The sequence below is a fragment of the Pampinifervens navoyensis genome (genome assembly GCF_046159715.1).
Classification (GTDB): Bacteria; Aquificota; Aquificia; order Aquificales; family Aquificaceae; genus Pampinifervens.
The window spans coordinates 107,566-165,084 of record NZ_JBJXCT010000004.1; the positions used below are offsets into that span (position 1 = coordinate 107,566).

Annotated in this window: 51 protein-coding genes (2 of these 51 cut by a window edge); 22 read left to right on the top strand and 29 right to left on the bottom strand. The window is 47.0% G+C overall.

The genetic code is table 11. From position 1 onward, the window contains the following. Positions 1–347, bottom strand: partial view of a DUF4149 domain-containing protein gene (locus ACKRDP_RS04530; RefSeq protein ID WP_409153562.1) — the 5' portion only. The gene continues 100 nt to the left of window position 1, outside the view; the window shows 347 of its 447 coding nt (coding positions 1–347); it begins with the start codon at positions 345–347; its stop codon lies off the left edge, out of view. A gap of 70 nt (positions 348–417) precedes the next feature. Between ACKRDP_RS04530 and hisS the strand changes: the two genes are divergently transcribed. After that, positions 418–1,632: a histidine--tRNA ligase gene (gene hisS / locus ACKRDP_RS04535; RefSeq protein ID WP_409153563.1), complete on the top strand. Its 1,215-nt coding sequence runs from the start codon at positions 418–420 to the stop codon at positions 1,630–1,632. On the opposite strand, the gene ACKRDP_RS04540 is transcribed toward hisS, so the two are convergent. The 6 genes from ACKRDP_RS04540 to ACKRDP_RS04565 are packed head-to-tail and all read right to left on the bottom strand — an operon-like array spanning position 1,616 to position 7,987. Beyond that, the gene (locus ACKRDP_RS04540; protein WP_409153564.1) at positions 1,616–2,593 is read right to left on the bottom strand and encodes a sensor histidine kinase; all 978 of its coding nucleotides are present in this window, start codon (positions 2,591–2,593) and stop codon (positions 1,616–1,618) included. The two genes, hisS and ACKRDP_RS04540, sit on opposite strands and share 17 nt — an antisense overlap. After that, a complete protein-coding gene (locus ACKRDP_RS04545; RefSeq protein WP_409153565.1) occupies positions 2,583–3,230 on the bottom strand; it encodes a response regulator transcription factor in 648 nt (215 codons plus the stop codon). The genes ACKRDP_RS04540 and ACKRDP_RS04545 overlap by 11 nt, the downstream gene beginning before the upstream one ends. Positions 3,231–3,233: 3 nt before the next feature. Then, complete coding sequence (radA, locus tag ACKRDP_RS04550) at positions 3,234–4,568, bottom strand: DNA repair protein RadA (RefSeq protein ID WP_409153566.1); 1,335 nt, start codon at positions 4,566–4,568, stop codon at positions 3,234–3,236. Continuing rightward, positions 4,565–7,048, bottom strand: coding sequence for a diguanylate cyclase (locus ACKRDP_RS04555; protein WP_409153567.1), 2,484 nt, complete (start codon positions 7,046–7,048; stop codon positions 4,565–4,567). The genes radA and ACKRDP_RS04555 overlap by 4 nt, the downstream gene beginning before the upstream one ends. An 11-nt stretch (positions 7,049–7,059) precedes the next feature. Next, positions 7,060–7,575, bottom strand: coding sequence for a translation initiation factor IF-3 (infC, locus tag ACKRDP_RS04560; RefSeq protein WP_409153568.1), 516 nt, complete (start codon positions 7,573–7,575; stop codon positions 7,060–7,062). Further along, complete coding sequence (locus ACKRDP_RS04565; RefSeq protein WP_409153569.1) at positions 7,562–7,987, bottom strand: hypothetical protein; 426 nt, start codon at positions 7,985–7,987, stop codon at positions 7,562–7,564. Before ACKRDP_RS04565 ends, infC begins: the two co-directional genes overlap by 14 nt. Positions 7,988–8,069: 82 nt before the next feature. Between ACKRDP_RS04565 and smc the strand changes: the two genes are divergently transcribed. Next, a complete protein-coding gene (smc, locus tag ACKRDP_RS04570) occupies positions 8,070–11,531 on the top strand; it encodes a chromosome segregation protein SMC (protein WP_409153570.1) in 3,462 nt (1,153 codons plus the stop codon). Here the strand turns inward: smc and ACKRDP_RS04575 are convergent. Continuing rightward, entirely contained in the window at positions 11,521–13,956 is a 2,436-nt protein-coding gene (locus tag ACKRDP_RS04575) for an ATP-dependent Clp protease ATP-binding subunit (RefSeq protein ID WP_409153571.1), read from the bottom strand. The genes smc and ACKRDP_RS04575 overlap by 11 nt on opposite strands. 75 nt (positions 13,957–14,031) lie before the next feature. Here ACKRDP_RS04575 and dnaX point away from each other — a divergent pair, with 75 nt between their 5' ends. The 6 genes from dnaX to ACKRDP_RS04605 are packed head-to-tail and all read left to right on the top strand — an operon-like array spanning position 14,032 to position 19,904. After that, entirely contained in the window at positions 14,032–15,486 is a 1,455-nt protein-coding gene (gene dnaX, locus ACKRDP_RS04580) for a DNA polymerase III subunit gamma/tau (protein WP_409153572.1), read from the top strand. Continuing rightward, entirely contained in the window at positions 15,440–15,691 is a 252-nt protein-coding gene (locus ACKRDP_RS04585; protein WP_409153573.1) for a hypothetical protein, read from the top strand. Before dnaX ends, ACKRDP_RS04585 begins: the two co-directional genes overlap by 47 nt. Beyond that, positions 15,681–16,820, top strand: coding sequence for an MFS transporter (locus ACKRDP_RS04590; RefSeq protein WP_409153574.1), 1,140 nt, complete (start codon positions 15,681–15,683; stop codon positions 16,818–16,820). The genes ACKRDP_RS04585 and ACKRDP_RS04590 overlap by 11 nt, the downstream gene beginning before the upstream one ends. Before the next feature lie 13 nt (positions 16,821–16,833). Next, positions 16,834–17,490 carry an endonuclease III domain-containing protein gene (locus ACKRDP_RS04595; protein ID WP_409153575.1) on the top strand — a complete coding sequence of 219 codons (657 nt, stop codon included), beginning with the start codon at positions 16,834–16,836 and terminating at the stop codon, positions 17,488–17,490. A gap of 7 nt (positions 17,491–17,497) precedes the next feature. Further along, the gene (gene gltX, locus ACKRDP_RS04600) at positions 17,498–18,907 is read left to right on the top strand and encodes a glutamate--tRNA ligase (RefSeq protein WP_409153576.1); all 1,410 of its coding nucleotides are present in this window, start codon (positions 17,498–17,500) and stop codon (positions 18,905–18,907) included. 40 nt (positions 18,908–18,947) lie between these two features. After that, the gene (locus ACKRDP_RS04605; RefSeq protein WP_409153577.1) at positions 18,948–19,904 is read left to right on the top strand and encodes a magnesium transporter; all 957 of its coding nucleotides are present in this window, start codon (positions 18,948–18,950) and stop codon (positions 19,902–19,904) included. A 1-nt stretch (position 19,905) separates the two neighbouring features. Here ACKRDP_RS04605 and ACKRDP_RS04610 read toward each other — a convergent pair whose 3' ends face one another. Continuing rightward, positions 19,906–22,686, bottom strand: a complete 2,781-nt coding sequence (locus ACKRDP_RS04610) for a [protein-PII] uridylyltransferase family protein (RefSeq protein ID WP_409153578.1) — start codon at positions 22,684–22,686, stop codon at positions 19,906–19,908. Positions 22,687–22,742: 56 nt separating this feature from the next. On the opposite strand from ACKRDP_RS04610, the gene ACKRDP_RS04615 reads away from it, so the two are divergent. Then, on the top strand, positions 22,743–23,195 hold the full coding sequence (locus ACKRDP_RS04615) for an RrF2 family transcriptional regulator (protein ID WP_409153579.1): 453 nt from the start codon (positions 22,743–22,745) through the stop codon (positions 23,193–23,195). On the opposite strand, the gene ACKRDP_RS04620 is transcribed toward ACKRDP_RS04615, so the two are convergent. The 11 genes from ACKRDP_RS04620 to ACKRDP_RS04670 form a co-directional block, all read right to left on the bottom strand. Continuing rightward, complete coding sequence (locus ACKRDP_RS04620) at positions 23,192–25,297, bottom strand: ribonucleoside triphosphate reductase (RefSeq protein WP_409153580.1); 2,106 nt, start codon at positions 25,295–25,297, stop codon at positions 23,192–23,194. The two genes, ACKRDP_RS04615 and ACKRDP_RS04620, sit on opposite strands and share 4 nt — an antisense overlap. A 107-nt stretch (positions 25,298–25,404) precedes the next feature. Beyond that, on the bottom strand, positions 25,405–26,169 hold the full coding sequence (gene cobA, locus ACKRDP_RS04625; protein ID WP_409153581.1) for a uroporphyrinogen-III C-methyltransferase: 765 nt from the start codon (positions 26,167–26,169) through the stop codon (positions 25,405–25,407). A gap of 12 nt (positions 26,170–26,181) precedes the next feature. Then, positions 26,182–27,225 (bottom strand): cytochrome D1 domain-containing protein, encoded by a 1,044-nt coding sequence (locus ACKRDP_RS04630; protein WP_409153582.1) that lies wholly within the window; start codon positions 27,223–27,225, stop codon positions 26,182–26,184. Continuing rightward, positions 27,213–28,298: a radical SAM protein gene (locus tag ACKRDP_RS04635; RefSeq protein WP_409153583.1), complete on the bottom strand. Its 1,086-nt coding sequence runs from the start codon at positions 28,296–28,298 to the stop codon at positions 27,213–27,215. The genes ACKRDP_RS04630 and ACKRDP_RS04635 overlap by 13 nt, the downstream gene beginning before the upstream one ends. An 11-nt stretch (positions 28,299–28,309) precedes the next feature. Further along, positions 28,310–29,941, bottom strand: coding sequence for a cytochrome D1 domain-containing protein (locus ACKRDP_RS04640; protein ID WP_409153584.1), 1,632 nt, complete (start codon positions 29,939–29,941; stop codon positions 28,310–28,312). Beyond that, positions 29,941–31,596, bottom strand: a complete 1,656-nt coding sequence (locus ACKRDP_RS04645; RefSeq protein WP_409153585.1) for a cytochrome D1 domain-containing protein — start codon at positions 31,594–31,596, stop codon at positions 29,941–29,943. Before ACKRDP_RS04645 ends, ACKRDP_RS04640 begins: the two co-directional genes overlap by 1 nt. 62 nt (positions 31,597–31,658) lie before the next feature. Then, positions 31,659–32,402, bottom strand: a complete 744-nt coding sequence (locus ACKRDP_RS04650; RefSeq protein WP_409153586.1) for an SCO family protein — start codon at positions 32,400–32,402, stop codon at positions 31,659–31,661. Beyond that, positions 32,386–33,636 carry a cbb3-type cytochrome c oxidase subunit I gene (locus ACKRDP_RS04655; protein WP_409153587.1) on the bottom strand — a complete coding sequence of 417 codons (1,251 nt, stop codon included), beginning with the start codon at positions 33,634–33,636 and terminating at the stop codon, positions 32,386–32,388. Before ACKRDP_RS04655 ends, ACKRDP_RS04650 begins: the two co-directional genes overlap by 17 nt. Further along, positions 33,633–35,300 (bottom strand): cytochrome c oxidase subunit I, encoded by a 1,668-nt coding sequence (locus ACKRDP_RS04660; protein WP_409153588.1) that lies wholly within the window; start codon positions 35,298–35,300, stop codon positions 33,633–33,635. Before ACKRDP_RS04660 ends, ACKRDP_RS04655 begins: the two co-directional genes overlap by 4 nt. A 12-nt stretch (positions 35,301–35,312) precedes the next feature. Then, positions 35,313–35,843 (bottom strand): cupredoxin domain-containing protein, encoded by a 531-nt coding sequence (locus ACKRDP_RS04665; protein WP_409153589.1) that lies wholly within the window; start codon positions 35,841–35,843, stop codon positions 35,313–35,315. A 1-nt stretch (position 35,844) separates the two neighbouring features. After that, on the bottom strand, positions 35,845–36,024 hold the full coding sequence (locus tag ACKRDP_RS04670; protein WP_409153590.1) for a hypothetical protein: 180 nt from the start codon (positions 36,022–36,024) through the stop codon (positions 35,845–35,847). 165 nt (positions 36,025–36,189) lie between these two features. Between ACKRDP_RS04670 and ACKRDP_RS04675 the strand changes: the two genes are divergently transcribed. Continuing rightward, positions 36,190–38,130, top strand: coding sequence for a hydrogenase iron-sulfur subunit (locus tag ACKRDP_RS04675; RefSeq protein ID WP_409153591.1), 1,941 nt, complete (start codon positions 36,190–36,192; stop codon positions 38,128–38,130). On the opposite strand, the gene ACKRDP_RS04680 is transcribed toward ACKRDP_RS04675, so the two are convergent. From ACKRDP_RS04680 to ACKRDP_RS04715, 8 genes are read right to left on the bottom strand one after another with little or no spacing between them, the layout of a single operon-like run. After that, entirely contained in the window at positions 38,102–38,464 is a 363-nt protein-coding gene (locus tag ACKRDP_RS04680) for a c-type cytochrome (RefSeq protein ID WP_409153592.1), read from the bottom strand. The two genes, ACKRDP_RS04675 and ACKRDP_RS04680, sit on opposite strands and share 29 nt — an antisense overlap. Positions 38,465–38,474: 10 nt before the next feature. Continuing rightward, positions 38,475–39,242: a NosY protein gene (locus ACKRDP_RS04685; RefSeq protein ID WP_409153593.1), complete on the bottom strand. Its 768-nt coding sequence runs from the start codon at positions 39,240–39,242 to the stop codon at positions 38,475–38,477. Next, a complete protein-coding gene (locus ACKRDP_RS04690; protein ID WP_409153594.1) occupies positions 39,227–39,925 on the bottom strand; it encodes an ABC transporter ATP-binding protein in 699 nt (232 codons plus the stop codon). The genes ACKRDP_RS04685 and ACKRDP_RS04690 overlap by 16 nt, the downstream gene beginning before the upstream one ends. Continuing rightward, positions 39,922–41,112: a nitrous oxide reductase family maturation protein NosD gene (locus ACKRDP_RS04695; protein WP_409153595.1), complete on the bottom strand. Its 1,191-nt coding sequence runs from the start codon at positions 41,110–41,112 to the stop codon at positions 39,922–39,924. The genes ACKRDP_RS04690 and ACKRDP_RS04695 overlap by 4 nt, the downstream gene beginning before the upstream one ends. A 1-nt stretch (position 41,113) precedes the next feature. Then, positions 41,114–41,566 (bottom strand): nitrous oxide reductase accessory protein NosL, encoded by a 453-nt coding sequence (locus ACKRDP_RS04700; RefSeq protein ID WP_409153596.1) that lies wholly within the window; start codon positions 41,564–41,566, stop codon positions 41,114–41,116. Further along, entirely contained in the window at positions 41,563–42,165 is a 603-nt protein-coding gene (locus tag ACKRDP_RS04705) for a hypothetical protein (protein ID WP_409153597.1), read from the bottom strand. The genes ACKRDP_RS04700 and ACKRDP_RS04705 overlap by 4 nt, the downstream gene beginning before the upstream one ends. A gap of 11 nt (positions 42,166–42,176) precedes the next feature. Further along, complete coding sequence (nosZ, locus tag ACKRDP_RS04710; protein WP_409153598.1) at positions 42,177–44,159, bottom strand: Sec-dependent nitrous-oxide reductase; 1,983 nt, start codon at positions 44,157–44,159, stop codon at positions 42,177–42,179. Between the two features lie 23 nt (positions 44,160–44,182). Next, positions 44,183–44,650, bottom strand: a complete 468-nt coding sequence (locus ACKRDP_RS04715; RefSeq protein WP_409153599.1) for a c-type cytochrome — start codon at positions 44,648–44,650, stop codon at positions 44,183–44,185. A 158-nt stretch (positions 44,651–44,808) separates the two neighbouring features. Between ACKRDP_RS04715 and ACKRDP_RS04720 the strand changes: the two genes are divergently transcribed. Genes ACKRDP_RS04720 through ACKRDP_RS04755 form a run of 8 tightly spaced genes read left to right on the top strand, consistent with a single transcriptional unit; the run spans position 44,809 to position 51,424 of the window. Further along, a complete protein-coding gene (locus ACKRDP_RS04720) occupies positions 44,809–45,297 on the top strand; it encodes a DUF2249 domain-containing protein (RefSeq protein ID WP_409153600.1) in 489 nt (162 codons plus the stop codon). 1 nt (position 45,298) lies between these two features. After that, entirely contained in the window at positions 45,299–45,709 is a 411-nt protein-coding gene (locus tag ACKRDP_RS04725) for a hypothetical protein (protein ID WP_409153601.1), read from the top strand. A gap of 2 nt (positions 45,710–45,711) precedes the next feature. Further along, positions 45,712–45,960 (top strand): metal-sulfur cluster assembly factor, encoded by a 249-nt coding sequence (locus tag ACKRDP_RS04730; protein WP_409153602.1) that lies wholly within the window; start codon positions 45,712–45,714, stop codon positions 45,958–45,960. Continuing rightward, positions 45,957–46,436 (top strand): DUF1858 domain-containing protein, encoded by a 480-nt coding sequence (locus ACKRDP_RS04735; RefSeq protein WP_409153603.1) that lies wholly within the window; start codon positions 45,957–45,959, stop codon positions 46,434–46,436. The genes ACKRDP_RS04730 and ACKRDP_RS04735 overlap by 4 nt, the downstream gene beginning before the upstream one ends. Then, positions 46,433–47,566, top strand: a complete 1,134-nt coding sequence (locus ACKRDP_RS04740) for a hypothetical protein (RefSeq protein WP_409153604.1) — start codon at positions 46,433–46,435, stop codon at positions 47,564–47,566. Before ACKRDP_RS04735 ends, ACKRDP_RS04740 begins: the two co-directional genes overlap by 4 nt. Positions 47,567–47,619: 53 nt before the next feature. Then, positions 47,620–50,574 carry an AAA family ATPase gene (locus tag ACKRDP_RS04745; protein WP_409153605.1) on the top strand — a complete coding sequence of 985 codons (2,955 nt, stop codon included), beginning with the start codon at positions 47,620–47,622 and terminating at the stop codon, positions 50,572–50,574. A 3-nt stretch (positions 50,575–50,577) separates the two neighbouring features. Then, positions 50,578–50,850, top strand: a complete 273-nt coding sequence (locus ACKRDP_RS04750) for a hypothetical protein (RefSeq protein WP_409153606.1) — start codon at positions 50,578–50,580, stop codon at positions 50,848–50,850. Further along, complete coding sequence (locus tag ACKRDP_RS04755) at positions 50,789–51,424, top strand: nucleotidyl transferase AbiEii/AbiGii toxin family protein (RefSeq protein WP_409153607.1); 636 nt, start codon at positions 50,789–50,791, stop codon at positions 51,422–51,424. Before ACKRDP_RS04750 ends, ACKRDP_RS04755 begins: the two co-directional genes overlap by 62 nt. Positions 51,425–51,435: 11 nt before the next feature. Here the strand turns inward: ACKRDP_RS04755 and ACKRDP_RS04760 are convergent, their stop codons facing one another. Then, positions 51,436–53,529, bottom strand: coding sequence for a RelA/SpoT family protein (locus ACKRDP_RS04760; protein ID WP_409153608.1), 2,094 nt, complete (start codon positions 53,527–53,529; stop codon positions 51,436–51,438). Positions 53,530–53,546: 17 nt separating this feature from the next. Between ACKRDP_RS04760 and ACKRDP_RS04765 the strand changes: the two genes are divergently transcribed. The 4 genes in view from ACKRDP_RS04765 to mrdA are tightly spaced (each overlapping or abutting the next) and all read left to right on the top strand, a layout consistent with a single transcriptional unit that may run on beyond the window. Continuing rightward, positions 53,547–54,578, top strand: a complete 1,032-nt coding sequence (locus tag ACKRDP_RS04765) for a rod shape-determining protein (RefSeq protein WP_409153609.1) — start codon at positions 53,547–53,549, stop codon at positions 54,576–54,578. Next, positions 54,575–55,363, top strand: a complete 789-nt coding sequence (gene mreC / locus ACKRDP_RS04770) for a rod shape-determining protein MreC (RefSeq protein ID WP_409153610.1) — start codon at positions 54,575–54,577, stop codon at positions 55,361–55,363. Before ACKRDP_RS04765 ends, mreC begins: the two co-directional genes overlap by 4 nt. After that, on the top strand, positions 55,360–55,809 hold the full coding sequence (locus ACKRDP_RS04775) for a hypothetical protein (RefSeq protein ID WP_409153611.1): 450 nt from the start codon (positions 55,360–55,362) through the stop codon (positions 55,807–55,809). Before mreC ends, ACKRDP_RS04775 begins: the two co-directional genes overlap by 4 nt. Beyond that, on the top strand, positions 55,806–57,519 hold the 5' portion of the coding sequence (gene mrdA, locus ACKRDP_RS04780; RefSeq protein ID WP_409153612.1) for a penicillin-binding protein 2. It continues 53 nt past the right edge of the window; 1,714 of the gene's 1,767 nt are visible here — the first part of the coding sequence; it begins with the start codon at positions 55,806–55,808; its stop codon lies beyond the right edge, outside the window. Before ACKRDP_RS04775 ends, mrdA begins: the two co-directional genes overlap by 4 nt.

Genomic DNA, 57,519 nt, shown 5'->3' on the forward strand with positions numbered 1-57,519 from the left:
GAGCCTGCAGACTTTGGTCCAAAGTAAAGGTCATGAACTAGTGAGACTACAACTATGAAAAAAAAGACTATCAGCTTGTGCATAAGAGTCCTGGTGTAAGGGTTTGAAAGGTCAAGGAGGCCTGAAAAGCCCAGTATGTAATGTATGTTCAAGAGCCCTGTAAGAAAAAGAAGGGAAAGTGAACCCAGTGTTCCATACAGGCTGAAACGTCTGCCCACCTCCTGAAAGGCCTGGTCTCTTATGGGAAGTTTTCTCACAAAGGGAGCTAGAACAAGAACCAGGAAGAGCATCCCACCCACCCACAGGGATGCAAGGACTATGTGAAGGAAAAGCACAAGCTCTTTCATAGTAAATCTTTACTTATATTCTAAGCCAAAACTGTAGAGTGTCAACCCTGGAGGACTATAATTAATCTCTATGCCTGAGTTTCAGGGTGTAAGAGGCTTCCATGACCTTTATGGAGAGGAGCTTAAAAAGTTCAGATACCTTTCTGACTTCATAAGAGAAAAGTTGAGGCTGTATAACTTTGAGGAAATAGTGCTTCCAGTTGTGGAATACCTTGAAGTTTTCCAGAGGAGCATAGGTGAGGTTACGGACATAGTGCAGAAGGAGATGTTTGTCTTTCAGGACAGGAAAGGAAGATGGCTTGCCCTCAGGCCAGAGGGCACAGCTGGTGCGGTCAGAGCCTTTGTCCAGAACAAGCTATATGCACTAAAACCCTACGTAAAACTCTTCTACGAGGGGCCCATGTTCCGCTACGAGCGTCCACAGGCAGGGAGATACAGGCAGTTTCATCAGCTCGGTGCTGAAGTTTTTGGAAGTCTGGAGCCTGTGGTGGATGCCGAGCTCATACAGCTCCTTTATGAGATACTCTCTGAGCTCGGTGTGAGGGTTGTGATAGAGATAAACTCCATAGGTTGTAGGGTCTGCAGACCAGCCTACAGGCAGGCACTCACGGAGTTTCTCAATGGTGTAGAGGGCCATCTCTGTGAGGTATGCCTTGACAGAAAGGACAGGAACCCCCTCAGGGTTCTAGACTGCAAGGTGCCCACCTGCAAAGAGGCGGTGATAGATGCACCCAAGATGGTGGACTTTCTCTGTGATGAGTGCAGAGAGCATTACTCAAGCCTCAAAGAATACCTCAACTCCCTTTCCATTCCCTACAGGGAGAATCCAAACCTTGTCAGAGGCCTTGATTACTACACAAAGACTGTCTTTGAGGCTGTTTCTGAGGAGCTCGGTATTACTGTGGTGGCGGGCGGCAGATACGATTATCTTGTGGAAGAGTTTGGTGGTCCACCCACTCCGGCAATTGGCTTTGCTGTTGGGCTGGAGAGGCTTTCCATGCTTGTTAAAAACTCCCCCTCAGAAGACCCTCTCTATCTGGTCATACCCTTTGGTAATGTGCTTGATTATGCCCTTCAGGTGGCGAAGGCTCTCAGGGGGGAAGGCAAAAGGGTTGAGTTCTCCTACAGAAAGGGAGGCCTCAAAAAGCAGCTTGAACTTGCCAACAGGCTGGGAGCAAACTACGCTGTGATAGTTGGTGAGGAAGAGAAGTCTGGGGGCTTTTACACACTCAAGGATATGGATTCTGGGAATCAAGTCAGGGTGGAATTTACTCCCGCTTTTTGAACTGTATAAAGGCGGTGTAGTGCTTCCTGAGGCTTATCTTCAGCCTAAAGCCGTATTTTTCAAGTATCCTGCGTGTGAGCTCAACACCAAGCCCCATACCATGATTTTCAACAGGGCTCATATCGTTTCTTACCACAAGAAGGTCCCTTCTGCTGCATGTTTTTATGTGCACGAACCCTCTTGAGTGCTTTATGGCATTGCCTATAAGGTTATACAGCACATCCTGAAGGTCTTCTCTGTTCATACGCACATAGAGGTCTCTGACTTTCAGGATTAGCCTTTTGCCTTCTTTTTCCTCTTCAAAAAAGTTGAGGATTTCCTCTACAAGCTCCTTTAAGTTAAGGAGTTGCCTTTTGTCAACTCTGTCCTCCATCACCGGGTTTATAAAGAGGCTGAGCTCCCTCTGAACCTTTTCCAGGCTCTTTTCTAACCTTTTAAGGTTCTGGTCTTCTGGATGGGATTTTTTAAGTATTGCGAGCAGAACCCTCTGGGTTGCCAGAAAATTTCCAAGCCTGTGTGCAAGAGAGAGCAAGAGCCCCTTAATCCACTCTTCCTTTTCTCTGAGCCTTGTAAGGTAGCCCTCCACCACCCTCTGGTAGAGAAAAACTAGCGTGAAAACAAGGAAAAATTCCAAAAAAAGAAGCCTCTTTACAAGGCTGTCAGTTCTCTCCTTGAGGAATTCCTCCCTGACCCCAACCCTTATGGTCCTCAGGGGATTGGTGGGGTCCTCAAAGATGTAAATTCTGTGCTGGCTTCCTTCCGGCGGATTTATGAGAAAGTCTTCGTCGCCCCTGTGCTGTGGGTTTTGAAGATAGTTAAGAAAGTGCTGGTAGGCAATCCTGTAAAGGCTCTCCTCACCCAGCCTTTTGAGTTCAAGAAAAACCACCAGATTTATCAGGCTTAAACCGGCAACAAGAAGCAGAGAAAGAGAAAAGTAAAGCCAGAACTTCTCAGCCTTCAACCCTGTATCCCCTTCCCTTCTGAGAGGTTATAAAGCCCTCAGGCAGAAGCCTCCTGAGGTTTTTTATGTGAGCCCGGACCACCTCATCCCCAACTGGCTCATCTCCCCACACATAGTTGAGAAGCTCTTCTGTGGAGACAAACCTTCCCCTGTTTTCCACCAGATGCTTAAGAAGAAGCCACTCTTTTCTGCCAAGTCTTATTTCTCTGCTCTCGACCCATACTCTGCCCGCTTGAAGGTCTATTTCAACCCCTCCCAGCTTCAGCCTTTCATCCCTTACAACCCTTCTGTGTAGAGCCCTGAGCCTGAGTAGAAGCTCCCTGGGTTCAAAGGGTTTTGTCAGATAATCATCCGCACCCAGAGAAAAGCATCTTTCTTTGTCCTCAAGCCTTCCCTTTGCTGTCAGAATAAGCACGGAGGTTTTATCTCCCTTCTCTCTAAGTCCTCTCAGAAGCTGCTCTCCGCTCACATGGGGCATCATCAGGTCAAGCACTATAACATCGTAGGAAGACACCTGAAGAAGGTCAAAAAACTCCCTGCTGTCGTATATCCAGTCCACCACAAAGCCTTCTGACCCTAAGTATTCTTTAAGAGACTCCCCCAGTAGTCTGTCATCCTCCACAAGAAGCACCTTCACAGTCTAAATTATAAACTCAAGGGCCTCCTTTATATGCCTCACACCAGCCACTTCCATACCCTCCACTTCTATACTGCAGCCCGCTGGAATTATGGCCTTTTTAAAACCGAATCTGAGCCCTTCCCTGAGTCTTTCCTGTGCAAAATGGATTGACCTGACCTCTCCAGAGAGACCCAGCTCTCCAAAAACGAGCACATCACCCACAGGTTTTTCCTTTACTGAGCTTACCACTGCAAGGGCAACCGCCAGGTCTACCGCTGGCTCTTCCACCCTCACACCACCCACTATGTTCACGAACACATCCCTGTCTCTTGTAAACACCTTTGCTTCCTTTTCAAGCACTGCAAGTATGAGAGATAGCCTGTTAGGGTCAAATCCCTGGGTTCTTCTCTGGGGAGTGGTATATAGCGCCTGTATGGTGAGAGCCTGAACCTCCAGAAGCACGGGCTTGCTACCCTCCGTATGCGGGAATATAACGCTCCCCGAGGATCCAGCCCTTTCCTGAAGGAAAAAGGCTGAAGGCTCTGGCACCTCCTCAAGCCCCGACCCAGACATCTTGAATACGGCCACAGTGCCTGAAGCGCCGAAACGATTCTTTACCACCTTCACCACCCTGTAGAAGTTAAACCTCTCTCCTTCAAAGTAGAGCACCGTATCCACTATGTGCTCCAGCACCTTTGGACCAGCAAGCACGCCCTCTTTGTTCACCTGACCCACGAGGAAAAGGGGAATGTTGAGGAGCTTACAGGCTTCTGATAGCCTGAAGGCACACTCCCTGACCTGTGCCACAGAGCCCGGAGAAGATTCAAGGTTTGAGCTGTAAAGTGTCTGCACCGAATCTACTACAAGAAGAGAAGGCTTTTCTTCCCCAAGGGTTTCAATAATAGTCTCAAGGTTCGTCTCCGGAAAGACAAGGAGGCTCTCTGAGCCAACCCCGAGCCTTTTTGCCCTTACTGCAATCTGTGAGGGTGATTCCTCACCGGAGATGTAGAGAACCGGTCCGTAGATTCTTGAAAACTCTTCACATACCTGTAGAAGTAGCGTGGACTTGCCTATCCCTGGCTCACCCGCAAGAAGTATGACCTGTCCCTTTACCAGTCCACCACCCAGTGCCTGGTCAAGACCCGAGAAACCAGTGCTGAGTCTGAAGCTTTCCTCCCCTTCCCAGCGGAAGAGGGGTTTTGGATGATGCTTTTTTTCTAGAACTCTGGCAAGGCCCTTTACTTCCACCTCTTCCACCATTGAATTCCAGGCACCGCAACCAGGACACTTCCCGAGCCATCTTGAGCTTGAATATCCACACTCCTGGCATACGAAGAGGTTTTTTACCTTTTTCATGGAATTACTCTGTCCCTGCCCTCCATCTTTGCCATGTATAACTTGCCGTCCGCAACCTTTATGAGCTCGTCCACATCTTCACCATTGTCGGGAAATGTAGCCACTCCAAAGCTGGCACTGATGCTTACAGGCTTTAATCCTTCGGCGTAGACCACGCTTCTTTTTATGGCTTCTCTTATCCTGTTTGCCACTGCGACTGCGTCGGCCCTTGATGCGTCGGGAAGGATAACTATAAACTCCTCACCCCCCCACCTGCCTGCTATGTCCATACTTCTTATACTCCTCGTCAGCACCTCAGAAAAGGTCTTGAGACATAAGTCTCCCGTCTGATGCCCATATGTGTCATTTATTTTTTTAAAGTGGTCAAGGTCTATTAGAAGTATAGCTAAGGAACTCCTGTTTCTTTTTGCCTTTTCCAGTTCTTTTTGTAGAAACTCTGTTACAAACCTCCTGTTATAGAGATTGGTAAGAGGGTCTCTTATGGAGAGTTCCCTGTTTATTTCTATTAGTCTCAGGTTTGATAGGAAGGGTGTAAAGGTATTAACGAGGTTTTCTATAAACTCTACCTTTTCCTTATCAAAAAAGTTTTCCTTCCGAGATATCATACTTAAAAGAGCTATTGTCCTTCCTCCAGATACCACAGACATACACATATAAGAACCATAAATGGACTTGAAAGAAGGACATGAATACGCTTCTCTGTCCCTTACAAGGAAGGGCTGAGTGCTCTGAAAGACCTTACACAGGGAAGGGTCCTGACCTTCCTCAAGACACTCTGTGTATTCTCTGTTTCCATAGATAATTCTGTCAACTACCCTGTTCAGTGAGGGATTAATCCTATATACAGCAAACGTGTCCACTCCTGAAATTTTTACAAGCATGTGTGCAAGAAGATTGTAGGCTTCGCCTTCTGAGCCACATCTGTTTAGGTTAAGGATAAAATCATGAATGCTTTCAAGTTCCCTTGTCTTTCTCTCAATTTCCTCCTCAAGTTTCAGCCTGTCTGTTATATCTCTTGCAACTATGAGTATGTAAGGTGTGCTGTTCATGTGAACCTTTGTTGCGGTTATTTCCACAGGCAGTCTGTTTCCATACATATCTTTATAATACCTCCTGCCCCTTACAACTTCATCTCTTCTCACAATTTTTTGTATGTTCTGGATTATAAACTCTGGGTCTGCATCCACTATCTGGAATATGGTCATCTGTGTAAGCTCCTCTTCCGTGTATCCAAGCTTTCTTACAGTTGCCCTGTTTGCTAGCTTTATGGTCCCGCTATCCGCTTCGTATACGATAATCATATCTTCTGTAGAATTCATAATCCTCCTGTAGTTGTCAAGCTCTCTTGCTATGGTTTTGTGGGACAGTGTTTCCTGAGTTATGTCTCTGAGCATCAGTTTTATCCTTCCTCTAATCTTCTGGGACTCTACAAAAAGATAGCTGGCAGAGATTTCATAGGTCTTGTCCTTCAATGCAAACCTGTATTTTTCGGCTTTTCTCTCTCTCAATAATCTTGAATACACATAAGACCAATCCTTATCTGGGACAACTTCCGTAATATCATGGTCTATTAGATTACCAAAAAGTTCCACAGCCTTTGCGTTCATCCAGACTATTACCTGGTTTGAAAAGATGTCAAGAACTTCAAAGGTAGGCTCGGGAAGAAGATTTAAAACATCCTTTGCGTGTCTGAGCTTTGTCTCAAGAAACTTCCAGTATCCTTCGTAGGCATTCCTCGCTATATCCCTGTTGCTTATTACTCCTACGGCGTAACCCTTACTATCCACCACCACAAGCCTTCTTATGTTTTTCTCCTCCATTATCTTGAGGGCAAGCTCTGCCGGAGCGTCCTCGTCTATAGTTATCACAGGTTTACTCATGTATAACCTTACGGGGGCAGAAAGGTCTATACGGTCAAACAGCTTTACAATGTCCCTCTCGGTTATTACACCTGCCGGCATACCGCCTATCAGCACGGGTAGAGCTCCTATGTTCTTTTCCTTCATAAGCTTGAGGCACTCAAGGAGATTTGTATTTTCTCCAACCCATACCAGCTCCTTATCCAGAAGAAGGTCTCTGACCTTCATTCTTCTTTTGAAAAAGTCCTCCTCCAGATGGCTCAGCACCTTCTCCATTGTAACAGTTCCCATAAACCTGCCTTCGCTGTCTACAACCACAAGCCTTCTTATGCCGTTCTCTACCATAAGACTGAGGGCGTAATAAATGTCTCTGTATTCTCTTACCGAAATCAGGCTCTTTGAAGCGAATTTGAGAGCATTTTCTTCAAGGGATACACTCTCTGTGATTAACCTTAGAAGGTCCCTTTCTGTTATTATCCCTATGGGAACTTCTTTTTTCATGAGAAGCACATAGCCCTTTCCTCCCTCCCTCATTTTTTCAAAGGCAGTTTTCAACGTGCATTCAGAAGGACACACTGGTTCTTCACTTTCAATTATGTCCGCCACTCTGAGACTGAGCATGAATAAAAAATTTATCTCTTTTTAGGCAGAAGTGAAAAGATTAAAAAATTTCCCTCCTTCTTTATAGAGGATTCAAGCTGCCCAACGTCTGAAAGCTCTTCCACTATTCTGTTTGCCAGCTTGTCGCCCAGCTCTGGATGAAGATGTTCCCTGCCCCTGAACCTTATCCTTACCCTCACCTTGTCTCCATCCATAAGAAATTCCCTCATGTGCTTGAGCTTTACCTTCAGGTCATGCTCGTCAATCCTCACAGATAGCATCATGTCTTTGACTTCAATGGCGTGTTCCCTCTGCTTTTTCTTCGCTTCCTTTTCCTTCTTCTTGAGCTCGTAGAGAAACTTCCCGTAGTCAAGTATCTTACACACAGGGGGGTTTGCCTGAGGGGCCACTTCAACCAGGTCAAGTCCTTTTTCACTGGCTATCCTCAGAGCTTCCTGAATTGGAATTATGCCTAACTGCTTTCCATTTTCATCTATGAGCCTTACCTCCTTTGCCCTTATCTGCCTGTTTACCCTATATTCCTGCAAGACCACCTCCTTTAAGTTGTTTTATAAGCACATAGAGAGAAAGCAGGAAATTCATAAAAAGAATCACAGTTGAAAGCATGGAAACCCTTCTGAAGAGGACCCTTCTTGGCTCGTTGTAATCAAGAAGGTCTATGTCCCCCAGCTTTCTCTTGTAGTTTTTTAGCCAGTATGAGATGCCCACGTTTAGCCCAAGACCCAGCATGAGAAGTAGAGCGTAGACCTTTGCATCACCTAAGATAAGATACAACAAAAGCAGTAAAAAAGCAAGTTTGTAAAACCTCCAGAGCAATCTCCCATAAAGACTTCCTGCAAAGTCCTTATTCCTCTCAGCTCTCAGAAGCACTGGCGCAACTAAGAAGACTAAAGCAAAGAGAGAACCGCAATACAGAGCTATCAGAATTTCAGAAGCCATTCTTCCCTTTTACTTTGCTCTGAGACCCTTGCTGTGTTTTTAACTTTTCCTAACATAACTGTTTAAATTATACTATTACTCTGTGAAAGCCTGGATAGAAAAAATAACCTTAGAGGGGTTCAAATCTTACGGAAAGGAGAGGGTAGAAATACCACTGGGACAGGGCTTCATAGGCGTTGTGGGTCCTAATGGTGCAGGCAAGTCCAACATAGGCGATGCCATATCCTTTGCCCTTGGTATAGCCACTGCAAAGACCCTGAGGGCAAGGAATCTCTCCTATCTCATATACTCAAAAGACTCTGACAGGGCAGAATACGCCTATGTGGAGGTTCACTTCAAAAACCACGGACTCTTCCCCCTTCAGGATGAGGACATAGTCATATCAAGAAAGGTCTATCAGGATGGAAGGACGGTTTTCCGGATAAACGGGGCGGTTGTCAGAGAGAAGGACCTTATGGATTTCCTCTCTAAGGCAGGCATATACGAGAATGCCTACAATGTGGTGCTTCAGGGGGATATAGTCAGGTTCTTAAAGATGACGCCAGTGGAGAGGAGGAAGCTTCTTGAAGAGATTGCAGGGATTGAGGAGTATGAGGAGAAAAAGCAGAGAGCGCTTGCAGACCTGGGAGAGGTGGAGCTGAAGCTCAGAGAGCTAAGGCTTCTTATGGATGAAATGGAAGTGCAAATGGAAAAGCTAAGAGAGGAGCTCAAAAGGCTTAACCTCTACAGGGAGCTGGAGGAAAAGAGAAGGAGCATTGACATACGGCTCACCCTCAAAACTGCTTATGAGCTGAAAAAGTCGGTGAATGAGGTATCCGAAAAAATATCCTCAAAAGAGGAGGAACTCCAGAGGCTGAGAGAGCGGATAAAAGCATACGAGGAGAGGCTCCTGCATGTGGAGAAGGAGCTAAAAGATGTGAGTGAGAACCTCTTTCCTTTCAGGGAGAAGGTAGGAAGGCTCTCTCAGTCTATAGAGAACATGGGTCAGAGCCTAGAAAAGCATGAAAGAAGGATTGATAACCTCCGGAAGGATATTTTCTCCACACAGGAGCAAATAGCTTCACTTGAGAGGCAAAAAGAGATACTTCTAAGGGAAGAGGAAAATCTGCTCAGAGCGATTGAAGGGGAGGAAGTGGAGCTTCTTGGCACAGAAGAATCTGCAAACCTGCTCTGGAAAAGCATAAAGGAAAGGGAGGAAAGCCTGAAGGTTTCCCTTGAGGAGATGGAAAGGACGGAGGAAAAGCTCAGGGAACTCAGCACATCGCTGGAGGAGGCAAGGAAAGAGCTTTCAAGAATGGAGCTCAAGCTCAGAGAACTGGAGCTCAAAAAAGAAAGGGTAAAGGAGGATATGGAAAGGCTCAGAGAAGAGGAGAGAAAGATAAAGGCAAACATGGGGGAATCTCTCATGAAAAGGGAAAACTACCAGAAAATGCTGAAAGAGGAGGAAAGGTCCATAAGGGTAAAAAAGGAAGAATACCAGAGGCTGGAAGAGAGGCTCAAAAAGATAAGGCAGGAAAAGGAGGAGGTTCTCAAAGAAATTGCAATGCTGAAGGGCAGGCTTCAGAGCATGCCGCCCGAAGAGCTTCCCTTTGAAGGCATAGAGGGTGTTTATGGGAGAGCGTCTGGTCTCATAAAGGTGAGAGACCTTGAATACCTCAGGGCGGTTGAGGTCGCTGGGGGTGGAAGGCTCTCCTACATAGTGGTGCAGGATGAAGATGTGGCAAAGAGGTGCATACAGAGGCTCAAAGAACTTAAATGGGGGAGGCTTAACTTCATACCACTGAGCAGAATAAGGGAAACAAACCTTCCTCCCTATCCACCAAGGCATAGGGGTGTGATAGACTTTATAGTGAACCTCCTTGAGTATGAGAAGAGGTTCGAGAAAGCCATACGCTTTATCTTTGGGGACACGCTCCTTGTGGACGGCTTTGACACTGCCAGGGGCCTGGGGAACTCCTACAGAATGGTAACCCTTGATGGGGAGCTTTTTGAAAAGAGCGGTGTTATCAGTGGTGGACACAGCGAGGAGAGGGGTGAGCTGGGAAGAGGTTTTTATCTTGAAGAGCTCAACAGGCTTCTCCAGCTTGAAGAAAAGCTAAGGGAAGAGGAAGCTAAGGAAGAAAAGCTCCTGAAAATGCTCAGAGATGAACTGCTTGAAAAGGAAAGTGTCATAGCCATACTTCGCAGAAGGCTGGAGGAGGTGGAAGAGACAGACAGGTCTGGATACGAAAGGCTAAAAGACATACAGGAGAAGTTGCAGAAGGCTGAAGAGTATGTGCATATACTTGAAGGAGAAAAGGAGGAAACAAAGAAAAAAACCTTATCCCTGAAGGAAGATATATCCTACCTTGAGGAAAAGCTGGAAAACCTCAGCATAAAGAGGCAGTCAGTGCTTCTTCATTACAGAGAGTCCGGCGTGGAGGACCTGAGGCGCGAATACGAAAAAGAGAAGCAGAAGATGGAGAAGCTCAGAGAATCCATACACTCCCATCAGTTAAAGCTGAGAGAGCTTCAGATAGAGAAGGAGAGCCTTCAGAAGGAGATTGGGAGAAAGCTTGCCTTTGTTGAAAGCGCTCAGGATGAGATTGAGAAGTTAGGTCTTGAACTGGAGGAACTCCGCAAAGAAAGGCAACAGCTGGAGGAAGAGCTAAAGCATGTGAATATGCAGGCCTATGAGCTATACAGGAAAAAAGACAGGCTTGAGGAGGAGCACAGAAGCCTTCAGTCAGAGCTTGGAAGGCTCAGGTTTCAGGAAGAATCTCTCAAAGAGGAACTTCACAGGCTCTGGCTTGAGAGGGCAAAGCTTGAAGAGAGATACAAGGAGAGCCTCAGCAGGCTAAGAGAGCTTGGCTATGAGGGGGAGGTGGTGGAGATAAAAGAGGGCTCCGGAAGGCTCAGAGAGGAGCTTTCAAAGGTGATAAAGGAGCTATCTTCCCTTGGTAGCGTAAACTTCAAGGCTGAGGAAGAATACAGGGAATATGAGGAAAGGCACTCAGATTATCAGGAGCGATACAGAAGGTTAAAGGAAGAAAAGGAGTCCATAAAGGAGCTCATACAGGAAGTAGAGACAAAGAAGCTCAGAGCTTTTATGGAGACCTTTCAGGCGGTTGACAGAAATCTCAGAAGAATTTTCTCAGAGCTCTCACCCGGTGGTAAGGCATACATGGTGCTTGAAAGGGAAGATGACCCGCTTTCCGGGGGTGTAAGCCTGGTGGTAAAGCCCAGAGGCAAGGAGGTGCAATACCTGGAGGCTATATCAGGTGGAGAAAAAACCCTTGCTGCCCTGTCCCTCATATTCGCCATACAGGATTACAGACCATCACCCTTTTACTACTTTGATGAGGTGGATGCACACCTTGATGAGGCCAACGCAAGAAGGGTGGGAGAGCTCTTGAAGGAGAGGTCAAAAGGTGCTCAGTTTATTGTGGTTACACTGAGAGAGGTACTCGCCAGCTTTGCAGACAGGGTAATAGGTGTAAGCGGAAGAGGGGGGCTATCCAGGGTCTTTACCCTGGAAAACCCGGCTGAGCTCCTCACTGGTTAAAAATCGCCTCCAGCTTCTCCTTCTTCTTCACCGGCTTTATGTAGGGCTTATCTTCCTTGACCCTTATCTCCACGAGCTCCACATCTGCGAGAGTTCCCTTCAGTAGCTCCTCCGCCAGAAGGTCTTCCACATGGTGCTGAAGTGCTCTTTTCAGACTTCTTGCACCGTATTCTGGCTTGTATTCCCTGTCTATTATCCAGTCTACAAAACTCTTGTGTAGCCTTACCTTTACATTCCACTCATGAAGGCTTCTGTTTACCTGTTCAAGCTGAAGCTCAAGTATCTTTACCACATCCTCCTTCTCGAGCGGTCTGTATACTATGACTTCATCGAGCCTGTTGAGAAACTCGGGGCTGAAGCTCTTCTTTACCTGGTCAAGCACATTCTTTTTCATCTGCTCGTAGTCTATCATGCCAAACTTCTTCTCAAAGCCCATCTGAGAGCCGTGGGCAATAAGCCTTGCACCCAGGTTGGAGGTCATTATGATTATGGTGTTGGCAAAATCCACCGTTCTTCCCATGGCATCGGTAAGCCTTCCGTCGTCAAATATCTGGAGGAATATGTTGAAAACGTCGGGATGAGCCTTTTCTATTTCATCAAAAAGAAGCACCGAGTAGGGCCTTCTTCTTACCTTCTCCGTGAGCTGTCCGCCCTCTTCGTAGCCCACATATCCCGGGGGTGCACCCACCAGCCTTGAGACTGTATGCTTTTCCATGTATTCGGACATATCAAACCTGACAAGGGCCTCTTCAGAACCAAAGAGATACTCTGCAAGAGCCTTGGCAGTTTCAGTCTTTCCCACTCCCGTGGGTCCAAGGAAGAGGAATACACCTATGGGCCTGTGTCTGCCCTTGAGTCCAACCCTTGACCTTCTTATGGCTCTTGCTACAGCCTTTATGGCATCATCTTGCCCTATCACCCTCTTGTGAAGCTCTTCCTCTATATGCAGTAGCTTTTCCATATCGTTCTCATGTATCCTCTTTACTGGTATACCCGTCCACCTTGCCACCACCTCTGCCACATCCTCCTCTGTTACCTTAGGCCTGTTGGCAGCCATTTCCTGTTTCCACTTGGCTTTGAGGCTTTCAAGTTTTGCTCTTAGCCTGAGCTCTTCGTCTCTGAGCCTTGCAGCCTTTTCGTAATCCTGCTCGCTTGCTGCCTCCTCCTTCTTCTCCTCAATCTCCTTTATCTTCTCCTCTATGTCCCTTAAATCAGGCGGCAACTGGTATGCTCTGAGCTTTACAAGAGAACCTGCCTCATCTATCACGTCTATTGCCTTGTCTGGCAGGTTTCTCTCTGTTATGTATCTCTCAGAGAGTGTCACAGCCTTTTCTATGGCTTCAGGCTTGTATTCCACATTGTGAAACTCCTCAAACTTGGATTTAAGACCGTAAAGTATCCTTATGGTATCTTCCTGAGAGGGCTGGTCCACTATGATAGGCTGGAACCTTCTTTCCAGAGCGCCATCCTTTTCTATGTATTTCCTGTATTCGTCAAGGGTAGTAGCACCTATAACCTGTATTTCACCTCTTGCAAGGGCTGGCTTTAGCATGTTGCTGGCATCTATTGAGCCCTCTGCAGAGCCAGCTCCCACGAGAGTGTGTATCTCATCAATGAAGAGTATCACGTTGGGCGCCTTTTCCAGCTCCTTGAGTATGTTCTTGAGCCTCTCCTCAAACTGACCCCTATACTTCGTTCCAGCCACGAGGGCTGCAAGGTCAAGGGCAACAACTCTTTTGTTGAGAAGCGGGTCTGGCACCTGCTTGTAAGCTATTCTCTGGGCAAGGCCCTCCACAATGGCAGTCTTTCCAACGCCAGGGTCTCCAAGAAGAACAGGGTTGTTTTTTCTCCTTCTAACCAGTATCTGTATAACCCTTTCTATCTCCTTTTCCCTTCCTATGACAGGGTCAAGCTTGCCTTCCCTTGCCATCTGGGTAAGGTCTCTTGAAAACCTGTCAAGGTTTGGTGTGGGTGCATACTTGGTGGTCTCCTGAGGGGGCAGTTCTCCCAGTATCTGAAGAACCTCCCTTCGGACAGAGTATTCATCCAGCCCGAAGCCTCTGAGTATCCTTCCTCCAAGCCCTGTCTTTTCCCTGACTATGCCAATGAGAAGGTGCTCTGGACCCACAAACTGATGGTGGAGTATGCGGGCTTCTTCTACTGCAAACTCAAGGACTCTCTTGGCGTCTGGTGCAAAGAGTATCTCGCCTGAATGGCTCCCGCGCGTTATCTGACCCATTATGGCCTTGCGCACCTTTTCCTGGGTCAGTCCAAAGCGGGTAAGCACAAGGGAGGGAAGGTCCTCTTCCCTTATGAGCGACAGCAGTATGTGCTCGCTGCCAAGGTATGTATGGCCAAGCTCTATAGCTTCCTCCCTTGCCTGGAGGATAATCTGTCTTGCCTTTTCCGTAAATTTCTCAAACATGCTTCACACCTCTCTTATAGAATAAAGATAGGGAAGGCTGAAAGTTTTGCAAGAAGGATTATACTATTTAACAGCATGTATGTCCCTTTTGCAAGAAAATACAGACCCAGACGCTTCTCCGAGGTGGTAGGTCAGGATGTGGCAGTGCGTGTTCTCAGGAATGCGGTAAGGCTGGGCAAGCTTTCCCACGCCTATCTCTTTGCAGGTCCAAGGGGAACGGGGAAGACTACCCTTGCAAGAATACTTACAAGGGCAATAAACTGTCTTCAGCCAGAAGAGGGTGAACCCTGTGGAAGATGTGAAAACTGCCTTGCAATAGACAGAGGAAGTTTTCCAGACCTCATAGAGATAGATGCCGCCTCCAGTAGAGGAATAGATGACATAAGGGCCATAAGGGATGCAGTATCATACGCACCCATAAGGGGCAAATACAAGGTCTACATACTTGATGAAGCCCACATGCTCACCAGAGAGGCCTTCAACGCCCTTCTGAAAACCCTTGAAGAGCCACCACCAAGAACCATCTTTGTGCTGTGCACCACAGAGTATGAGAAGATAATGCCCACCATCCTCTCAAGGTGTCAAAGGCTTATATTCTCAAAGCTCAGAGAGGAAGAGATATCAGAGTATCTGAAGAGTATATGCGAGAGAGAAGATATCCAGTGTGAGGAAAAGGCTCTGATAACCATAGCAAAGATAAGCGACGGTGGTATGAGAGATGCACTTTCCCTGCTTGACCAGCTAAGCACCTACGGTGAGGGCAGGGTAAATTCTGAGGTCCTTGAGGAGTTTCTTGGTATAGTATCTCAGGAGAGGGTGAGGGATTTTCTGAGAATGCTCCTGAGCTCGGAGGTGGATTCCGCCCTTGCCTTTCTCAATGACCTGAGCCACAGGGGCTTTAACCTGCCCAGGTTCTGGGATTTTCTTGAGGAGGAGCTCAGAGGTCTTATACTCTACAAAAGCCTGAAAGAGCCAGAGAAGGTTATGGCGGTGGAGGACTTCCACAGGAGCATGGGGAACATACCGCTGAATGCCCTTCTATATGTGGAAAAGGTGCTAAACACTGCAAGGCTTGATGCAAGAAGCAGAGACTTCCTGAGAGCCTGTGAGCTTGCGGTCATAAAAACTCAGATAGTAAGGGACATAATGCCTGTGGGAGAGCTTCTGAAGTATCTGCAGAGCCCACAGAGCTCTTCTGCAGTAGTGCAGGAGCAGAGCGAAAGACAGGAAGACCCTCTCAAGTCCCTTGAGGGCAAGCTGGATACCCTTGTGATGGAGGTGCTCAGAAGGTCAAGGTATGAGTTCAAGGAGGACAGGCTTGTTTTTTACATAAGGGAGAAGGACCTTACCGAGCAGGACATGCAAAGGATAAGGTCAATAAACCCAAGGATTGACTTTGTGGTGGAAAAGGCTCAGGAAGAATCTGGTCTTCCACCCTTTGTGGAAAAGGTGAAGGACATGTTCGGTGCCAAGATAATCAGCCATGAGCAGAGAGGTAAAAGCAAGGGTGCTTCTGGTAAGGGTTCCTAAGGAGAAGATAGGGCTTTTTACATCCCTTGTAGATGGCTCTGGCAGGTATGCCATAGTGCGGACAAAGGAAAAGTCATCCGATGAGGTCTATCTTATTGCTACTCCGGACACATACAGGGGGCTTTTAGAGGTTCTGGAAAACATAGCCTCCTTTCTCCCCGAGGTCAGAATTCTGTGTGAGGTAGAGCACATAGATGTGGGATAAGGGGAAGGCTTACAGGTTCATATTTCTCATGGGTCTTGTGAGCCTTCTTTCCGACTTTACCTACGAGGGGGCAAGAGGCATCATCGGTCCGTATCTTGCCTTTCTTGGTGCCTCCGCCCTCTGGGTAAGCCTTGTATCTGGACTTGCTGAGCTACTGGGATACTGGGTGAGACTCCTTTCTGGTCTTGTCTCCGACAGGCTGAAAAGTTACTGGGCTTTTACCCTTGTGGGCTACGCTCTGAATCTTTTTGCAGTTCCGCTTCTTGGATTTGCGTTGAGCTGGCAGAGCGCAAGCCTTCTTCTCTTTCTTGAAAGGGCTGGCAAGGGTCTGAGGACCCCATCAAGGGATGCCCTGCTCTCAAGGGCAACTCAGGTGGTGGGTCATGGCAGGGGCTTTGGGCTTCATGAGTTTCTCGACCAGCTGGGTGCGGTTCTGGGTCCTGTCTGTGTTGCACTTGTCCTCTTCCTTGGGCTTAGCTACAGAAGCGCCTTTGTCCTTCTCTTCTTGCCGGCAACGCTTGCCATGCTTTTGCTCCTCATAGCCAGAAGGTCACAGGTTGATAGAGCTGAATTCAAAGGGACCTCGTGGCAGAAGGGCTCTCTGAGTAAGAATTTTTACCTTTACATGCTTGCTTCGTGTCTTGTATCTATGAGCTTTTTACAGTTTCCACTTATTGGCTTTCACCTCTCTCAGAGGTTAAATTTTAACGGCTGGGAGGTTGCCCTTCTCTTTGCCTTAGCCATGGGAGTTGATGCCCTCTCTGCCCTTTTCTTTGGTTTTCTCTACGACAGGATTGGCTTTACTTCTCTACTTCTGGGGCTATCTGTGGGAATTTTCTCTCCCATTTTCATCTTCCTTACAGGCCAGCCTGTGATTGCTGTAATTTTGTGGGGCATAAGCCTCGGCGTTCAGGAGTCCATAATGAGGTCTGCAGTTGCAGAGCTCTCTTCTGAAGGTGCAAGGGGAAGGGCTTACGGTCTTTTCCACTTTTTCTACGGCCTTTCCGCCTTTCTCGGTGGTGCACTGATGGGTATGCTATACGAGTTTTCCTTACAGATTCTTGTGCTGTATTCAATCCTGCTCCATCTTCTGGCCCTCGGGCTTCTATTCAGGCTAAGGCTGTCTTAAAATACAAAAACTTATGAGAAAGGAAGACCTTCCAACAGTCCTCCAGATAATGAAAAGAGAATATCCCAGGTGGCACGCCCCTATCGTCAAGCTCATAGCCCAGAAAAGAAAGGACCCCCTCAGTGCCCTCCTCTGTGCCCTCCTCTCCACAAGGACAAGGGATGAAACAACAGCAGAAGTCTGCAAGAGGTTTTTAGAGAGGATAAAGAGTCCCCAGGACCTGCTCAAGATGGATCTGGATGAGCTCCAGAGGCTCATACATCCCGTGGGCTTTTATAGAAACAAGGCAAAACATCTTAAGGAGCTTGCAAGACAGCTTGTGGAGGAATTTGGTGGAAAAGTGCCGGATACAATGGAGGACCTTCTCAGGCTCAGGGGAGTGGGAAGAAAGGTGGCGAACATAGTGCTTTCAGAGGGCTTTGGAAAGCCTGCCATAGCGGTGGATGTGCATGTGCACCGCATAAGCAACCGCTGGGGTCTGGTAAGGACAAGAAATCCAGAGGAGACAGAGAAAGCCCTCATGCAGGTGGTTCCCCAGGAATACTGGAGGGACTACAACAGACTTCTCGTGGCCTTCGGTCAGACTATATGCAGGCCCGTAAGGCCAAAATGCGGAGAATGTCCCGTGAGCGCATGGTGTGACTATTACAGGAATAACTACGGGCTATAATATTCCCATGGTAGTTTCACGCTTTGCACCGAGCCCCACAGGATACCTGCACCTGGGGAACGCAAGAACCGCCATATTCAGCTACCTCTTTGCAAGACATCATGGAGGAAAGTTTATCCTTAGGGTTGAGGACACGGACAGGGAAAGGTCCACAGAGGAGTTTGAGAGGATGCTTCTTGAGGACCTTCAGTGGCTTGGAATTGAGTGGGATGAGTTCTACAGGCAGTCGGAGAGGTTTGACATATACAGGGAGTATACACAGAGACTTCTTGAGAGTGGACACGCCTACCCCTGCTTCTGCACGGTGGATGAACTGGAAGAAGAACGCAAGAAGGCGGAGGAAAGAGGAGTGCCCTACCGCTACTCGGGCAAGTGTAGAGTTCTCAGCAGGGAGGAAGCGGAAGCCTTCAAGAGAGAGGGCAAGCCCTATGCTATACGCTTCAGGGTGCCCGATGGAAGGGTTGTTGTCTTTGAAGACCTCATAAAGGGGCACATAGCCATAAGCGTGGATGACTTTGGAGATTTTGTGATAGTGCGGAGCGATGGGACACCCACCTACAACTTTGTGGTGGTGGTGGATGATGCCCTTATGGGTGTCACCCATGTGGTAAGGGGCGAAGACCACATACCCAACACACCAAAGCAGATACTCATCTACGAAGCTCTGGGTTTTGAGATTCCAGAGTTTGCCCACCTACCCGTCATACTGGGAGAGGACAGGAGCAAGCTCTCAAAAAGACATGGAGCGGTTTCTGTCAGAAACTACAGAGAGGAAGGATACCTGCCGGAAGCCCTTTTTAACTTTCTGTGCCTTCTGGGCTGGTCCCCCCCGGAGGAAGGGAAGGAGATATTTTCAAAAGATGAGCTCATACAGCTTTTCAGGCTTGAGGATGTTAACTCATCGCCTGCGGTCTTCAGCAAGGAAAAGCTCAGGTGGATGAACGGGGTATACATAAGGGAAGTTCTCTCCCTTGACAGGCTTGTGGAGGAGTTTATGCCTTTCCTCCAGAGGGCTGGATACGAAGTAGACAGGGAATATGTAAAAAAGGTCCTTGAAAGAACCAGAGACTCCTTTGAAACCCTGCTTGATGGGGTTGAAAGATTAAAGCCCTTCTTTGTGGAAGAGATAAGCTATTCAGAGCAGGCTATGGCGGTGCTTGAGAACGAGCACTCAAGGGAAGTGCTTGAGCTTTTCCTGCAAAAAGCTCAGGAGGGCGAGCTCAATGCTACCAGAGTGAAGGAAATAGCGAAGGAGATACAGAAGGAGCTAAATCTGAAGGCAAAGGATGTGTGGCATGCCCTCAGAGCCTGCCTCACGGGAGAGCTGGAGGGTGTAGGAGTGGACATAATCTGTGATGTGATGCCCACGGAAAAGGTTCTGGAAAGAGTTGCAAGGGCACTCAGGCTTCTGGGCTGATTTTAACGGAATATTAAGATTGGTCTGATAGACTATACACATGGACAGGGGAGCCTTTTATGAGACTGCAAAAGCTCTTGCAGTTGTTGATGTGCCAATAGCACATCCTGAAAACACTGTGGAGGAGACCATTGAAAGGATACTTGGCAAAAAGTATGTCTCCGCCTCTCACATAGTGGTTCTTGAGGGAGGGAAGCTTGTTGGAATAGTTACGGCAGAGGACCTCTTCAGTGCAGGTCCCGAGGACAGGATAGGTGGCATCATGGACTCAGACCCCCCAAGGGTAAGCCCAGATACAGACCAGGAGGTGGTAGCATGGCAGGCGGTGCAGAAGGGCGAATACGCCATGCCCGTTGTGGACCACTATGGATACTTTCTTGGACTCATACCACCCTTCACCCTTCTCAGAGTTTTGCTTCAGGAACATGAGGAAGACCTCTCAAAGATGGCGGGTATTCTGGGACCAGACAATATGGCTGTGTCTTATGGGAGTGCAGACCTTGGCAGAAGAGTCCTCTACAGGCTGCCCTGGCTCCTCGCTGGTCTTGTGGGTGGATTTCTAGCCGCTGGAGTGGTGGGCATGTTTGAAAAAGAGCTGGAAAGGCATGTGGCTCTTGCCTTTTTTATACCAACGGTGGTTTACCTTGCAGATGCTGTGGGAACGCAGACAGAGGCTCTCATAGTCAGGGCTCTTGCCCTGAGAATACCTGTAGACATAGGAAGGGAAACCAAAACAAGCAGTGCCATAGGCCTTGCCCTCTTCTTTTTCAGTTTCTTTGCAGTATCCATCTTCTGGAAGGATATGAAAATCGCCCTCGTTGTCTCTCTTGCCATACTTCTTGCTTCAACGGCGGCCGGCTTTGTGGCCTCTTTGCTGCCCATGTTTCTCAAAAGGCTTGGCTCGGACCCAGCACACGGAAGCGGCCCTCTTGCCACCGTGTTGCAGGATATAATATCGGTCTTTGTCTACTTCCTTGTAGCCTCTCTCCTTCTCTGAATCAATCAAAGACCTCAAGAAAGATATCCCTCAGCCTCTTCATGCTACCCATAACCTTTTCCTGAAGCTCCTCTGTCTGCATGCCCAGCGAGCTTGCTACCCTTTTCATATCCTGAGGTCCAAGTAAAGACCCTGCCCTCTCCTTTGAAAGCCTGAGCCTTGTTTCCACAAGCCTGAGAAAAGTGTAGTGCTCTTGCACCTCTTTGAGAACCGGATACTTTTCCATAAGCCTACCACAGGCTCTTATCATTGAGGGTTCTCTTAGCCTTTCTAAAAGGCTGTAATACTGAATGAGAAACTCTGCGTCAATAAGCCCTCCGGGAGAGAACTTGAGGTCCAAAATTTCCTTTCCCTTCTTTGCGTTGCCCTCAAGGGCAAGCCTCATATCCCTTATTTCTCCCCTTTCCTTTTCACCCAGTGGCTTTTCAAAGAGAAAGCTTCTGAGGAGCCCTTCAAACTCCTCTGCAAGCTCCTGCGGTCCAGCTACGTATCTGCATCTTGTCCATGCAAGTCTTTCCCATGTCCTTGCCTGAGACTGGAAGTATTCTCTGTAAAAGCTCATGGAGGGAGCTATTTCTCCGGCGCTTCCCATGGGTCTGAGCCTGAAGTCCACATCGTAAAGGTAACCCTCCGAGGTATGCTTTGTGAGAAAGGCAATCAGTTCCTGAGCTTTTCTGGTCTTTTCCTCTCCGGATTCTCTGCACAGGAAAACAAGGTCAAGGTCAGAGCCAACTGTGAGCTCTTTGCTTCCATACTTGCCAAGGGCAAGAAGAAGCATGTCCTCAAACCCGAGGTCTTTCCACAGTCTTCGCAATAAAAAGTCTGCAAGGTCTGAGAGCTTTTCAAAGAAGCTGAAGAGCTTTCTGTATCTGTCCTCCTTCTTTACAAGATACACAAGAGCTATTCTTATCTCCCAGACCCTTTTAAACCTTCTGTAGAGATTCTCCGGGCTGAGCCCCAGTGTGCTTCTGTATTTTTCAAACTCTTCAGTGAACCTTTCCTCCTCAGGAAAGTCCTGATAAAGGGTGAGCACATCCTCCACAAGGTCTGGATATCTGCTTATCAGCGTGGAAAGGTAAGATGAGAGAGAAAAGACCCTGCAGAGGCTTTTGCTTACGTCTTCCTTTGCAGGGCTCAGGATTACCTTCCTGCCTGTGGGGTTTGAAAAGAACTTATCAAAGTTGGAAAGGGTTTCATCCGGGTCTGTGGTCTGAGCCATACTTTCAAGAAGCTGAGGAAGGACTTTTATAAATGTCTCTTTTTCCTGAGTGGACAGCTTTATGCCCTCCCTTCCGCTTATGTAGCTAAGGAGTATGTTAAAGGCTCTTACTGGCTCTCTAAAGCCGTAGCCGTTCAGGATTTCCCTTGCCTCTTCCAGATCGCTGTTCAGCAAGGCTCTCTGAATAGGATGGAGCTCCTCCTCTACCTGTGAGGGCATTATCTGAGAAAAGATAAGGCTTACACCCTTTGTGAACTTTTCATAGCTGTCCCTGAGCTCCTGCTCCTTCATGCCCATAGCCTTTGCAAGCCTTGGGAAATCTGCTTCTGAAAAGCTCTGCGTTTGCGTGCAGGAATAGAGCTGAACCTTGTGTTCAAGCCTTCTGAGAAACTCGTAAGCCCTCTCTAAAAATATGGCTTCTTCCCCAGAAAAGACCCCCTTCTGACTCAGCTTCCATATGGCCCTGAAGGTGTTGCTCTCTCTGAGGAAAGGAAACTTTCCCCCCAGAAGCAGAAGCAGGGACTGAACTGCAAACTCCACCTCCCTTATACCACCCTCTCCCGTCTTTATGTTGTTTCTGCCAAGCAGTTTCTTCTTTGCCTCACTGGCTATCTGTGCCTTTATAAGCCTTATCTCCTCCAGTATTCTGTAGTCCACAGACTTTTTAAAGACAAAGGGCTCTTTTACTTCCCTTTCAAAGGCCCTGTAAAGCTCTTCATCTCCCGCACAGTATCTTGCTCTCAGAAGGGCGAACCTCTCCCACGTTCTACCATAAGACTCATAGTAGAGCTCTGCGCTTCTGAGAGACATGCTTACAGGTCCAGATTTGCCAAAAGGTCTCAGGTCAAGGTCCACCTCGTAGGGCTTGCCCTCCGGCGTTATCTGGGTCATGAGCCTGAAGACTTTCTGGAAAAACCTCGAGAAGAACTCGTTCAGAGTTAACTTCCCCGCCTGTCCCCTGTCTGTGGAATGTATGAACATTATGTCTATATCTGAGTAGTAGTTGAGCTCATAGCTTCCCAGCTTCCCGAGGGCTATCACGCATCCTGTGGCAGGTCTTCCCTCTTCATCCAGAGGCTTTCCGTATTTCTCCACCGCCTCTTTGTAAGCTCTCCTGTAGGCAAGCTCTAACATGGCATCAGGAAGCTGTGAGTATTCCTGAAGAAGCTCCTCGTATCTGGCAGTGCCAAGTATCTCCTTTGCCATTATTCTCATAAGCTCCCTGTGTCTGTAGTAAGCGAGGGTCCTTGAAAACTCTTCATCGGACATACTCTCCCACACGAGACCCTCCAGCTCCTTCAGATAGGTTTTTTTGTCTTTGAAGACATACCACAGACCTGGTATGGTTCTCTGAAAGTCCTCTGGATGGTTTATAAGAAACTTCTTTATACACTCAGACTGGTCAAGGAGCTCAAGGAGCAGTATGAACCTTCTATCGTTCAGGTAGTCCAAAAGGCTCTTAGGCTCAGGATGTTTGCTGAGTAGCTCCTCAAGGCTTTCCTTTGCCTTCTTGAGATTGTTTACCCTTTCTTCCGCCTTTTTCCACCAATCTGAGGGAAACATGCTTATATTCTAATTTCACTTTGCAAAAAAGTGCTTCTGGCATATAATTTATTTTCATGATATACTCAGAAACTGTTAAATATGCCCTTCTGGCCCTTGCGTACCTTGCCCTCAACAGGGACAGGCTTGTCAAGGTGGAGGAAATTGCAGAAGCCCAGAGGATTCCAAAGCCCTTTCTTTCAAAGATTTTTCACAAACTGGCAAGGGAAAGGGTTTTAAAGTCCTATAAGGGCCCAACCGGCGGTTTTACCCTTGCCGTCCCACCTGAAGAGATAACCATCATGGATGTTATACGCTACCTTGACGAAGAATACAAGCTGGATTACTGTGCTCTAAGACCTGGAAGGTGTGAAGAGTGGCAGAGCTCACCCTGCGTGGTCCATCACAAGTGGACTGAACTCAGAGAAAGAATACTTGAATACCTGACCACCACTACCGTGGCAGAACTTGCAGATGTGGAAGGCAGGCACAGGCATGAGCCCGCCCACGCCCAGAAAAACTCGGGTTAGATAGCATACTCCAGCCTCTGTCTGAACTCCTCCTGCTTGCCCCTGTTCCACCTTTGCACAGGCCTGTAATATCCCACGACCCTTGAGTAAACCTCTGCAGGTTTTCCACACTGGGGGCAATGGAAGTGTTCGCCCCGTATGTAGCCGTGGTCTTCACAGACGGAGAAGGTAGGCGTAATAGTGAGGTATGGAATGGGGTAATTTTCAAAAGCTCTTTTTATAAACCTTGCCACTGCCAGTTCACTAGGAGATTCCTGTAAGAAGGCGTGTATGACAGTTCCGCCCGTGTAGAGGGTCTGGAAGTCCTTCTGATGTTGAAGCACTTCAAAGAGGTCATCGGTATAGTTTACTGGCAGATGGGTTGAGTTCGTGTAGTAAGGTTCTCCTTCTCCTGCTGTTATTATGTCGGGATATTTCATTCTGTCTATCTTTGCGAGTCTGTAGGATGTTCCCTCCGCAGGCGTCGCTTCAAGATTGTAAAGATGTCCTGTCTCCTCCTGAAAATCAGAAAGCCTCTCCCTCATGAACTTAAGAACCCTTATGGCAAACTCCTTGCCCTCAGGCTCTGCTATGGAGACACCAAGGAAGTTAAGGCATGCCTCGTTCATGCCAACAAGACCTATGGTAGAAAAGAAGGTGTCAAAGGATTGCAGATACTCCCTTGAGTAAGGCATGAGACCCCTTTTCAGGTTCCTTTCTATGACTTTCCTCTTTATCTCGAGGCTATCCTTCGCAAGCTCCATAAGTTCATTAAGCCTTTCAAAAAACTCATCCTCGGACTTAGAAAGGTAGCCTATTCTGGGCATGTTTATGGTTACAACTCCTATGGAGCCTGTCTTGTCGGCGCTTCCAAAAAGACCACCCATTCTGTTTCTGAGTTCCCTCAGGTCAAGCTGGAGCCTGCAACACATACTTCTTACATCCCCCGGCTTCAGGGAGCTTGATATGAAGTTTTGAAAATAGGGTATGCCGTATTTTGCGGTCATCTTCCATAAGAGCCTTGCATTCTCCGAGTCCCATTCAAAGTCAGGAGTTATGTTATAAGTGGGTATGGGGAAGGAAAATATCCTGCCTTCGTTGTCCCCTTCCATCATAACTTCCATAAAAGCTCTGTTTATGATGTCCATCTCCTTCTGAAATTCTCCATAGTATCCTATGTCGGGCCTTTCTCTACCTCCAACTATGACAGGTCTATCCTTCATGTCTCCTGGAACAGTCCAGTCAAAGGAGAAGTTTATGAAAGGTGCCTGGCCTCCCCATCTTGAGGGGACGTTGAGGGAAAAGACAAGCTGTTGAACAAGCTGTTTAACCTCATTATAGCCAAGTCTGTCTGCCCTCACGAACGGTGCAAGGAAAGTATCCACTGAGTTGAGAGCCTGAGCACCTGCAAACTCCATCTGCGTCACACCAAGGAAGTTGACCATTTGACCAAGAAGAGAAGAGAGGTGCTTTGCAGGACCTGCGGTAACCCTCCCAGGACCACCTCTAAAGCCCTTTCTTAATAGGTCTTCCATAGACCATCCTGCACAGTATCCCACTATGCCATGGGAAAGGTCATGTATATGAAGGTCCCCCTCTCTGTGAGCCTTTGCAATCCTTTCAGGATATACGTGGGTGAGGGTGTAGTGGGCTATGACGGTCCCCGCGGTGTGGAGCATTAAACCGGAGAAGGAGTAGCTTGCGTTGGCGTTTTCCTGAACCCTCCAGTCTTGCTGGTATACATAGTCCTGAACGACTTTTTCTGCATCAACTATGGCCTTTGATATATCTCTGATTTCCTCCCTCTTCTTTCTGTAAAGGATGTAGGCCTTCGCAACCTTTGCGAAGCCATGGAGGATAAGCACTTCCTCCACTATATCCTGTATCTCCTCCACATGAACCTTTTTCTTTTCCAGACTCAACACCTTGAAAACAACCTCCTCCACAAGCTCCTCCGTAGTAGAAGCATCCACTGGCTCATCAACAGCCCTGAAAGCCTTTGAGATTGCCCTCTCTATTCTGCCCCTGTCAAAGCTAACAATTGCACCATCCCTCTTTACCACTTCTGGCAGGGCACCTCTGGAAGATGCAGACCTTTCTCTGGGAATGTCCACTTTCAGCATATTTTACCTCCTTAATAGTTTATTTACTTTAAAATCTTAAATAGAGTTTTTTGGAAAAACAAGACAGGGAAAGACCTTAAGGTATGCCCTTCTCTGTAATTCGTTCCCTAAACCTGGGGAACTTCAAAGGTTTTTTCGGATACTTCAAACCATACCAGATAGTCCTTCAAGCCCACCACCTTCCCCACCACCATAACTGCAGGGGGCTTAACCTCAGGAGGACTCACAGAAAGCTCCCTGAGGCTAGTTATCACAACCCTCTGCCCAGAGGTTGTCCCCCTCTCCACAAAGGCAACAGGCTCATCTGGACTCCTACCCACCTCCATGAGCCTCCTTGCTATCTCCTGCCTGTTAGAAACAGCCATGAGAAATACAAGTGTGTTTATCCCCTTAAGGCTCCCCCAGTCTATGCTGGAGCTTCCCTTTCTCGGGTCCTCGTGCCCTGTTATCACAGCAAAGGAGGAGGAAATGCCCCTCAAGGTTAGAGGAATACCCGCATAGGCAGGGACAGCTATGGCAGAGCTTACCCCCGGAACCACCTCAAAGTCTATGCCATGCTGAGCCAGAAAGAGAGCTTCCTCACCGCCTCTTCCAAAGACAAAGGGGTCACCACCCTTGAGCCTCACCACAGTTTCCCTTGTATGAGCATACTGAAGCAGAAGCTCGTTTATTCTTTCCTGTTCCATAAGATGCCTTCCATCTTCTTTTCCCACGTATACCAGCTCACAGTCTGGTCTTGCAAGCAGAAGAATCTCAGGGTTTACGAGCCTGTCGTAGAGTATGACCTCTGCAGACCTTATGAGCCTGTAAGCCTTGAGGGTAAGAAGCTCCATATCTCCTGGACCTGCTCCCACAAGGTAAACCTTACCCATGGCTACACCTCCTTACTTTATAAGAAAAACCCCTGAGGGGTTTGGTATGCCTACCTCTTCCAGTATTTCAAGAAAGGGAACAGAAAGGACCTTCAGCTTTGAATCAAAGTAGGAAGAAGTGTAGAGCCTCTTGCCATCACCTGAAAACCTCATGTGCATAACTCTACTGCCTACACGCATTTCCTTTACAACTTCCAGCTTCTCTGTATCCACAAGGGCCACATAGTCTTCCCTATCCCCGCTGAAGTTTACCGCTACATACTTTCCATCCGGTGAGATAACTGCAAACACAGGCAGTCCTGAAAGCTCCACATGCCCTTCAAGGTTGAAGTTTCTTAGGTTAACCAAGTAAAGCCTTCTTTCTCCAACGACTGGTATGAAGGCTCTGTCGCCTGAAACTCCCCATGTGCCAAAGTGGGGTATCTTGAATACCACTTCCTTGCCCGCAGATAAGAAGACTACTTTCCTGTAAACCTCCCTCTTTACATCCAGCAGCCCGACACCTCCTTCTTTGAAAAAGCCCACCACATAAACATTCCCCTTAAGAAGGGCATCAAAGGGCATAGCCCCGACGTTTCCAAAGACTTTCACGCTCTTATCCTTTACAAGCCATATCTCATCTCTGTCCATGAGGGAAAAGACAAAGCCCACCTCAAAACCCTTTATTCCTACATTCCTTGAACCTGTATTAAGGCTCTGAACCACGTTTAATTCCTCGTCAAGAACCACAACCGTCTTCGGTTCATAGTTGGCAACCACTATATGGTCTCTCGTAAAGTCGATTCCTATAGCGCTTTCCCCGACCTTGACTTTTCTTAAAAGCTCATCCTTTTCAGTGTCTATCTGGCTAAGGTATCCATCCCTGCTTATAAGGTATGCCTTACCTCTCCAGAGCTTCAGTGTGGCGTGGTTCAGATTTCCAAGCCCTTCTATTTCCTTTACAAGCCTTCCATCCACCACCACTGCAAGACTTCCCCTTTCCCTCTCAACCACGTAGAGCTTTTCGGCAAAAGCAAGGATTGGGAAGGTCAGGAGAAGGAATATCAGAGGTAGCATGCAGGGTCCTCCTCTGCGTAGTCTCCGTAAACCGCATAAGCCCTCGCCCTTGAGTTTCCGTTGCATATGCCTATAAAGGAACACCTCTCACATCTTCCCTTTAGCCTTCTTGGCTTTTCTCTGAGAAAGCTAAGTAGACCATTGCCCTGCCATATTTTTAATATGTCCTCTTCCCTCACATTACCCACGCCGTGGAAAAAGAAGGGGTCTGGCTTTACATTGCCCCTGAAGTCTATGTTCATGAGCCTCACACCTGCCTGATTGCCACCCCAGAGAAGGAGCCTTTCGTAAAAGCCCTTTGCAAGCCTTGGATATCTTTTTACAAACTCCCTGTACAGAAGAACTGCGTCCGCTTCGTTGTTGCCTGTGACCACATCTATGGGAATGCCCTTTTCCACATATTCAAAGGATTTATCAAGAATAAACCTCACCCACCTTCTGTATTCTTCCCTTTCAAGGTCTGAAAGCCTCTTACCCCTGCCAGAGTATACAAGATGGGATATGTAGATTTTTGGAATTTCCTCCTTCTCCGCAAGGGAGAAGATGAAGGGGAGACTCCTTGAAGTAGCGGGTGTAAGGGTAAACCTGAGTCCTACTCTTATACCCTCCTTCAGACATTCCCTTACGGCTTTGAGGGATTCTTCAAAAGCTCCCCTCTTGCCTCTGAAGGCATCGTGGACCTCTGGCTCACCATCTACGCTTATGCCCACATAATCAAAGTGCTTTTTTATTTCTACAATTTGTTCTTTTACAAGAAGACCGTTTGTGGAAAGGTAAGTTCTTATACCTCTTTCCTTCAGAAGACCCGCTATCTGAAAGATGTCCTCCCGCAGGAGTGGCTCGCCCCCAGAAAGTATGGCAAACCTTACTCCCACAGAAGGCAATCTATGCACAAGGCTCACCACCTCCTCATGAGAGAGCTCCCCTTCCCTTTCCTGATTGGCAGATGAGTAGCAGTGTTTGCAGTAGAGGTTACAGGCGTTGGTGAGGTTCCATATGAGGATAACACCCTCAAAGGCTCTTGACTTTTTACCCTCAAGGGTTTCTCTTATGTATTCCGTAATCCTAAGCATACTTTCCTCCTTTAATCCATCCAGCCATCCTTCAGAGCCTCCATAAACTTTATAAGAGCCTTCATCTCCTCTTCTTTCAATTCAATCTTTGGCATGGCACTCCTTGAGTAGCCAAGAAGTTTGTGGGTGTTCTGGGGGTCTAGTATCTGAGCCATAATTAGTGAGATTTCTCTGTTTTGCACGGACCACCTGAGGGGTGGACCAAAGGCCTCCCTCGTTGTGTGATGACAGCCCCAGCACTTTTCCATAAAGACCTGATAGCCGAGCTGTGCAGGCTCAAACCTCTTTGACTTGTTCACAAAGTTGTATTTCCCCGCAGGAAGGCTCGCTGGATACTCGGCAAGTTTTTTGAGGCTCACTCCATCGTAAAGCACAAGGGCACCGTCCTTTTCATACACGCTCACATAGGCTATTCTTCCATCCCCCGTAAACTCTGTGTGGACCGCCCTCTTGCCGTCAATAACCTTCAGGCTACTTGCATTAAATTCTCTTTTGTCAAAAAGAAGCATGCTGTCGGAGGAGTTGTCAACCCAGACAAAGGGTGTCCCGTAGTTACTCCTTGCAAGAAAGCCCTCACCTGCAAGGGGTATGTCCTTCACATGCTCCCAGCTGTAAGCCCTCCAGAGGGAAAGGGTGGGTCTTTTAAGTATTGGTGTGGCAAAGTAGAATTTTCCCCCTGAATACCAGAAATAGGCTGAGGCTAAGTGTGGTAGCCCCGCGGTTTTTAGTTCCCTCAAAGGCTTCAGCTCTCTGAGGGAATAAACTTTCAGCCCATCCTTTGTGCTTCCTATGAGATACTCCTCAAAAGGGTCTATGGTAAAGTCTTCAAGGGGACTGTCAATGTCCGCGTAGCTTACGGAAAGCCTCTGGTAGTCAAGAAAGCCCACAAGGGGTTTGTCCCTGAAGGTGAATGCGAAGGAATTTCTCCCATAGAGCTCATAAACTGCGTTGACCCTGCCCTCAAGCTCTATGCTCTTTACATGTTTTAGCTCTCTGTCAAAAAGGACAAGCTGTGAGGGAATCCAGCAGGCGGCTACGAGCAGATTACCATCTGGTGAAAGGGCTATGTTTCTGAGGTATATGCACGCCCTTACCTTTTCAAGCTTACCCTCAGAGAAACTGTATTTCCCTATCCATCCATCCCTTGATGGTATGTAGGCTTCTCCCTTAGGGGAAAACTTTATGCCTCCGTGCATGTTCACAAAGGGAAACTTTGTCAGGACTCTTTCCCCCTCCATAGCCCAAACGAGGTTTTTGCCCCTCTCCACTACAAGGGTATAGTCTTTCAGGTTCCTTATGCTTATCTTTTCAAGCTCTATTTTTCCCTTGCTCTCTTCAATCTTATCCTTATTCCATCTTAACTTTTCCTTCTCAATAGGCCTTTTGATAAACTCCACTATAGCCCTTATATCTTCTTCCTTCAAATCCCTGAAGGCTGGCATACCCGTTGTGCCTTCTCTTATGGCTTGATAGAGTTTTTCATCTTCCTTAAGGTTAAAAAAGGGGGGAAGGGAAAAGAGGGGAGGTGCGACTTTCCCAAGTCTGTCCTCTCCATGACAGGAAGAGCAGTATTTCTGATAAAGCTCCACCCCCCCGGCAAGGGGGAGGGAGCAGAAAACCATGGACAGGAGAAAGCTTTTCATCAGTATATATCCTTCATGGTGTTGTAAACATTGAACCTGCCCGCCGGTGTGGCAACCCAGTTGCCCCTTATGACATGTTTTAGTTTTAGGGTTTTGTCGTCATAGACAAGTATTGCCTGCTTTTCTGGTTCGTTCTTTTTACCCCATACAGAAATCCATACCTCGGTGCCATCTCTGTTGTATTCAGGATGGACTGCCCTTCCCTGAAACTCTGCGGGTATTTCTATCTGAGCTTTTACCTTTAGGGTGTTCCTGTCAAGGACGGTTACGCTTCTCTGTAGCTTCTGGTCAGGGTTGAGAGGTCTGTCCACCCAGAGATTTTCAGATTTTGGATGGGTCTTTATAAAGAGGTTTCCACCGCCTTCACCCGGAAGTTCGGCCTTTGCCACAACTTTGGCGAAGTATTCTTTCCTTTTAGGGTCAGTTCCTATGCAGGCTACCGTGTTGTCACCCAGATGGCCTGTGCACCATACAGGTCCATACTGTGGATGGACAAAGTTGGCACCCCTGCCCGGATGAGGAATCTTGCCAGTCTCTATGTTTGCCACCAGCTTCTTTTCTTTTGTGTCCACCATGGAGACCTTGTTTCTGAAATTGGCAGCTACAAGGAAGTATCTCTTTGAAGCATCCCATCCACCATCATGCAAGAACCTCTCCGCCTCTATCATGGTTATCTTCGGAGCCTTTACGTTGGAGTAGTCCACGAGCCATATCTGACCTGTTTCTTTTATGTTTACAATCCATTCAGGGTCATAATGGGAAGCCACTATGGAAGCAACCCTCGCCTCTCTCACAAACTCGTTGGTGTCGTAGGTATAGGAGCTTGTGGAGATGAGCTTGAGGGGCTCAAGGGTCTGACCATCCAGTATAACCATCATGGGTGGCCAGTAGCACCCTATTATTGCCAGCTTGTCAAGAAAGTCTCCCTTTGGACCCTTATACTTGGAAGAGTCTATGGACCTTGCGTCATTGCAGGCTTTAACTTCTGCTATGGTGTCGGGCTTTTTCATCCACAGGTCTACCATGGTCGCCTTTCCATCCCTTCCTATGGTATACATGTATCTTCCAGAGGCAGAGTATCTTATTATGTGAACTGCAAAGCCTGTATCCACTATGTTAACAAGCTCTTTTGTATCCCCGTCAATTATGGCCACTTTACCCACGTCTCTGAGTATTACACCCATGAAATTCTGCCAGTTTCTGTTATGCTCGGGCTTTTTGGGTCTTTTTTCAGGTGGCACATAGACCTTCCATGTCTTTTTCAGGTCTGCAAGGGATAGCTCCGGGGGTGCAGGTGGGTCATGCTGTAAAAACCTCGCCAGTATGTCTATCTCCTTTTCATTGAGTATTCCCTGTCTTCCCCAGTCGGGCATGCCACCGGGAGTTCCATAAGTTATGAAGACCTTCAGGCTTTCAGTTCCAAGCTGTCGTGTCTTATCGGGGGTAAGGGCTGGTCCGGTTGCACCTTTTCTGAGCGTTCCGTGACATCCAGCACACCTGTCAAAGTAAATCTGCTTGGCTATTTCCATTTCCTCCTTTGTTATGGGGGGAGGGGGAGGAAGTTCCTCCTTTTTCTGGTTCTGAGCATAGACTACTGCACTGCCTGCGAGGGCTACTGCCCCCAGCACACCGCTCAGCAATACCTTCTTACCCATGGCTATGACCTCCTTAGGTGATTTTACTCATATTTATAATATAAGTGATTACTTACGGTATGTCAAGAGTTTTTCACGAAAAAATAAGGAAATGACCTGAAAAACCTGTAAATGTCTCTACCCCATACAAGAGCTGGAATTAGTGTAAAGGTAGTAATTCCTCCAGCCACATTGAGGACAAAAAACCAGTCTATTTCGTAAGCCCCTCTTTCCTGGTTATACCTGAAACACCTGAGCCAGAAACCTTCTATGGGGCTAAGCCTTACCTCTTCCCTCTTGGCTTCAAGCACTGCAAGCTCAAGGTCCCTGGGTTTTGGGTTTACTCCATAGAGGTATCTTGATATTTTTCCGGAGGGTGTGAGCACCACATAGAGGTTTGGATGGTCAAACTCCCCGAGCTTTTCGTTATAACTATATCTGTAGCCTATAGCTTGCAAAAGGCTATCTGCCTTTTTACTCCTTACCACATACCAGTTTTCTGGCAGGTTGTGAGCCTGTCTGAACCTCCTGAGGTCTTCAGGGTTATCCCTGGGGTCAAAGGTCAGGGAAAGGACTACGAGGCTCTCTTCAAGGTCTTTTATTGCCCTTTTTAGACCCTGCGTCATGAGCGGGCAGGCGGATGTGCATTTTGTGTATATGGGGTTCAGCACCACAACTCTGTTCAGCTCTCTTATGCGAAAGACCCTTCCCTCGCTGTCTTCCAAAACCACATCTGGCACGTATGTGCCTATAGTTTTCTTCTCATCTGGTAGCAGTTCACTGCCCCAAGATAAAAGGAGAAGCAGAAAACTAAGAAACACTGACATTCCTGTAACCTCTGAAAAGGGAAAGGGTGGTGTAGGATATGAAGAGAATGCCACCTAGCACTGCCAGCAATCCACCAAAACCCATAACATTCAGAGCAAGTATCACCTTTGTATCCTGAACATACTCAAATCCGTACGTCTTTCTTGGTGCACCCATGTTGCCTGCCAGGTAAAAGCCAAGAACGAGAAGGTTTATTCCAAGACCGAAGAAAGTTGGCTGGAGTTTTGCAACACTTTCCCAGAAGACATAGCCAAGCTTTTCTTTAAGCATATAGTAAGTAAGCCCCATAAAAGCTATGGTTACACCTGAGACAACGCCATGATAGTGGGCTGGGATTCTCAAGTCGCTCTGCATACCGCCGTAGGCTATAAGAGCACCTGCGTGATACACAGTCATGGAGAACAAAAGGCTAATTGTAGCCACGTTCCAGCTTAACCTGATGTTTTTGAGCACATGATAACTGTGAAGAAGCACAGGCACACCAAGCCCAACACCAAAGGAAAGGGCTATCTGCCTTCTGAAGTTTTCAGAAAGGGGGTCCATAAAAAAGCCCAGAAGCAGTGGCAAGGCAGACATAAAAAGAAGAAGATTGGCACCTTTCAACAGAGGACTGTTCACCACACTACCAGAGCTTTTTTTAAGAAGTTCATGCCATACCGCAAGCATCACAGAAGCATACATGAACTGCTGGAAATGCCCTGGTATCCAGAAAAGCCTTTCAAAAAAGAGCTTCATACCACCTTCAGGGTGGGCTATAAGAAGGGATGAGGGTATGGAAAAAAGGGTGAGGATGCCGAAGAGAATGGAGAGAGGATAAAGTTCATCCAGTCTTTTTGCATATTTCAACCTTTGCAGAGCTTCAAGAAGAAAACCGCAGAAGAAGAGGAAAAGTCCCAGGTAAAAGATGGGACTTCCCACAACAGGTACATAATTGTTAAGATAGGGCTCTCCATAGGGTAAAAGGCAGGAAAGGGAAAGGAGGAGCATACCCAGTAGGGTGGCTGGAGGTGCAACCCTTCCCTTCCTGCCTTCTCTGTAGTGCCAATAGGCAAGGGTAAAGGTCATAAGCCAAAGAGTGATGGAAAAGGTCACATGCCCCACAAGAAAGTGATAGAAGAGCTCAGGGGATTTAAGGAGGGATACGGCCGGCATTCTGGTAAGGGCTATAAGTAGACCAAAGAGACCGGCCATTACAAGGGAAAAGAGGGACAGTGAAAGGTAAAAGAACATCATCTTACCTCCCACATGGCTGCAAGCCATCCCCAGTTGAGCAGGAGGAATATAAGGAACACGCCCATGAAAAGAAGGGTGAGGGTCAGAGTTCCCGGTGCCTCAAAACCATGATGTTCCTTCGCAGGAGGTGGGGGTGAAGCAATCTGCAGTTGCATATCCTGAGGACCTCTTACTGACTGTCCAAAGAATACAGAAAACACCACTATAAGTATCCACATGAGAGCGCCTATGACCGTAACTATGCCTCCAATGGCAAAAAGAACCCAGAAAAAGTCCGTTGCAGGGTTGAAGGTGTAGGTAAAGGGTCCACCAGAAAAGGTAATGTCATAGTGTCTCCTTGGAACTCCAAAAGCTCCAAGTATATACATGGAAACGGCAAGCAAAGAAATGCCTCCGCCAAATACCCATGGCTGGAGCTTTGCAAGCCCGAAGAAGGCGATCTTTTTCCTGAATATGAGGGGTATAAGGTAGTAGGTTGCACCCATGAAGGCAAGTGTGGTTCCACCCACCACCGTTCCCTTAAAGTGCCCGGGTATGGAAAGCGTATTGTGAACTATTATGTTGGTCTGTTCCATACCGTTTACAACCCCCGTGACGCCACCTATAAAGCCAAAGATTATGATGGAAAGAAACACTGCAGAGAAGGCTGGATTGCCCCAAGGTGCATTTTTGAGCCAGTCAAAGAGACCTTTGGTAAAGCCCCTTCTTCTCTGAGCAGATTCCACTGCGGAAGGAACTGCAAAGGCATGTATCATGGAGGCAAGAACCGCTATATACATCACATAACTCGTATTGAAGACCTTCCATGCCGGGCTTGGTCCAGGGTCTACAAGAAGGTGGTGTGCAGATGCAACATTTATGCCTATTACGTAAAAGACAAAGGCGAGCCTACTGACCTTTTCATTTATGGATGTTCCACCAACTGTGAGAAAAGCCCCAAGATACCATATAGCTATCATAGCGGTCACATTTATCTGCTGGGAAGAATGTCCAAGACCCCACCATACAAGTTTGTAAACGCCTGCATCCATGGTCTTTATTATTCCGAGAGACCACAGCAGGGTGGGTATGTATATAACTGCGCCAGTTGCAAGGGTCAAAGTGGCAATTATAGCAGCTGCCACAAGCCCAAAGGTAAACAGTGGTAATGAGTCTCCGTAGGTTCTCTCCTTCCTCGCTATAAGAAGGTTTGCAAAGAAGAGGAAAACCCCCACAAGGGCTCCAACTGCAAAGAGGATTACACCGAGGTAATACAGAGAATGTGCCTGAAGGGGTGCATAGGATGTCATCAAAACGTCCGCATTGCCCGTGAGTATGGTGTAGTTAACCAGTAAAAAGCCAAGGACCATAAGTGTAAGGGCAAGCCATCCAAACTTTGGTGAAGACATGCGTGAGTTGAGAACAACCGTTGAGCCAAAGTAAAGCCCTGCTATCTCAAAAAAGACAATCCAGAATATCAGGGCATTCAGACCGTGAAGGGTAAGGACCCTGTAATACCATTCAGCAGGCAGGAGGTGCACAACCTGCCACCTTGTCAAGACAAGTAGTAGCGCAGCTATTACTCCAATCAGCAGAGAGACCACAGCCATGACTGCATTCAGCTGTATTAGCCTCTCAGCCCTCAGGTCAACTTTAAGTCCAGTAATATCGCATGTTCTAAACATGGCTAAACCTCCTCACTCCTTCACTATGATTTTTCCAATCATCATGTGATGCCCTATACCGCAGAACTCGTTGCAGACTATGTAGAACTCACCGGTGGATGTGGGTCTGAAGGTGAGCACGTAGTCATAGCCAGGAAAAACCATAAAGTTCATGTTTACAGGCTGCAGGGAAAAGCCATGAAGAAGGTCAAGGGAGGATATGTGAAACCTGTATTCCTGACCCTTTTTAAGCACAAGTATAGGCTCCCAGGCCCACATCTTACCCAGAAGAAAAACATCGCTGTTGGGTGGGGGTTCCACCACAGGTATGCCCTTTTCCTCTCCTATCTTATACTTCTGTATGAAGGCCTGTGTCAGGGCGTTAAACTCCTGGGGAGTAGTCCTGTAGGTGGTAAAGGATGGGTTCTGTTTTCCATAGACATGCCATACTATCATCCAGAAAAAGAGGGCCAGGCAAACCACAAGGGCTATGGCTATCCACATCTTTTCATCTTTTGCCACCCGTTTGAAATACCATCCTTCTTCTGGTGGTAGCAGTGCCATGTCACTTACCTCCTAAAAGGGATTGTTTGATTTCATCTGGTATAGGAGAGAGCCACGCAAGCTCCAAAAGCCCCCATATGAGGTAGGAGACTGCATAAATCGTGACCCCTAGAAAAAGTAGAAACATGAAATCATCCAGCACCAGTTGAAGGAAGGGCGTTTTCTTTTCCTTCTCCTCCATGGCTACACCTCCTTGGTGAGTGATTGTTTATATAGATTAATATCTGAAGATTTTTTTGTCAATAATTAAATTTATCATCTTTTAACTTTAAATTAAAACGCATAAGTCTTTAATAAAGGGCTTATATTATATTGTTAAGTGAGTAACTGCTTACAGGAGGTTTTCATGCAGATGGCGAGCATACAGCTATTATACGTAGGCTTTCAGAAGTTTTCCTACCTTATGAGCAGGTTCTTTTCTTCAAGGCTAAATCCTCTCTATCATCTTGGTGCTATCGCCATATTCCTTCTAATCATAGATGTCATATCAGGTGTTTATCTCTTTTTCTTTTACAGCATAGACCCTCAGACCTCCTACCAGTCTGTGGAAAGAATATCCGAAAGCTTTCTGGGAAATATAATGAGGGGACTACATAGATATTCTTCTGATGCCCTAATACTTACAACCCTCGCCCATATGGTGCATGTGATAATAACGGACAGGTTCAGGATGTTCCGATGGGTTGCGTGGGTCACAGGCGTTGCCACTCTTCTTATATTTTTGGCTATCGGAATATCGGGCTACATACTGGTCTGGGACGAGAGGGCACAGCTCACTGGGCTTCTGACTGCCAAGTTCTTCTCCTTCCTGCCAGTCTTTGGAGATGCTCTGATGAGCGCCTTCCTTGGAAGCGATATAAAGTATCTCAGCGGGCTTTTCAGAATTCTGCTCTTTGCCCATATAGCCCTTACCATACTCATAGTCTTTACCCTCTGGGTTCATGTTATGAGAAACGCCAGACCAAGACTTATACCACCAAGGTTTCTCTACATAACCATAACTGTCCTTCTCATAATGCTTTCCGTTGTTTTTCCTGCAAAGAGCGACCCACCAGCCTACATGAACAGGTTGCCTTTTGAGATGAGTGTGGACTGGTTTTACCTCTTTGGTTACCCCCTTCTTAAATACATACCCATGTCCGCCAACTGGCTTATATTTCTGGGCTTTTTCACCTTTCTCTTCGCTTTTCCATGGCTCATAAAGGGAAGAAGGAACCCACCGGCACACATAGACTTTGAAAGGTGTACTGGGTGCGAACAGTGCTACATAGACTGTCCTTACGAAGCCATAACCATGAGGGACTATGAGGGCAAGAAAAAGGCTATTTTGAACGATGTCAAGTGCGCAGGCTGTGGTATATGTGTGGGCTCATGCAGTGCCCTTGTTATAGACATACCAACCTATCCCATACATGAATACATTGAAAAAATAGAGAAAGAAAAGCCCTTTTGTGCGGTCTTTAGATGTCCATTCAGTGCAGTTCCGCCAGAAAAAGAGGGTATTGCTGTCTTTACCGTTCCCTGTGTGGGTGCCGTGAACGCATACCATGTGGAAGAAATCCTGGATATGGGTGTTGAAGGAGTTGTCATAATCTCCTGCGAGTATGAAGACTGCTATTTCAGGGAGGGAAACAAATGGCTGGAAGAAAGGTATGAAAGGAAGAGAAGACCCATACTTAAAAAGAAGGTGATGGGTGGAAGGGTGCTGATTCTTGAGGCGCCATATGTAAAGTCTGTAGAGAAGGAGATAAGGGAGTTCATGGAGTCTACAAAGGAAGGACAGGGTGTGAAGATTTTAGCCACGAACAGGATAAACTATCCTCTTGCGGTTTCTGTGCTTACCCTTCCCGTATTCCTCTTTTATCCCCTTACCACACACAGGGTTGCCTTTTACCCCACAGACATGTCTGCAGTGGTCATAAGCTTCAAATACAGGTCATCTCCTGTTAGGGAAACAAAAGGAATCGGGAGTGGATCTTTGAGGCACATGCAGGCTCAGAATGCCATTGTGAAGGAGAGGTCATCTATAAAGCTAGAGGTTTACAGGGGTAAGGAGCTAATATACTCAAGGGTCTACAATCCCAGAGGCATAAGAAAAGATGCTTCCATATTCGTTTACGAAGAGCTTTTTTTAAAAGCGGGGAATCAAAAACTGACATTGAGGCTTGAGGAGACCGCTCACAAGGAAAAAGTAAAGGAATTTGAATTCATAACCCCTGAAAAGCCGGGAGAAAGCCTTCTCATAACCTACGATGAGGCTACTGGAAGCTTTCTTTCTCTGAGGTGAGGTTGAGTATCCATCTTACCATTGCCCTTGCCTCAGCCTCTTCAAGCCTCTGAGGAGGCATGCATTCCCACCTTGCCTTCCATTTTCTGCAGGAACCTTCCTTCAGGCTTTTCAGAAGAACATCTTCCGCATCCTTCTGTCCTCTGTATCTTCTGGCTATTTCCAGAAAAGGAGGACCTACAAGAGGAACTCTTCTGTCGTGACAGTCTGTACAGCCTTTTGACCTAAAGAGCTCTTTAACTTTTGTTGCTTCAGGCTCCTTTTTCTTTACTTCTCTTTGAACTGCAGGCTCTCCACAGGAGAAAACCAATAATATCAGGAGAAAAAACCACATGGCATACCTCCTAAAAGTCTTTTTTTCTGAAGGTATAAAGACCAAGCAATAGCAGTATGAAGGTGTAAAAAAGTGAAAGAAGGGCGGGCAGAAACCAAAGTTCTCTGAGATACTTTGCAACCCATTTTCCCGCAAAACCCATAACTTCATAAAGACCTGTCTCCATGAGGGCTACGAGTCTTATAAGGTCAATGGGGTTTGCAAGTGTTAGGAAAAGAAGAACTTTCTCAACTGGGTAATCGGAGAAAATAAGAATAAGGTAAAGTATTATGCCATCATAAAGGGTGGAGGAAAAAAGCCAAAGGAGGAGCACAAGTCCAAGTCCTTTGAGTTTATCTTCTATAAGGATAGCGATCAGCAGTCCAGATAGCACAAAGAGGGGTATAAGCAAAAGATTAAAGGTTATGGTTTTTATGTAGAGGGGCACAATTCCAAAGTGATAGTAGAAGGGCAGAAATGAGCCAAGAGAGAAGCCTATTGCAATCGCTATACTAAGGCTTACCGCGAGGGAGACAAATAAGGAGCTTCTTTTTACGGGTTGTGTAAGCACAAATTCTATAAAGTTTTTGTTGTTATAAAGGTAGTTAGTAGATAGAAGCAGGGAAAAAAGGGTAAGGGTGATGAGAGAAAGGTTGTTGTGGCTTATTAGTGCCTTTTTAAAGTCTCTTCCCAGCTCAAGCAGAACATAGGTCACGAGTAAGTAAAAGAGGAATAGGCCTACAATCCATTTACTCTTGAAAAGGTCATAAAGCTCATACTTTATCAACTTAGCAAACAAAGCACGGCCTCCTCAACTCTATCTTTTCCAGTGGAGCTTTTCAATTCTTCAAGACTGCCCTGAAAGATTATTTTGCCCTCCGTGATGAAAACTACATGGTCTGCGAGCTCTTCAACCTCTGACATTATGTGGGATATGTAAAGTATGGTTTTACCCTTTTGCTTTTCCTCAAGTATGAATTTTTTTAGCCTGAAGGCGGTTATGGGATCAAGCCCCACAAGAGGTTCATCCAGAACGAGTATGGGTGGGTCAAAGGCTAAAGCTACGAGAGCACCAACCTTCTGCTTTGTGCCTCCGGAGAGGTTTACAAACCTTTTGTTCATTTCCCCCTCTAGCCTTAGAAGCTGAAGCATTTCTTCAAGCCTTTTTGCCTTTTCTTCTCTCAGGTCCTCCACCATAGCCACAATCTCCTTTGGTGTGAGGTTTTCTGGAAATTCTGGAACTTGTGGCATGTAGCCTATCAGCCTTTTATAAAAGCCATCGCTCCCTACCTCTTTACCATCAAAGGTGATTCTTCCCCTCTCAGGTATGACCAGTCCAAGTATGGTTTTTACAAGGGTAGTTTTTCCTGAACCGTTTGGTCCAAGCAGGGCGGTTGTCTTGCCAGCCTCAAATTCAAGGTTCAAGTTGTCAAAGAAAACCCTTTTTCCAAAGGACTTATATATACCCTCAAGTTTTATCACGGCTTCACCATGAGGGGTTTTTTATCTACAAGTGCCTCTGGATTAAGCAAAGGTATGAGCTTTTCCATAGCATCCAGAAGACGCGCAAGAAAGCTCTCATACAGTATGAGGGTCAGGGGATACTTTTCAAAAAGAAAGGCTATGAAGGATACAGGTCTGTAAGGCAGGTCGCCATATCCATCCCTGTCCAAGTCATAGCCTTCATACCTGTCGTAGTAATTACCCTCAAAGGTATTCCTGAAGTAGGAAAGGGTGTTGGTGGATACATCAAAGGCGTTGCCTATGAACGAGTTTCTTCTAAATAGGTTATCCTCACTGTTGGCGTATATCCTGACTGCCCATCCGTTGTTTTCAAAAAGGTTTTCCTCAAAGGTGGTTCTGTTACAACCTTCAAGGTAGGCACCGTGTGTGTTGTTCATAAACTTGTTTTTGTAGAGCTTACTGTCAGTTATGTCCTTCAGCAGAAGCCCGTAATTCGCAAGACCCTCATTCCTTTCAAATATATTCCCCTCCATACCTATGTTTCTTGAATACATGACCGCAACACCAGCACCATTTTTGTAAAAGTGGTTATTCCTGTAAACATCATCGTTGGAAAACATAAAGTGAAGACCATACCTCAGGTTATACTCACTTCTATTACCCTCTATAAGGCTATCCTTAACAAACTCAAAGTATATGCCGTCTCTATGGCCCTTTATAAAGTTTTTTCTTATTATCAATCCTTCCGAGCTCCATGCATGTATGCCATTGCCCGAAGACCCCTCCGTCTTTGCAAAGCCCACTATGTTATTACCTTCCACGAGACAGCCCGAGACCCTTTCAAGGTAAAGGGCAAAGAAGTTATTTAAAAATCTGTTGTTTTTTATAACACAATTCCTTGAATTTATAACCTTCAGCCCAGCTATATCCTCGCTGTAGGACATGCCCGAGTTTTTTATTACAAACCCCTCCACCCTTACATCGTCCGCCCTTATGGTCAACACCTGATGTTTTCCCTCACCGTCAAGGACGGGTTCCCTTTCACCGATAAGTTCAACCCTTCTGTCAACCGTTACGGGTCCCTTGTATGTTCCAGACTTTACAACTATCCTGTCCCAATCCCTTGCACTATTTATGGCACTTTGAAGGTCCTTAAACTCACACTCAGAACATACAACTATCACAGAAAAGACAAAGCCTAGCATCTCAGTGAGAAAATTTATACTCCCTTCTTATGAACTCTCTAAGAGGAGACCACCTCAGTATCTCTCCTTGTTTTCCTTCAAGCATCTTCCTAGCTTCCTCCTCGCTCCTGTAAGCTGAAAGGTTCATACCCATTGGGCTTCTTATGTCCGGGCTTCTTACATAAACAGCCTCTTCTGCGGGGATAAACTCCTTTGGGTTCAGAAAGTTCACCACATAGGCCTTCTTTATATCTTCTTCGTTTTCGTTGAAGTAGCCCACCATGCACTCTATGGCGTCAAACTTGTAAACCTTACCCTTCTTGGTTATCACTTCCGCTGCAAACCTCTCGTCTGCAATGACCATCTTACAGTATTCGCATACATCTTCACCGAGTTTTATGGGTTCTGGCTTATCCGATTTACAGGAAAAAAGAAAAAGGAGCAGGAGGAAAGCCCATAGCACCCGGAGTATCATGCCGGTTTTACCTCCATTCTCAAGCCTCCTGAAAGCCTTATATCCAGAATTATGGCAACAAAGCCAAGGGCTAAGGAAAGCCCCATTATGTATCCGCCCATGTCTGGATAGGAGCTTGCAAGCATGTTAAGAAGCTGCTTTGTTCCTATAAGGGGTGGCTGGTAGGCAAGGCCGGGTATCTTTATGGGAGCGTTTGGGTCAAGGTTGTGCCCATACTCATAGCCCCATCTGTAGAAGTCTGCAAGACCAGCTATGCCGAGAAGAGTAAAGGTTATTACCCAGGCATAGAGTAGGACACGCTTTCCAAGCAGGGATGACAGAAGGCCGAAGGCTATAAGGAAGCCGACTATGAAGGGCATTATCTTCAGCTCCGGTATAGCCTCCGGCTCTATAGGTTTCATGCCGATGTAGTGGTTGAGGAGGTTTATGTTATACAGGTCAAACTCCGTTCCACCGGTTATCTTATTTACCCATATGAACATCCTCAGCCCCTCTGGATACTGGGGGGCTATAAGTTCTATCTTCCAGAGTGGGAAGAAGTAAGTCAAGATAAGTAAAAGAGAGGCGAGGGCAAGAAGCCCTCTTGAAAGTATGTTCATAGCTCACCTCCTCACTTCTGTGCAGTGGGTGGAGTGCCAGTGTAGTATTTGAGAGGCACATTAGAGCCTGCTGGAGAAACCCTTATATAGCCCTGCATCTCTTGATGAAGTGCGGAGCAGAAGTCAGTGCAGTAGAAGGGATAAACACCGGGAGCCTTAGGTTTCCATACAAGGGTCTTTGTCTGACCGGGCATGACAAGAATTTCTGCATCCTCTGAACCCTTAACCGCAAAACCATGAGGTATGTCCCAGTCCTGTTCAAGATTGGTAAGATGGAAGTAGACTGTGTCCCCTACCCTTACGCCCTCAATGTTGTCAGGGACGAAGTGAGACCTAATCATGGTCATGTATACATGGACTTCGTTGCCCTTTCTTTCAACCCTTGCATCTTTCTCCGCCTTTACCGCATAGGGGTGCTCGTTCTCAGCAAGGGGGTAAATCTTCTTAACTTTGTCCTTTATCTTGTCTGCAGGTATGGCCTGCGCATAGTGAGGTTCACCTATGGTAAAGAATTCATGGATAAGCTGCATCTTTTCCCCACTTATATCGTAGAGCTGAGCGGACTGAAGGAGCTCTGGACCTACAGGGAGTTGCCTGTCTTTGGTTATCTTGTTCATCGCTATGAGATACTTACCATAGGGCTTTTTGGTATCTCCGCCAGGTATAAGCAGGTGTCCCACAGAATAGTAAGTGGGGACCCTATCAACCACCTTACATCCCTTGTAGTCAAACTTTACCACTTCAGAGGAGACAAAGCATGAGGTATATCCAAACCCCTTACCATCAAACTCTGTATGCAGTGGTCCAAGGCAGGGCTTTTCAAGCTCGCAGTGAAGGACTGCATCGTATTTAAGAACTGGAATGCCATCTATTTCTTTTTCAAAAGCCTTCTGTTCTATAGCCTTGAGCATCTTTGAGAAGGAATGAATGGGTATGACCGTTGCCAGTTTCCCACCGCCCACTATGTATTCACCATCGTCGGAGACATCAACGCCGTGTGGAGATTTGGGAGTTGGCAGGAAGTAGGCAACACCGGGGCATTCTTTTGGGTCCAGCACCTTGACAGATTTCTTAACCTCTGATACCGCCATGTGCTTTTTCTCATCGTAGTAGTTGTGATAGTAGGTGGCTGGCATTTCCTTAGCCTTGCCCTGAGCCACGCATTCCTCCGCTCTTTTCCAGTTCACGGCAGCTATAAAGTCTTTGTCGTTCTTTGATGCGTTTACTTCAAGGAGGGTGTGGGCCTGCTCTGTGTTGTAGGAGGTGAAGAAGCACCAGCCATGAGAGGGACCCCTGCCACACCTTGCGAGGTCATAGTTAAAACCTGGCATGAGTATCTGAAAGGCAACATCCATTTTTCCGGGTTCGTTCGCCTTTATGAAGCTAATAACACCTTTGAAATTTTCCTTGTAAGACTCTATGGGAACGTCCCTCTGCGGCACTGGCACAGAAAACCTTGAACCTGATACCACGTATTCTGTGTTCTCTGTTCCGTAAGGAGATGGGTGGTTTCCAGCTACATTTGGTATTTCAATTATCTCAGTAGTTTCAAAGGTGGTGAGGTCAATCCTTGCTATCCTCGGAGTGTTGTTGGCGTTAATGAAGAGCCACCTTCCGTCGTGCTCTCCGTTAGTCTGGGAAAGCCATGGGTGGTGAGTATCATCCCAGGGTAAAAATCCATGCGATGTCATGAGCATGGGTCTGGTTTCTGGTGTAAAGCCATAGCCCGTTTCAGGGTCAACAGAGAAAACCTTTATGACCTTCAGTATCCTGCCTGAAGGTGCACCGTAGACGGTTACTTGACCGTTGAAGCCTCCGGAGAAGAAAACATAGAACTCGTCCTGTTTACCCGGTGGCACATAGACCTTTGATGCCGCATCTACGCCTACAGCGCTTGTTTTTACCGCCTCTTTCTTTGGCGGGCAGCCTGTCAGCAAGGCACCCACTACGAGGGCTGATAGCCCTCCAACCATCAACTTCTTCTTGCCCAGCATGGCAACACCTCCTTTATAAGGTTTTACTTTTCATCAACGCTCCTCAGATACTCAAGTATTGCCCTTGCGTCTTCCTTTGAAACATCCTGAAAGGGCATCTGTATGGGATACTCAGCAAGGTGTCCCCTTGCCACGGGGTCCTTCTGGACCATCTCCGCAGGGTTTAGTATCATGTTCATTATCCACTCGGGCTTTCTTCTCTTTGTTACACCCTTAAGCGGGGGTCCCACATATTTCTCCTCAAGTTTGTGACAGGAGGCACATTTGGAATCAAAGATTTCTTTACCTTTCTTTACCAGAGTCTGGTCTATGGGTCCAAGCTGAACTTCTGTTACTGGTCCTATGCCCTTATCGCTTACCGCCTCTTCCTTCTTTTCAACTACAGCTGGCTGTTCTACTGGCTTAGTAGGTTCCTGAGCCTTTTCGGGAGGTTTTGGCTGGCAGGAAAAGATGAAGGTTGCAATGGGTAGTGCCAGAAGCGCCCTTTTCATAATACACCTCCAGTTTGATTTAAATCACAGATATTAATATAGAATATAAGGAGTTGTTTGTCAAGATATTAGAAAAACTTATAAGTATTAAAATATGATTGTAATCATTTACATACTTATTTCATGGATTAACTTATCTTTCCACAGGAGGCAATCCCATGCATGGTGTAATAACTTTGGATGTTGGTGCGGGCACAGACGAAGTGAAGGTAAGAATGCTGGAAGGTCTCATGCCTTCAGCCTGTGCTTATGTCAGGGTATACATCCTTTCAGAGGGCTCGGGCAGGTTCATACTCGGTCAAAGGTTTGGAAAGGCTGAGGCGCCATACTATTTTCTGGTGGATACGGCTGAGCTTTTTGGTTTCATGCCGGAAAGTGAATCACTTCTTTACGAAGTAGCCCTTGGAAGCCAGAACTTTCTGGAAAAGGAGACCATAGACCTCAGGCCCATTGAACACGGTTTAAGACATCCTCTTGTTATGAAGAAGTTTTCTGAGTTGACGGAAAGAGAGGCCTTTTTAATCATTAACGACCACGACCCTCTGCCCCTGTACTTTCAGATGGCTATTACCTTTCCCAAGAGGGTTGGATGGGAGTATGTAGAACACGAAAAAGACTTCTGGAAAATAAGGATTGGGAGGTTGTAAGATGAAAAAGTTTGCCCTGCTTTTAACTCTGAGCCTCGCCCTCGGCTTTTCACATGAGTTGGAGAGCGAGCTTACCCTCAAGCAGGTGATGCAACTGGTGAATCAGTCCACACTCAAAATGCTTCAGGGTTTTCTCCTAAATAACGATGCCATGGTCCTTGAGGGTGCAAAGGAAATAGCTGAGCACCCTGTTCCTAAAGGAGGACCTCTCAGATACATAGACCCATCAATGAGGGAGGATTTTTCAAGGATGATGCCCGCCTTTGAAAGGCAGGTTCATGGAGGTGCGGAGGAGGTTATAAGGTTTATAAAGGAGGGCAAAAGGGATGAAGCCTTCAGGACATACACGAACATGCTTCAGGGTTGTATGGCATGTCATGAGCTTTTTAGAGATAGAATAAAGGGAAGATAGCCATGAAGGAGGTGTTTGAAACCCTGAGAGAAGTCATAGACCCTCACACGGGTCTTGACATTGTAAGTATGAACATTGTAAGGGAGATAAGCCAGATAGGGGAAAATAGATTAAAGGTTGTGATAAAGCCTACAAGTCCCTTTTGTCCCGTAGGAGGCTACCTTCTTCAGGCGGTTAAGGAGAAAGTTGAAGCCCTTGGATACTCTGTGGATGTGGAGCTTGAGGGATACCTCTTTGGGGGTGAGCCATGAAGAGGCTTGATGTGAGAAACCTTGAACCTCCTCAGCCTATGGTAAAAGTAGCCCAGGCCCTCGGGGAGCTGGAGGAGGGAGAAGTGCTTGAAGTGCTTGGTTCAAGACCCTTTACCCATCTTTTGCCAAGGCTTGAGGAGCTGGGATATACTTACGAACTGAAGGAAACGGAGGAAGGATACCTTTTAAAGATATGGAAAAAGTCCTCCCAGCCCCTGAAGGTTGAGGAGTCTGAATGTGCAAGGGAGATTGAGTTTGAGATAAACGAAGAAACCAATGTGGGAGAGCTTCTGAAAAAAGTTCCTGAAGCCCTTGATGTTCTCATAAAATACGGCTTCACACCTCTCAAAAACCCCATACTCAGAAAAATACTTCCCCATACGGTGAACCTTGGGCAGGCTAAGAAGATAAGGAGAATGTCCGACGAAAAATTCCAGGAGCTTCTCAAAGAGCTGAGAAGGCTCGTGGGCAAATGATAAGACCTGCCTCCTTTGTAAAGCTTACCTCTATTTACATACTCCTGTGTCTTTTTCTCATTGACCTTTCTCTAATCTTGAAACTCTTTGGCATGCCTTACAGGGACCTTCTCATCTTCATAGCCTTTCCGTCCCTTATAATGGGGACGCTTTTTCAGATGTATCCAACCCTTCAGGGTATAAGGATAAGATGGGAGTGGCTTACATACCTGTATCTCCTGCTCACCTTTATAAACCTTTTCTTTCTGCTCTGGAAATCCCATATATCATGGATTCTTTTTATGCCTTTTGGCTTTCTCGGCCTTTTCTTCCTTATCTTAAACACAAAGAACCTCAAAGACCCGGTTGTTATCTTTTTCTTCCTTGGAGGTTTATACTTTGCCCTTTCGGGCATCTTCATGTTCATGAAGCTCAGCCCCGGCCTCATAAAGCATACTCTAACCACAGGTCTTTTCATGAATGTGATAATTGGGGCTTACTATGTTTTTGTTCCCATGCTTCAGATTGAAGAAATAAAGCACAGAAAAGCAATATGGTGGATCCTTATCCTATACAATCTTCCCCTACCTGTCTTCCTCTACGGCTGGTATAGAAGTAACTTTGCGCTCATTGCCTATTCTGGTCTTTTAATGCTTCTTTCTTTACTGCTCCTTACTCTTGTCCTGTACATGAGCCTTCTGCAAAGAAGAAGCCCCCTGAAAGGGCTTGACATATCAGTGCAATACCTCACACTTGGGCTTTTTATGTTGGTCTTCTTCATGGCTGTGGGAATAGCATCCGCTGGAAGTGGAAATTACGGTCTTATGGGCTGGCACTGGGATGGTATGCTCTACGGCTTTCTAACCTTCATAACTGTGGGTGCTTCCTACCATATAGTCCCCTTCCTCCTCTGGTGGAGGCTCTACGCTCCAAAGATGGGAAGGCAGAGTATACCCACCCTAAAGGAACTACTTAGTCAGGAAATTCCTCAGAGGTTTCTCTTTGCTGGCATCCCCTCCCTTACCTTTGCCCTCATCACAGAGGCCTTTAACCCATCCCTTTCAAAGCCCTTTTACTTTGCCTTTTTTCTTGTAAACTGCTACTACACCCTTAAGCTTCTTCCCCTTGCTTACCGCTCACTCACAACTTGACAAAACCTCACTAAAGCATATTATAAAAACCATTATTAAACCTGGAGGTTAACATGTTTAGCGAAAACCTGCTCTCTGGGAGGTCTCTTGAATACATTAGCAGGGCAAAAGAGCTGGCAAAGAAGAGGGGAGACAGCAAGGTGGATACGGACCACCTCCTTCTTGCCCTACTCATGGACGAAAAGTCCGCTCTGGGAAAATATCTTGAAAAGAGAGGTATAGAGGCAAAAGGTCTCTATAAAAAGGTTTCTGAATACCTTGAAAAGCTCTACGCTCAGATAGGCAGAGCGGCTGAGCAGGAAGCCAAGCATCTTATTGACCTCAGAAGTAAAATTATGCAGGTAAAATCCGACATAGGTCATGTGCAGATGGAGCTGGAAAAGGTCAGGAAGGCAAAAGAAAGCATAAGTCAGGAGCTTCAGAGGGTAAGAAGATACGGAGACTACTGGAGCCTTCAGGAGCTTCAGGTGGAGCTCACAAGGCTTGAAAGGCTTGAAAGCCAGTATAGAAGCCAGCTGGAAGGTGTGGAGAGGAGCCTCTCTGCGGTGTTCAGACCAGAGGACGTAAGAGCCTTTCTTGAAAACAGGCTCAGCATTGACGGTCTTATAAGGAAAGCCCTTGAGACGTCAAGTCTTGTGGAACAGGTGAAGGAACTGGGTCTTTCACCTGAGAGGGTAACAGATGCAGTGGGTAAGATTGTCTTTGGTAGAGAGCCTGTCTTTGACTACTCTCAGAACCTTGTAAAGGTTCTTGAAAGGGCTCAGGACAGGGCAGTCTCTGAGGGGCTCTCTCAGGTGGAGCCCTATCACATAGTTGCCAGCCTGCTTGAAGCAAAGGACACCATAGCTGGTAAGATTTTAGAAGATATATCAGGAGGTGAAAAGATGAAGGATGTGGCACAGGAACTCAGAGAAGAAGAAAAGTCTGCCCTTGAGAGGTTCGGGGTAGACCTCACTCAGCTTGCGAGGGAGGGCAAACTTGACCCAGTAATAGGAAGAGAGAAGGAGATAAATCAGGTCATTGAAGTTCTCCTGAGAAGAACAAAGAACAATCCCGTTCTTGTGGGTGACCCGGGTGTGGGTAAGACTGCAATAGTGGAGGGACTTGCTCAGAGGATAGTGAACAAGGAGGTTCCCATAGAGCTTCAGGATAAGGCTGTTATCTCCGTTGATATGGGTTCTATCATAGCAGGTTCTAAATACAGAGGAGAGTTTGAGGAGAGGTTTAAAGGACTTCTGGATGAGGTAAAGCAAAAGGGAAATGTAATACTCTTCATAGATGAGATACACACGGTGGTGGGTGCAGGAAGGGCGGAGGGTGCAGTGGACGCAGGAAACATGCTAAAGCCACCCCTTGCAAGAGGCGAAATAAGGGTAATCGGAGCCACAACGGTAGACGAATACAGAAAGCACATAGAAAAGGACCCAGCCCTTGAAAGGAGGTTCCAGCCCATATATGTAGACGAGCCCACTGAAGAGGAAACTGTAGAAATACTGAAGGGCCTAAGACCCAAGCTGGAAAAGCACCACAAGGTAAAAATTTCTGACGAGGCTATAGAGGCTGCGGTAAAGCTCACAAGGAGGTATGTAACCTTCAGAAAGCTCCCTGACAAGGCAATAGACGCCCTTGACCAGGCTTCTGCGCGCAAAAAGCTCATGGCGGTAGCCCTTCCTCCTGAGGTTCAGGAGATAGACAGAAAACTCAGGAGCCTTGAGGAAGAGATTCAGAAGGCATATCTGGAGGGCAACTATGAGAAAGAAGCCCAGCTGAAGATTAAGAAGGTTCAGCTTGAAAAGGAAAAGCAGGCAATAGTCTCAAAACTTGGTGGTGTGGATGCCAGGATTTCTGAGATAAAGAGGCGTATGGAAGAGCTTGACCAGGAAATCCTCAAGGCGTCCGAAAGGGGGGACTACGAAAGAGAAGCAAACCTCAAAATAGAAAAGGTGAAACTTGAAAAAGAACTCAAAGAACTCGAGAGCAAGAAGGCAGAGGAGCTTCTGGTTACATGGGACGATGTGGCACAGGTTGTCTCCGAGTGGACGGGAATACCCGTCACAAAGCTGAGGGAAGAAGAGATGGAGAGACTTCTCAGACTTGAGGAAGAGCTTCACAAGAGGGTCATAGACCAGGAGCATGCGGTGGTGGCGGTCTCCGAAGCCATAAGGAGGGCAAGGGCAGGTCTGAAAGACCCCAAGAGACCCATAGCCAGCTTTCTGTTTCTGGGACCCACCGGCGTTGGAAAGACCGAGCTTTCAAAGGCGCTTGCGGAACTCCTCTTTGGAGATGAAGATGCCCTCATAAGGCTTGATATGTCTGAGTTCAAAGAAGAGCACAGCGTGGCAAAGCTCATAGGTGCACCCCCGGGCTATGTGGGTTACGAGGAGGGTGGAAAACTGACCGAAGCGGTGCGTAGAAAGCCCTACTCTGTCATACTTCTTGATGAGGTGGAAAAGGCCCACCCAAGGGTCTTTGACCTTTTCCTTCAGGTGCTGGACGATGGAAGGTTAACAGACTCTCACGGAAGGACCGTAGACTTCAGGAACACGGTCATAATCATGACCTCCAACATAGGCTCTCAGTATCTTCTTAGCATATCTGTGGACGGAGACGAAGAGAAGGTGCAGAGGGAGTTTGAAAGAGCAAAGGAGAGGGTTCTTGAAGAGCTTCGCTACCACTTCAGGCCAGAATTCCTTAACAGGGTGGACGAGATAATAGTTTTCAAGCCACTTACCATGAAAGAACTCTTCCAGATTATAGACCTGCTGGTGGCTGGTGTGAACAAGAGGCTGGCGGAGAGGAACATAAGCATTGAGCTCACAAAGGGCGCCAAGGAACACCTTGTAAAGCTGGGCTACGACCCTGCTTACGGTGCAAGACCCCTCAAAAGAACCCTGCAGAAGCACCTTGAAACCCCGCTGGCAAACCTCATAATAAAGGGTGAAATAAAGGACGGGCAGAAGGTGGTGGTGGATGTGGAAGATGGGCAGCTGAGCTTCAGTGGCACGTGAGCCATGGACAGAGAGGAGTTTCTAAAAGCCTTTTCATGGGACGGGGAGGAGAGCTATGAGGAACTTCTTATTAGAGCCATGCTCTACGGCAATCCACTCAAAATAGCCCAGCTCTTTACGGAAGAAGAGCTCAAGAAAGTGTTTCTGGAAAACATACACAGGTTTAAGAGGGAGAATAGAGCTTTCTGGCAGTTAGTCCTTGAGGTGTCTGAAGATGAGCTTAGAAGGTGTGCAGAGAGAAACTTTAGAGAGGGTTGTATCCTATTCCCTTACTGAGGGTTTCTATTTAGCTGGTGGCACTGCACTGGCAATTAGATACTCCCACAGACCTTCACAAGGCTTTGATTTCTTTACTTACCCCTCTGAAGATTTCAGAGTCAGCAGTATGATGGAAAAGCTCAGACTCCTACCTGCAGAGGTCGTATCCATGAGGGAGGATACGCTCATATTTTTTATAGAGGGCGTTAGATTTTCCTTTTTCAAATACTCATACCCGCTTCTGGAGGAACTGGAGCTCCGGAAAGACCTGAACATCTCAATGGCAAGGGACAGGGACATTGCCTGCATGAAGGCTGTAGCTATTGCACAGAGGGGTAACAAAAGAGATTTCTTTGACCTGTGGTTTCTTATGAACAAAAGGGGGATAACCCTCCGTGGACTGCTACATGACCTCTGTCAGAAATACAGTGGCTACGACCCGGGCATTTTCCTGAGAGCTCTGGCCTTCTTTGAAGATGCAGAAAAAGAAAACAACAGATACATAGACCCCTTCTGGGATGATATCAAAAGGTTCATGGCTTCATTGGTCAAGGCAGAATACAGACTCAGCATGAGAAGACCGGGTCCTTAAATACTCTTTCTCTACCCCATCAGCCTCTGCACGCTCTCCACACCTTCCAGAGCCCGAAGGGCTTCTTTTACCCTGAGAAAGCTCTGGTAATTCTCCACCTGCAGTGTGAAGTCCATGAGCGCCTGACCGGAGGGCAGGCTCTTGGTTCTGGCCTCTGTAATGTTTGCTCCTGACTTGGCTATGGTGGTAGTAACTTCTCCCAGAATACCCATTCTGTCCTTTGCCAGCAGTCTTAGTCTGACAGGATGAAGTCCCTGAGACCTGCTCCAGAGAACTTTTATAACCTTTTCAGGTGAAACCTTCCAGATGTGAACAAGGTTTGGACATTCCTTTGAATGTATCACAAGCCCTTTTCCTCTGGATATAACTCCGTATACATCCTCACCCGGCAGGGGGTTGCAGCACTCTGCCAGGGTATGAAGCACATTTCCAAGACCATCTATATGAAGTATGTCCTCTACCCTTTCCTGAGGTCTTTCCTTCTGGGTTTTTCTGAAGAGGGAATACACCCTTTCCTTTGAAAGCTTACCGCTTCCAAGGAGCAGGTATACATCTTCCTCCCCCTTAGCCTCCGTCTCTTCAATAAGCCTTTTCAAGAGCATATCTTTGCCTATCCCCAGTCTCTGAGAGAAGAGGTCAAGCCTTTCCTTACCAAGCTGGAGATGTCTTTCTCTTTCAAGTTCCTTCAGCACAGCCTTTATCTTGTTCCTTGCTCTTGATGTAACCACAAAGCTGAGCCACTCCTGATTTGGTTTTTTGTGGGGACTTGTTATTATCTCCACCATGTCCCCACTCTGAAGCCTGTAGTTTAGAGGTACAATCCTGCCATTGATCTTTGCTCCAGCACAGTGATTGCCCACCTCTGTGTGTATGTAATAGGCAAAGTCAACGGGCGTTGAGCCCTTCGGAAGAACTACCAGGTCTCCCTTTGGTGTAAAAACAAAGACCTCCTCGGAAAAGAGCTCCAGCTTGAGGTTTTCCAGAAGCTCCTGTGGGTTTTTGCTGCCTTTCACGCTTTCCACAAGACTTTTCAGCCATGAGTATACTGCACCGTCCTTTACACTTCTTCCCTCCTTGTAAGCCCAGTGGGCAGCTATACCCTTCTCCGCCCTTTCATGCATCTCCCAGGTTCTTATCTGAACCTCCACCATCCTGCCCTTTGGACCTATCACTGCAGTGTGAAGGGACTGGTAAAGGTTAGGCTTTGGCAGGGATATGTAGTCGTCAAATTTCCCCGGAACGGGCTTGAATATGCTGTGGACTATTCCAAGAACAAGATAGCATTCCTGCACAGTGCCCACTATAACCCTCACGCCCAGTATATCATGCACATCCTCAAGTCTTATACCCTTTCTGAGAGTTTTCTGCCATATGCCATACAGGTGCTTGGGTCTGTATGCCACATGGGCATCTATGCCAGCCTTTTTGAGTTCCTCTTTGAGCTTAGGTATAAAAACCCTTTTCAGGTAGTCTTCAAGCTCTCTTCTGCTCCTGCCCACAAAGCTCTTAACCTCCTCGTATTCCTTCGGATAAAGGTGCATAAAACAGAGGTCTTCAAGCTCTGTCTTTATCTTCCAGAGGCCAAGCCTGTTGGCAATAGGAACGTATATTTCAAGGGTCTCCCTTGCTATCCTCACCCGCTTTTCCCTGCTGAAACACTGGAGGGTTTTCATGTTATGAAGTCTGTCTGCAAGCTTTACGAATATGACCCTCAGGTCCTTTGAGAAGGCAAGGATTAGCTTTCTGTAGTTTTCCGCCTTCTGAGTTTCCACATCCTTGAAGTTAATCTTTCCCAGCTTTGTCACTCCCTCCACTATGTCCGCCACGTCTTTGCCAAATTTCTCCTTCAGCTCCTCGTAAGTGGTCTGCGTGTCTTCAAGCACATCATGCAGTAGTCCGGCAACCACCGTATCTGTGTCCATACCCAGTTCTGCCAGAGTTATGGCAACTTCTATGGGATGCACCACGTATGGCTCTCCAGATTTCCTGAACTGCCCTGCATGCTTCTCCTCTATGAACTCAAGTGCTTTCCTTACCCTGCCATCTTCGTATCCAAGAGATTTAAGGAGCCTTTCCTCGTGCCTTTTATGTAATGTAGCCTCCATAGTTTATAATATTAGAGATGTTAAGCAAATTAGCAAATTTTCTCGGTTTCGTAGCCAGCAACATAGGTATAGACCTTGGCACCGCCAACACGGTGGTTTACGCCCAGGGAAAGGGTATAGTGCTCTACGAACCTTCCATAGTTGCCGTTGACGTGCGCTCTGGCAGAGTTCTGGCTGTTGGGAAAGAAGCAAAGGAGATGCTGGGAAAGACCCCTGAGAACATACAGACTGTCAGGCCACTCAGGGATGGTGTTATAACTGACTTTGAGGCTACAAAGGTTATGCTCTCCTACTTTATAAACAAGGCAATAGGGGGGAGCATATTCAAGGCAAAGCCGAGGGTTGTTATAGGCGTGCCCTCTGGGGTTACACAGGTAGAAAAGAGGGCGGTCATAGATGCGGCTAAAAGTGCAGGGGCAAGAGAGGTTTACCTCATAGCGGAGCCTATGGCTGCTGCCATAGGTGCAGGACTTCCCATAGAGGAACCAATAGGGAACATGGTGGTGGACATAGGGGGAGGAACTACGGAAATAGCCATTATCTCTCTTGCAGGTATAGTGGTTTCCAATTCCATAAGGGTTGCCGGTGATGAGATGACAGAGTCCATAATACAGCATGTTAAGAAAAAGCATCATCTTCTCATAGGTGAACAGACCGCTGAGAAGGCAAAGATAGAGCTTGGCAGTGCCATATACGAGGAAGAGGAGAGGTTTATGGAGATAAAGGGCAGGGATATAACGGGGCTCCCAAAAGTAGTTAGAATAAGCAACAGAGATGTGACAGAGGCCCTTGAGGATGTGCTCTCTTCCATCGTAAACGCTGTCAAGTCTACCCTTGAGAGGACTCCACCAGAGCTGGCTTCTGACATAGCAGAAAGAGGAATCACTCTGGCAGGAGGAGGCTCGCTTCTGAGAAACCTAAACATAAGGATAGAGCGTGAAACTGGTATTAAAACCCAATACTGCGAAGACCCAATAACTGCAGTTGCAAGAGGTGTGGGAAGAGTTCTTGACAACATAGAACTCATAAGGAAAGTCTCTATGGTATGAAGGGCTATTTTGCACCTTTTATGGTTCTGCTTTTCAGCCTTTTGCTTTACTTTATCAACCTTTCCACGTTGCCATACTTTAGCTATGCTTACAACCTCCTGAGGTCGGCAGTTTACCCTCTTTTTGAACTCAAGGGGAACATGGCAGAGGCTACAAGGAGAGCCATAGAAACCTATTTGCTTTTAAGGAACGTGAGCGAAGAAAACCAGAGGCTCAGAAAAGAACTTGAAGAGTATAAACTGTATAAAGCCCAGCTTCTTACCTGTGAAAACAATCTCAAAAACCTGAACAAAGCCATAGACCTTCCTTTTCAACCTGGTAACTACCCCCTCGTTTACGCAAGCGTAATAGCCTACGACCCATCAGGCAGGGATGCCTTTGTGCTCGTAAACAAGGGGCAGGATAAGGGATTATCTCAGGGCATGCTGGTCTTTTCTGGGGATAATCTGGTGGGTATTGTGGACAGCGTGTATGGGAGTTCCTCAAGGATAAGAACAGTTTTCTCTGAGGAATTTACCCTGAGCTCGGGGGTTGGAGATAAGGCGTACATATACAGAGGAGGCTTCCCCACGGGTTCTCTGCTTCATGTGAGGGTAGAGGACGAGATTAAAGTTGGGGATATGGTCTATGTTAGAGTGCCGGGAAAGAATTTTCCCCATCTCACCATTGGCACAGTTCAGCGGGTTTCCAATGAAGAAAAGGGCTTTTTTAAGAGAGTTGAAGTCAGACCATCAGCAGACATAAGGAAAGCCCACATTCTTTTAATCATAAAGGAGCCTTTATGAAATTCTACATAATAGCTTTTTTCCTCGCATACTTTCAGAGTTCTGTGCTCCTTGCCCTTTTCCATAGCATGCTTTTGACCCCCAATCTTCTCCTCCTATACCTTTTCCTTAACATCCTTGGGGAGGGTAATTCCTGGCTCAGAAGAGCGGTTCTGGCTGGTTTTTTCCTTGACCTGTTTCAGGACTCTCTTGGATTAAATCTATCTGGCTTTGTGCTTTTTGCTACACTTTTCAACCTTATGAAGCTAAGGATTGAGATGCCCAGCAGGGTATCTCTTTTGCTTGTCTATGCACTGCTCTCTCTAGTGGAAAGGCTCTGGGTGATAGCCCTTTTCAGGATAAGATACTATACAGAGCTTAATATCTGGCTTGCTCTCTTGAGCTTTTCCCTTGAACTGCTTTTCCTTTATCTTATTTCAGGAAGATACCTTTACAGGGAGTCATGAATAGAAGACGCTTCATATTTCTTTTTTTTATAGGTGTTGTGGCATATGCCCTTGTTCTTCTGAGATTAATCTACCTTCAGCTCTTCAGGGGTGAATACTACAGGGAACTGTCTCAGAGAAACTACGTGAGGAAAAGAGTAATATATCCTCAGAGGGGGGACATACTGGACATAAGGGGAGAGAGGCTTGCATACGATACTCCAAGATACATGCTTCTCCTTGACCACCAGAAACTGCAGGAAGAGGGCAATCTCAAAGAGGTCCTGACAAGCGTTGAAGAGCTCTTTGGAGTTCGTCTGGACTACGAGAGCATAAAGAAAAGGAAAGCCATAGAACCGGTAGTTCTGACCGAGCTCAAAACTCAGGAGGAAATAGACAGGTTTTACAACTACAGCTACAAACTTCCCGGGGTTTTCATAAACACGATTCCCACGAGGAACTACCCTCTGGGTGAGGTGTGCGCTCATGTAGTAGGATACGTTTCCTATCCTACGGAAAGGCACTATCAGAAGTATGGGGACAGAATTGGTAGCCAGAGCCTTGTGGGTGCATACGGTCTGGAGAAGGCACTTGATGAGGAGCTTCTTGGCAGGGTGGGGGCGGAAGAGGTTATGGTAAATGCGGTGGGGAAGGTGATAGGAAATCTCGGCTACAGGGAGCCAGAAAAGGGTATTTCTCTTGTGACCACCATAGACTCAAGGATACAGAAGATAGCCTATGAGGTTTTCAGAGATTCGGGACACAGGGCTGGTGCGGTGCTTATACTGGATGCAAGGACCGGTGAGGTGCTGGCACTCCTCAGCTATCCGTCCTTTGACCCCAACAGAATAAATGAGCTCTGGAGTCAGTATAATGAGGACAGGTTCAAACCACTTTTCAACAGAGCGACACAGGCAAAGTATCCTCCTGCGTCGGTTATAAAACCAGCCCTTGGCATAGCTCTTCTTGAGAAGGGCGTGTCTGAAAGGGAGGGAGTGGTGTGCAGGGGGCACTTTGAAATTGGAAACAGGAAGTTTTTCTGCTGGAACAGAAGCGGTCATGGCTGGGAGAACCTACACAGAGCCATAAGGGACTCCTGCGACGTTTACTTTTATCACTACGGTTATTACAGGCTCGGTCCAAGGGAAATAGAAAGAACGCTCAGGAGCTTTTCTTACGGAGAAGACATACCCTTTGAACTTCCCCTTGCAAGGGGCTTTATACCGACCCCTGAGTGGAAAAGAAGTAAACTAAAAGAGCCCTGGTATGGTGGAGATACGGTAAACATGTCCATAGGACAGGGCTTTATGAAATCAACCCTCTTTGAGCAGACTCTGATGATGATGGCTATTGCCAACAACGGCGTCATATACAGACCTTTGCTCATAAGAGAAAAGAGGAGCGCAGAGGGAAAGGTTATATGGAGAGCCAGCAGGAGCGTCTACAGGGTGGTAAGGGCAAAGCCCGAGCACTTTGCGGTGATAAGAGAGTCTTTAAGGGATGTGGTAAGAAGCGGGACTGCCACCTCTGCCTTTTCTACCATAGTGGAAATAGCAGGGAAAACCGGAACTGCCCAGGTTTCTGCTCACAGCGTCAGAAGGAAAAACCTGCCCTATCATCTGAGAGACCATGCGTGGTTTGTGGGCTTTGCTCCTTACAGGGACCCCATTTTTGTGATTGGCGTTCTTGTGGAACATGGGGGCTCCGGTGGTGCTGCCGCAGCGCCCATAG

What these genes read in the sequence shown, in the direction of transcription:
- hisS (WP_409153563.1), top strand. Translation starts at nt 418, where the DNA reads ATGCCTGAGTTTCAGGGTGTAAGAGGCTTCCATGACCTTTATGGAGAG.
- radA (WP_409153566.1), bottom strand. Translation starts at nt 4,568, where the DNA reads ATGAAAAAGGTAAAAAACCTCTTCGTATGCCAGGAGTGTGGATATTCA.
- ACKRDP_RS04555 (WP_409153567.1), bottom strand. Translation starts at nt 7,048, where the DNA reads ATGCTCAGTCTCAGAGTGGCGGACATAATTGAAAGTGAAGAACCAGTG.
- ACKRDP_RS04565 (WP_409153569.1), bottom strand. Translation starts at nt 7,987, where the DNA reads ATGGCTTCTGAAATTCTGATAGCTCTGTATTGCGGTTCTCTCTTTGCT.
- ACKRDP_RS04575 (WP_409153571.1), bottom strand. Translation starts at nt 13,956, where the DNA reads ATGTTTGAGAAATTTACGGAAAAGGCAAGACAGATTATCCTCCAGGCA.
- dnaX (WP_409153572.1), top strand. Translation starts at nt 14,032, where the DNA reads ATGTATGTCCCTTTTGCAAGAAAATACAGACCCAGACGCTTCTCCGAG.
- ACKRDP_RS04585 (WP_409153573.1), top strand. Translation starts at nt 15,440, where the DNA reads ATGAGCAGAGAGGTAAAAGCAAGGGTGCTTCTGGTAAGGGTTCCTAAG.
- ACKRDP_RS04590 (WP_409153574.1), top strand. Translation starts at nt 15,681, where the DNA reads ATGTGGGATAAGGGGAAGGCTTACAGGTTCATATTTCTCATGGGTCTT.
- ACKRDP_RS04595 (WP_409153575.1), top strand. Translation starts at nt 16,834, where the DNA reads ATGAGAAAGGAAGACCTTCCAACAGTCCTCCAGATAATGAAAAGAGAA.
- gltX (WP_409153576.1), top strand. Translation starts at nt 17,498, where the DNA reads ATGGTAGTTTCACGCTTTGCACCGAGCCCCACAGGATACCTGCACCTG.
- ACKRDP_RS04605 (WP_409153577.1), top strand. Translation starts at nt 18,948, where the DNA reads ATGGACAGGGGAGCCTTTTATGAGACTGCAAAAGCTCTTGCAGTTGTT.
- ACKRDP_RS04610 (WP_409153578.1), bottom strand. Translation starts at nt 22,686, where the DNA reads ATGTTTCCCTCAGATTGGTGGAAAAAGGCGGAAGAAAGGGTAAACAAT.
- ACKRDP_RS04615 (WP_409153579.1), top strand. Translation starts at nt 22,743, where the DNA reads ATGATATACTCAGAAACTGTTAAATATGCCCTTCTGGCCCTTGCGTAC.
- ACKRDP_RS04620 (WP_409153580.1), bottom strand. Translation starts at nt 25,297, where the DNA reads ATGCTGAAAGTGGACATTCCCAGAGAAAGGTCTGCATCTTCCAGAGGT.
- cobA (WP_409153581.1), bottom strand. Translation starts at nt 26,169, where the DNA reads ATGGGTAAGGTTTACCTTGTGGGAGCAGGTCCAGGAGATATGGAGCTT.
- ACKRDP_RS04630 (WP_409153582.1), bottom strand. Translation starts at nt 27,225, where the DNA reads ATGCTACCTCTGATATTCCTTCTCCTGACCTTCCCAATCCTTGCTTTT.
- ACKRDP_RS04635 (WP_409153583.1), bottom strand. Translation starts at nt 28,298, where the DNA reads ATGCTTAGGATTACGGAATACATAAGAGAAACCCTTGAGGGTAAAAAG.
- ACKRDP_RS04640 (WP_409153584.1), bottom strand. Translation starts at nt 29,941, where the DNA reads ATGAAAAGCTTTCTCCTGTCCATGGTTTTCTGCTCCCTCCCCCTTGCC.
- ACKRDP_RS04645 (WP_409153585.1), bottom strand. Translation starts at nt 31,596, where the DNA reads ATGGGTAAGAAGGTATTGCTGAGCGGTGTGCTGGGGGCAGTAGCCCTC.
- ACKRDP_RS04650 (WP_409153586.1), bottom strand. Translation starts at nt 32,402, where the DNA reads ATGTCAGTGTTTCTTAGTTTTCTGCTTCTCCTTTTATCTTGGGGCAGT.
- ACKRDP_RS04655 (WP_409153587.1), bottom strand. Translation starts at nt 33,636, where the DNA reads ATGATGTTCTTTTACCTTTCACTGTCCCTCTTTTCCCTTGTAATGGCC.
- ACKRDP_RS04660 (WP_409153588.1), bottom strand. Translation starts at nt 35,300, where the DNA reads ATGTTTAGAACATGCGATATTACTGGACTTAAAGTTGACCTGAGGGCT.
- ACKRDP_RS04665 (WP_409153589.1), bottom strand. Translation starts at nt 35,843, where the DNA reads ATGGCACTGCTACCACCAGAAGAAGGATGGTATTTCAAACGGGTGGCA.
- ACKRDP_RS04670 (WP_409153590.1), bottom strand. Translation starts at nt 36,024, where the DNA reads ATGGAGGAGAAGGAAAAGAAAACGCCCTTCCTTCAACTGGTGCTGGAT.
- ACKRDP_RS04675 (WP_409153591.1), top strand. Translation starts at nt 36,190, where the DNA reads ATGCAGATGGCGAGCATACAGCTATTATACGTAGGCTTTCAGAAGTTT.
- ACKRDP_RS04680 (WP_409153592.1), bottom strand. Translation starts at nt 38,464, where the DNA reads ATGTGGTTTTTTCTCCTGATATTATTGGTTTTCTCCTGTGGAGAGCCT.
- ACKRDP_RS04695 (WP_409153595.1), bottom strand. Translation starts at nt 41,112, where the DNA reads ATGCTAGGCTTTGTCTTTTCTGTGATAGTTGTATGTTCTGAGTGTGAG.
- ACKRDP_RS04700 (WP_409153596.1), bottom strand. Translation starts at nt 41,566, where the DNA reads ATGATACTCCGGGTGCTATGGGCTTTCCTCCTGCTCCTTTTTCTTTTT.
- ACKRDP_RS04705 (WP_409153597.1), bottom strand. Translation starts at nt 42,165, where the DNA reads ATGAACATACTTTCAAGAGGGCTTCTTGCCCTCGCCTCTCTTTTACTT.
- nosZ (WP_409153598.1), bottom strand. Translation starts at nt 44,159, where the DNA reads ATGCTGGGCAAGAAGAAGTTGATGGTTGGAGGGCTATCAGCCCTCGTA.
- ACKRDP_RS04715 (WP_409153599.1), bottom strand. Translation starts at nt 44,650, where the DNA reads ATGAAAAGGGCGCTTCTGGCACTACCCATTGCAACCTTCATCTTTTCC.
- ACKRDP_RS04720 (WP_409153600.1), top strand. Translation starts at nt 44,809, where the DNA reads ATGCATGGTGTAATAACTTTGGATGTTGGTGCGGGCACAGACGAAGTG.
- ACKRDP_RS04725 (WP_409153601.1), top strand. Translation starts at nt 45,299, where the DNA reads ATGAAAAAGTTTGCCCTGCTTTTAACTCTGAGCCTCGCCCTCGGCTTT.
- ACKRDP_RS04730 (WP_409153602.1), top strand. Translation starts at nt 45,712, where the DNA reads ATGAAGGAGGTGTTTGAAACCCTGAGAGAAGTCATAGACCCTCACACG.
- ACKRDP_RS04735 (WP_409153603.1), top strand. Translation starts at nt 45,957, where the DNA reads ATGAAGAGGCTTGATGTGAGAAACCTTGAACCTCCTCAGCCTATGGTA.
- ACKRDP_RS04740 (WP_409153604.1), top strand. Translation starts at nt 46,433, where the DNA reads ATGATAAGACCTGCCTCCTTTGTAAAGCTTACCTCTATTTACATACTC.
- ACKRDP_RS04745 (WP_409153605.1), top strand. Translation starts at nt 47,620, where the DNA reads ATGTTTAGCGAAAACCTGCTCTCTGGGAGGTCTCTTGAATACATTAGC.
- ACKRDP_RS04750 (WP_409153606.1), top strand. Translation starts at nt 50,578, where the DNA reads ATGGACAGAGAGGAGTTTCTAAAAGCCTTTTCATGGGACGGGGAGGAG.
- ACKRDP_RS04755 (WP_409153607.1), top strand. Translation starts at nt 50,789, where the DNA reads ATGAGCTTAGAAGGTGTGCAGAGAGAAACTTTAGAGAGGGTTGTATCC.
- ACKRDP_RS04760 (WP_409153608.1), bottom strand. Translation starts at nt 53,529, where the DNA reads ATGGAGGCTACATTACATAAAAGGCACGAGGAAAGGCTCCTTAAATCT.
- ACKRDP_RS04765 (WP_409153609.1), top strand. Translation starts at nt 53,547, where the DNA reads ATGTTAAGCAAATTAGCAAATTTTCTCGGTTTCGTAGCCAGCAACATA.
- mreC (WP_409153610.1), top strand. Translation starts at nt 54,575, where the DNA reads ATGAAGGGCTATTTTGCACCTTTTATGGTTCTGCTTTTCAGCCTTTTG.
- ACKRDP_RS04775 (WP_409153611.1), top strand. Translation starts at nt 55,360, where the DNA reads ATGAAATTCTACATAATAGCTTTTTTCCTCGCATACTTTCAGAGTTCT.